The organism is Anaeromusa acidaminophila DSM 3853 (genome assembly GCF_000374545.1).
Taxonomy (GTDB): Bacteria; Bacillota; Negativicutes; order Anaeromusales; family Anaeromusaceae; genus Anaeromusa; species Anaeromusa acidaminophila.
The window spans coordinates 114263-164910 of sequence record NZ_KB894588.1 but is presented as its reverse complement, the minus strand read 5'-3'; the positions used below and the strand labels follow the sequence as shown (position 1 = coordinate 164910).

The following is a 50648-nucleotide window of genomic DNA, read 5'->3' as shown; positions in this document are numbered from 1 at the left end:
GCTTCTTCAAACGAGAGTTTTCTTTCTCAAGTTCTTTCAGCTTTTTAGCATCGGAAGAAGTCATTCCTCCGTATTGCTTACGCCAACGATAATACGTTTGCTCTGTTACTCCGAGCTGCCGTGAGGTTTCAGCAATCGTCTTTCCTTGTCCGCACAGGATTTCCGCTTCTCTTAAATGCACGATGATTTGTTCTGCCGTATACCTTTTCTTCCCCATGTTTTTCGCTCCTTTTTAAGTTAGTCTAGCATACTTTTTTCTAACTTAAAATCTGGCTCGATTTTCGGGGGGCATGCCACTTTGGAAACATTGATGTGTCATTTGATCGAAGAATTATGGGTGGAGAGTATTTCTTTAAGCACGTTTCTAGATAAGAAGATATTTAAAGACGAGGTTCGTTTTGGAGATGTGAAGATAGTCTTTGATCCTGATAGCAAATTGGCAGATTTCATCGAACAACTGCCTACTCTTCAAGAAGAGGAATGTATTTCTGCAATCGGCAGTAGTAGAATGGATGCTTTAAAGTGGAATGATCATTTTGCAACACCCGTTTCACTATTGATGATGCTCTATATTCAATTAAACGACCTTAGGAGCGATGAGTATTGCTCAATGTTTGCCGAGATGGGGGGAGACACTCATATCTCCTTAGCGGAGTTCGTAGGTGATGTGGATGGACTCCTTAGGGAGGATAGCACTCTTGGCGGTTTTTGCCGATTTGTGCTAGATAAATATGTTGTTTGCCAGCATCATTCAACTGCCTTAGGGAAAATATTAGGTTATGAACTTGAAACCTTTCGGTTCGTAGATAATGATGGCAGGTTAGAGGCAATTGATAGCTATCAACCTAATTTTAATCAGTTTAGGGTTGAGCAGTTGTTACAGGTTATGAATGATCTGGGGTTGATAAAAATCAATTCCGACAAGGTTGTAGTAACTGAACTTGGACAAAGCACCATTCAAAAGGTAGCGCAGCTATCCAGGTTGGTAGAAGATAGAATATGGGGTGAGGAGTTTGGTTCTATCCAATAAGGTTGATATATTAGATGCTTTTGAACAAAGCTGGAGTCATGTGCTTATATTAACCTACACTCATGACCTAGTGCTTTTTGAGCGTAAAGTCTTGAGAAAACTTCGTGAAAACGGATGCGGAAATATTTGCTTGTTTGTTGACAGTGCAGCTCATCGGGAGACTTTCCAACAATGCAACTCTATAAAGTCTATTGGCAAAGATTATGTTGTACAGACTGTTTCGGCAGGCTTAGTGTTTCATCCCAAGGTGTATCTGTTAGTCAACGATAATGAATGTAAACTTCTGATAGGGAGTGGAAATCTTACTGTTCCGGGTTTATTTACCAATAAGGAAATATTCTCAGGCCACTGTACTAGCGATATGGATAGTGTGTTTTCAGATTATGAAAGTGTGAATTTATTTCTCGAAGGTCTGGAGAGCCTGACTGAAATGCGTGAAGAAACTAGACTTTCTCTCGCTCTCTTAAAGAAGGCCTTTAAGTCCTGTTTGGAGAAATTACCTGTATTTGTTGCTAAGCAACGAGCGGTTTTTCTTCATAATATAGATGCTTCAATTTACGATCAGATTAGCTCTCTTATGCCTGACGAGATACAAGGGCTTACGGTCTTAAGTCCATACTTTGATACTGATAATCGCATTGTTAACTATCTTCATAAAACCAAGGGGATAAAAGAAATTGAAATAATTACCCAAGAACGGTTTAGTAATTTTGATGCAGAGGCATTTGTGAAATTAGCCAATAAACTAGGTGTTAAATATGCTTTAAAGCGAATTGAGTTTGATGGGGATTCCCGAAATCATGCTAAAGTCTTGGCATTTCATACTAACGTAGCAGATTATATTGTTTGGGGTAGTGCTAATTTCACTTCGGCGGCACTGCTAAAAACAGCTAGGACTGGTAATGCGGAAACTGTTATGTTTTATAAGAGCGAGAAAGGGAAGTGGCAGGATTTAATATTGGGAGAAGATGTTATTCTTAAAGAATTGAATCCCAAGCAGTTTGTATTCACAGCAATATCAGGGTACACAGCTTTAGAGAATCAAATTCATCTTTTGGACGCCACCGTTGTGGAAAAATCTCTAAAAGTAACTATAAAAAACAGACAAGAAGATTATGTTTATAAAATTTTGATCAATGGGAAGGATTCCTTTGCCGGTGTTTTACAAACTGAAAATGATAACCGCCTTGTTCTCTTGATTGAAGGATTTAACCATGCTATTTTACCGGCTTTTGTTCAAGTTCGAGGGGTGCGAGAGGATGAAAGTTTATTATCCAATGTCTTGTGGCTCAATGATACCGAGAGTCTTGACAAGGCCAGGAGCGGTGAAGCAGCTTATAATAAAAAAGCACTGCTTAGGAATCCCGAGTTCTCGTCCCGCGATTATATATTAGGGGTACTTGCCGTTATTTTCACTGAATTAAAACTAGACGAGAAAGATCTGCCGCCGTTGCCCCAGAAACTTCAGGTAGCGAGTCAAACATTATATGGGGAAGATGCAGATAAGGATGTACAGTATTTTGTCGATGAGGATGAATCACAATACGAAGATTGGACGATAGGTGTGGGTGATTATGATAAATCCGGTCTTTTTAACCACTATGTCAATGCAATATATGCTGAATTGGGAATAATCACCACGAATAAAGATATGGGAAATTCTGCTGCGCAAAACAGCAATATAACAAGTATTGTGCTTACTGATGGCGATAGAGACTTTATTCGAGAGCGCTTCCATGCTTTTATGCGAAAGTACCTTCGGGGGATTGCAAGTGAGATATATGTTTCTCGTGTTAAGCCGGAAGTGATTTTTTTGAATTACAAGGTCATAACCAACAGTTTAAGTCAACTTGTAGTTCGGCGGGATCAAGCTGGAGAGCCGTTATTGGAACCGGATATTGTCTTGAGAGAATATGGGGAACTTCACGAAAAATTAATCAAACTACTGTTATATGAGCTAAAACTTAGTGATGAGGAGAAGGAAACATTTACAAATGAAATATTACCAGTTATGGTTGCCGAACAGTTGGCAAATCATTTTGCGGCGCAGGATGATGGAGAAATGTGGGAAGTTGTGCAGAGCAAGAAAGCTACCCAGTGCTTATTGCAAAAAATCAATAAAGACATAATAAAAATAAAACGACTCATTGACCAACAATTCTTTTCTAAGGTAGCGGCATATAGCAGTTTATTCGGCTGGGATAAGAAGCGAATGGATGCTGCAGCGATTAAGTTGATTAATGAGGCTTTTGAGGATATTTCCATAGTAGAGTTAAAGGGACGTATAAAGACACTTCGAAAGGTGGATACGGCTACTATTGATCGTGTAGATAGTCCGCGAGTTTCAATTCTGACAAATGCTGAAAACGAGCATTTAAATTGGATTATTGTACAAGCACTATATTGGATGGTGAATGTTGAGGATTGGGCAATGCATACTTTATTCACGATAGTGATAGAGAATGACAATCCTAAAAGGCATTGGTCTAGACAGGTTTTTAGGTATGAAGTTAATAAACAATTGATTCAGCGTATTAGATATCGTAAGGGACACGAAATGTGGTGGATAAATAATAAAATAGATAATGGTAAAATTAAGTGTTGTTATCAACAGATAGAATGCGATGTAGTTAAAAATTTTGTTGAATTTCGAGATATAAGTGATGAATCGTTATATAGGGAAATGTCTTAGTTTGCCAAGATAATAAAAATTTTTTAAAAGCCGCCGTTATACTTGATGCGGTAAAAACTACCACCATTGATTTCGCTGTTATATATGATACGGAGAACCGTATCATATATAACGGTATAACGAGGTTGTTTAATTAGGATATTGAGGAAGATTAGCTGCTCTATTTTCGTGGACACAATGGAATCAGATGAAGACTGACCACGAAGATAAATAGCAATACAGTGGGGGTTGGACTTAGAAAGCAATAAGGAACTGGGCTTAATGTCGGCGAAATAAAAAGGGGTTAGAGGAAGCGAGACATGTACGAAAGTTGACATTATATATCGGATTGTATTCGGTTTTTGCTTGACAGGAAATAAAAATCATGATATTTTGTAAATAATATTTTTGTAAATTGACTGATCAGAAATACTAAAGGTCAGAAAAGCGTTGCTTTTCTGACCTTTTTTGCACGGAGGATGCTATGCCGATTAAAATCCCCAATCGCCTGCCGGCGCGCAGCGTGCTGGAAAGCGAAAATATTTTCATCATGGATGAGGACCGGGCGTACTCGCAGGATATTCGTCCATTGAAGCTGTTGCTGCTCAATCTGATGCCGACGAAAATCGTTACGGAAACGCAGTTGCTGCGCCTTTTGGGTAATACGCCGCTGCAGGTAGAAATTGACTTGCTCTATACGGCATCTTATGAACCTAGCAATACGTCGCAAGATCATTTGGTGAAATTCTATGAGACCTTCCAGGATGTGAAGAATCGCAAATATGACGGTATGATCATCACCGGCGCCCCGGTGGAACAGATGCCTTTTGAGGAAGTAGCATACTGGCCGGAGTTATGCGAGATCATGGAATGGTCAAAGACCCATGTATATTCGACTATGCATATTTGTTGGGGAGCGCAGGCGGGGCTGTACTATCATTATGGCGTGTCGAAGGTGGATCTGCCGGAAAAGATGTTCGGCGTCTTTCCGCATCGCTGCACTGATACAGAGAGAGAGCCGCTATTGCGCGGCTTGGATGATATTTTTTATGTGCCCCATTCACGGCATACCGATATCTGTAGGCAGTCGCTAGAGCAGGTGCGAGCGCTCCGCATTCTAGCGGAATCGACGGAGTCTGGCGTTTACCTGGTAGCAGATGCTACAGGTCGACAGATTTTTTTGACGGGCCATGTGGAATACGATGCGCTGACTCTGCACAAGGAGTATGAGCGCGATATTGCTAAAGGATTAGACATTGCAGTGCCCCGCAATTATTACCCACAAGATGATCCGACGCAAAAGCCTTTGGTTACCTGGCGCAGTGCGGCGCACTTGCTTTTTGCCAACTGGCTCAACTACTATATGTACCAAGATACGCCGTATGATTTAGAAACCTTATAAAAAGAAAACAGCAGTAGCTGATTCTTTTTAAGCCTGGCGATAACAAGTACGCCAGGCAGAGGAAAAATGACTCTTCTAGGCATTGGATGATCTTTATTGCAGCCAGCCTCAACGGGGCAATTTTTATAGCAGGACCGATTCATGGAGGCGCAGGCTCAGTGGCAGGTATCATTTTAGTTCTTAGTTACAGTTTGTTGAAAATCACAAGGCGAATTTGTGCTTTTTGAAAAATGCGTTTGACGCAGGATGAATGCTGTGCTACTATAAAGACATAATTTTAGAAACTTGATTCCTGACTGATCAGATAACTGAAGGCCAGGGAGACGTTCCAGATGGTGCGTTTCCTTGGCCTTTCTTGATTTCGGGTTGGGAAGATGAAAGAGAAGGAGTGTTGCTCAATGGCTTTGCCAACAGATTTGCGGACAGACACATTAGTAGTTCATGGAGGACAGGAACCGGATCCTGCCACCGGCTCGCGGGCGGTGCCTATTTATCAAACCACAGCCTATGTGTTTCATGACAGTGATCATGCCGCTAATTTATTCGGCTTGAAGGAGTCCGGTAATATTTATACGAGGATTATGAACCCGACGACTGATGTTTTTGAAAAACGGGTGGCCATTTTGGAAGGAGGCGCGGCGGCCGTCGCCTTTGCTTCCGGTCATGCAGCGATCAGCAGCGCAATCTTCAACATTGCCCAAGCAGGAGATGATATTGTCAGTTCGGCGAGCCTGTATGGCGGCACGCACAATATGTTTGCTCATACTCTGCCGAAGTTGGGGGTTACTGTGAAATTTGTCGACTCCAGCAATCCGGAGAATTTCCGCAAAGCCATTGGACCTAATACCAAGGCTCTTTATGCGGAAACTATTGGGAATCCGCAGATCAATGTTTTGGACATCGAAGCGGTGGCGGCAATTGCCCATGAAAACGGCATTCCGTTGATTGTCGATAATACTTTTGCTCCTTATTTGCTACAGCCTATCCGTTTTGGCGCGGACATTGTCATCCATTCGGCTACCAAGTTTATAGGCGGCCATGGAACTTCCATGGGCGGCATTGTGATTGACAGCGGTAAATTCAACTGGGATAACGGTAAATTCCCCAATTTGAGCGAACCTGATCCCAGCTATAACGGACTGAGTTATACCAAAGATCTTGGGGCGTTGGCCTATATCCTGCGTTTACGTGTGCAGATTCTGCGTGATTTGGGCGCTACGGTCAGCCCATTCAACAGTTTCTTGTTCCTGCAAGGACTGGAAACCATTCATCTGCGTTTGCGTCGTCATGCGGATAATGCCTTGCATGTGGCGCAATACTTGGCAAAGCATCCGCAGGTTTCCTGGGTTAATTATCCGGGGCTAGAAGGTGATTCGCAGCATGAATTGGCGAAAAAATACCTGCCTAAAGGCGCGGGGGCTATCCTGACCTTTGGCATCAAGGGCGGCTTGAAGGAAGGTAAAGCGTTCATTGATTCACTGCAGCTTTTCTCTTTGTTGGCCAATGTGGGCGACGCTAAATCCTTGGTTATTCACCCAGCCAGCACCACGCATTCCCAGCTGAACGCTGCCGAACGTGTTGCAGCGGGAGCGCCGGACGATATGATTCGTCTTTCTATCGGTATTGAAGACGTAGAAGATCTCTTGGCGGATTTGGAACGCGGCTTTGCCGCTGCTCGCCAGTAAGTAGTGGTTCAATTTAAATTAAGATGAAGTACGGCTAATCCGAAAGCGGAAGGCCGGCGAACAGAGCGCGTAAGCGCCTGTTTGCCGGCCCTTTACTTTTCTTTATTTTTCAGTAATGTGAGAGAAGGGGGAGACAAAATGTCAATAATGATTGTAGGCGCTGACCATTTGGGAAATATGCGCAAACATCTGGAAGACTATGGAGTTAAAGAAATTGAGCACATCTGTGGTCGCAAAACAGCAGACCGCAAGCGTTTTAAAATTTCGCGCGATACCTCCTTAGTCGTGGTGCTGGTGGATTTTGTTAATCACGGTACAGCCAAACACATTAAAGAACAAGCAAAAAGCCAGGGCATTCGTACTATTTTCGCGCAGCGATCCTGGAGCTCCCTGCAGGAGCAATTCCTCCATTTAAATAATGCTGCCTATAGTCTGAGCTGTCCGACGGCAAGCCGGCAGCATTGAACCCGTGTTCCCGCATGAAACTTCCTTGAAAGATGCGCAGACAGCCTTGTTGTAGCTAAGATCCCTGCAACAAGGCTTGCAAATAAGAGTCAGACCTTTTGACTCCAGATGATGCAAAGAGTTTATTACCTTTTATTCTGTTTACCCTTCCTACGTGATGCTTATCACAGCATTGCAAGCAATACTATCGATATAATATAGCCAAGGTAGTAGGCAATAGGGAGGGTTAATTATGGATATTAAGAATATACTAAGACAGCATGATGAGGTTTTTGCATTGATCAAACAAGTGCGGGCTTATCAAAATCAAGAGCAAGTAAGAGAACATGCCTTTGAAATCTCTAAAACAGTGGCTCAGTTAGCGGGAATTTTAAAAGTTCATTTGTCATCAGAGGATAAATTTGTTTATCCAGTACTAGTTAAGCACCAAGAAGCTGCAATTAGAACAACTGCAGAAGCTTTTGCCAACGAAATGGGTGAATTGTTTAAAGTGTTTGATGCGTATAAGACAAAATATATGGGGGCGAGCAAGATTGCTGAAAACGCTGCCGCCTTCTTAGATGAGACTAAGACGGTTTTTCTTGCTCTGGAAACAAGGATAAATAAGGAAAATATGTCTTTATACCCTCTTCTGAAATGATTTTTCTATGGCTATGCTTCAGGAAGATAGAGGCTAGATTGAGTTGAATTTTAAAAAGTAGTATCGGAAGAAGACAAGTTAATAGTGTTTTTGCTTGCTGGCAGAAAGAAAGCTGATTAGGATGAAGGTCATCTTGGTCGGCTTTTTTCTATATTTAAGGAGCTTGATTAAACTACAATCGATTGCTGCTTAGGAAGAGCCACTAGGACATTGATGTAAAATATGTTATTTTATAAGTGAACAAAAATTCATAGTACAAGGTTGGCTGCGATGAAAATGAAGATACAAGAAGCCATGTCTGTGGTCGAGATATTCCGAAAGAGTTCTCCCCAGTCTATGAATGCGCTGGCGGCCTGCGGCAATTTGCGCCAGTTTAGTAAGGGGGAGCATTTGTTTTTTGATAGAGATCCAGTGGAGACAATCTATGTTGTGGTCAGCGGCTTAGTTTCTCTTTACAAAACGAATGCACAGGGCGAGAAAAAAGTTATTTTTATTTTGGACCAAGGAGATTTGATCAATGAGGTAGTTTTACAAGGGGTGACAGCATCTGTAAATTGCGAAGTCTTTGAAACAGCGCAAGTTCTCTGCTTTAATAAGCACGAGTTTTTGAAGATTATGGAACATGATTTTACTTTGACGAAGGGTGTTTTAGATTCGCTGTCCTTAAAAGTAAGGAGGATGTATCGGCAACTAAAGAACACCTCTACTGCGTTGCGCGGAGATAAGCGTGTTGCCGCTAAGCTTTGGAAGCTCTCGAAAGATTTTGGCGTTGCTGGACCCGAGGGGACTACCATAACTTTGAATTTAAGCATCACGTATCTGGCAGATTTGCTGGGGTTAAAGCGAGAAACCGTTTCCAGGCAGTTAAAGAGATTATCCCAGCAAGGCTTAATCTGTATCGCAAACGGACGCATTACGATATTAGATTGTGACAAGTTAGGTGAGTTTTTTAAAGCGCCATGAGAATAGTCGCATGTTATAATGACATTGCGGGTTCATGATCTTTTAAGGAACGCATTGGTTAAAGCGATGATAATTGAGAAAAGAGGCAAACTATGATTTCCAAACTATCTGTTTTAGTAGTAGATGATTCGCCGTTTGCGCGCACTATGTTATTGCGGGCGCTTGTAGATATTGGTTTTAGCGAGGCTCAGATATTCCAGGCCCAAAATGGCGAAGAAGTATTGCAAGCAATAAAAGAAAGGCCGTTTTCTTTGGTTATTTTAGATATTATAATGACAGGAATTGATGGGGTCTCTGTGTTGAAGGAGATTAAAAAAATCCATCCGCATTCGAAGGTCATTATGTGCAGCAGCAGCAATTCAGAGGAAATAATTAAAGAAAGCGTCATGTTGGGGAGCGATGCATTTATTGTTAAGCCCTATCAAAATGAAGCTTTGAAGCGTGTTGTGAATCGAGTTATGAATTTGAGCACTAAAGAAGCGGCGGCGGAAGAGTTAGTTGCAAAATGCCATGTTTGCAGCCAGCAAATGATTGAAGTGAATTCTGGAGATTTAGTAAGCTTCTATTGTCCTCAAAATTGTATGAAACTGGGACCTTGGTCAAATGTCTTAGTAAGCCAAGCAGAGCTAGATAAAGATTATGAAAAAGCAAAGAAAAATTGAGAGAACCTCGTTTTTACGTTCTTATATGGGCCCGGCTTCTATGAAAATAGGAGCTTTTTTGTTGTCTCGTTACTCTTTTGTTATTTGACAAGCACTTTCGGCGTTGGCATAATGAGATTTATTTAATAAATGGAGAATGAATATGAATTTGTATTTTTTCGAGATAATCAATGGGCTGGCGTATAAAAGTGTTTTAATGGATAAAATGATGATCGGTATCTCAAATTATCTGCCGTATGTGTTTATGGCTACCCTGGTTTGCATGTATCTTTATGGATTTTACAAAGAAAGTAAAATCTTGCGGAGAACAGCAATTGATATAGTAACTATGACGATTATTGACATGCTGCTGTCTTTTGTCATCGGCTATATATATCCAGAAGCAAGACCTTTTGTCGGGCATAATGTGAACCAACTAATTCAGCATGTACCAAATAGCTCGTTTCCAAGCAACCATGCGTTAGGTACCATGGCCATTGCCTTGGGCCTTATCGCTCCTTATAGAACTTGCGGCATTGTCTTTGCCTGTTTAGCAATAGTAGTCGGCATTTCTAGAGTTTATGTCGGCGTACATTATCCGATTGATATTTTGGGTGGATTTGCATTAGCTTTATTGATTAACGCTTGCTACCGAAATTTGTGGCAACATAAAGTGCGAAAGGCATATTTTTACTTTGAAGAATATATAGTGTCATTTGTTAGGTCCTGCCAATATAGAAAAGGTAAATTGTAATATAGAGTAGGGGCGGCTTAGCTGGGGAGAAGGCGAATCTGGAAGTAAAAGGGGAAAAGACATATAGAAAGGACAAACTAGCAGTGTGCAAGTTTGTCCTTTCTATATGCCGAAAATTGTGCTTTTGCTATTTTTATATATGGTTTTTTTCTTGAGAATTCATGGAATAGCCGTCGCGAAAGTCTACATCATTGGCAGTAGTATCCTTGCTTTCGATTTGTTTAAGCTTTTTCACGGCGCCATAGGCTGTAGTTAGGGAGAGACCCTTACTGTTGCCGGAAAGAACCCACAAGGTCTTATAGCCTTTGGGCTCTATTTGTAGGGCTTTTTCGCCTTGACCGTCTGTAAAATAGATGAGTAAGTTGATATTGTGACGATTGGCGTAGTCAAAGACCGGAGTAAACCGTGTAGCGCCGCGAAAATTCAACCGCGCTTTAAGATCTTTGACTGTTTTTACGGGGGAGATGCGGCGAATTTCATCATCACATTCGATTAAAGTGATTTCATGCTTGTAGTTTTTGACAATGGCAAAGACTTCTTGCATGGCCTGCTGAAATTCTTCGTCGCTAATGCTGCCGCTCATATCAAGAGCTACGGCGATGTTAGCCTTATAACTTCTCAATTCACCTCGCAGGTCCAAACGGTTTGGTTGTCTACGGTTGCGGCGGGCTGTCGTTTTTTGTCTCATACTGGCTACTGAACCTAAGACCTGCTTAAGGTACAAGTTCCAGGGAAGTTCACTTTTATGGGCGGCGAGAGCTTCCAGCATGCTGAGGATATAAGCTGGAGGCGTGCCTTTTTGGGCCTTAAACGCCAGCTTTTCGGTGATTTCAAGAAAGGTTTTCGTGTCAGTCTCACTGGATTCTTGCCAGAGATCATGGGTTCGCTCAATTTCGTACTTTGTTTCTAAAGCCTCATTCATGCGGCTGTCATCAAGGGCGCCGTCATCATCGGTAGCGAGCAAGTCAATAGCCGCCTGGATTTTTCCGGCGTAATACTCAAAGGTTTGAAAAGGTCGGAGCTGTAACTGATAATACGAATTGGCCCAGGCTAGTGTCGTCGCGTAAGGAGGCAGATAATCAAGATGCGTATTGACGACAATATCCATGGCAATATTTGTGGCAAGGGTGCCATACTGGTTTTTGAAATTTCTAGCTCGTAATAAATGGAGCGACAAAACATGAAGAATTTCATGCTTAATCGTGCTTTCCATTTGTTTTTTGGTAAGCGTTAGAAAAATGACGGGGTTAAAGTGCAAAATATAGCGAGGCGCTTTGAAATTGACGCCAGTAGGGCTGGGCATGTCAAAGCGGAGCTCTCGCTCCATTTGAAACAAAAAATAGCCATAGAAATTATCGTGAGCGGCCATGAGGCCGAGATTGACTTGATCAACCAGCTGAAAAAAGTTTTCTTTAAAAGCGTCGGGAATCGGAACTCTACGGGATGTGTCCTGCTTATTGGAACGGAGGAATTCAGTGATGATGGTCTTAGCTTCGTCATAGAGGATTTGCCGCTTTTGGGAAAAAGGAGTTTTTTCAGCAGGGGATATTGGAAGGGCGTTTATTAAATCAGCATGGCTTGCATGGGGATTCATTGCTATCACCTGCTTGCGCGGTAGGTCGCAAAATAAGCTTCGACGAAAGCATCATCAGCGAGGGCCGCTGTATAGGTTTGTTCATAATTTTGTTTCATATCCTTCATGAGCCCGATCATTAAGTCGGCAGGACAAGCCTGTAAAAAACTAATCAGACGGCTGACGATTTGCACTGGCTCATTAGATTCCTGGGCTAGCTGGGCTTCCAGGTGCTTAAGGATGTTTTTCGCCGCAAGATAGAGTCTTGTATGGCTTTCTGCTTTGATTCGCTGGCGCACCGCGTCAGATAAGGATGCGCCAGAAAAGATATCTTCATAGGTAATAAGCGGTTCATAGTTTGATTCGACAAAGCTGACAAATTCTTCGGCAATGACTCGGCCTACATTGCCGCGAATTACATTTAGGAAGACGGAACGGGAAATCGAAGCGGCATTTTCATGGTAGTTCTTATAAATACTAGAGATCCGTTCATAGCTTCTCGGGGTGGCCCGTAAGTCTGATTCGTTGATTTTATGCAGGTACTCAGGAAAAGTAGCAATAAATTCAATGACTTTTGCTTCGAGTCCGGCTTCTGTCGCCCAGTCGAGCCACTGCTGATAATCTGGTTCCATATAGAGCCAAACAAAGCGATTTTCCTGGGCGACATCCATATCGACGACTTGGTAGTCATATTCGGCGCCATATTTACCGGAAGGATTCATAGCTGCCAGGATTTTTACGGTTGGCGGCAGGGTAAAGCCGTTAATTTCCCGGTTTAAAATTAAATTCATTAACTCCTGCTGTACGGCATGCTCACAGCGATTGATTTCATCAATAAACAATAGGACCGTTTCGCCCTGGGCGGCAGCTTTTTCTAATTCTTTTAATTTATGATGGACGGCATAAATCGTTGTACTGTCTATTACCGTAGGCAGGCCTCCGATTTCGCCTTCTTTTAAGAGATTGGCGTCAATGGTGATGAGACTCCAGCTTTTTTTGCGGGCTAGTTCTTTCGCTAGATCGGTCTTGCCAATGCCGCTTTCACCGACAATGAGAGGGACAGATTCACTTGCAAGTACTAACTCAGCGCTTGTTAAGGTATTGATAAAATTCACAGGGGTTCCTCCTAAAGTAACTTGAGTTTTTCGTCTACTGCAATTCGCTTGGCGGTGCGACTGCCATACTGATCAATCAGCAAGAGTCTGTCAATTGCCATAATGGGACTTTTCTTATCAATGGTGCTGTAATTTAAAAAATCTCTTACGTATTTTTCTTCAACCGTCTCTTTGGCGAGCTCTTTTTGTAAGACTTGCTGCAATTCATCTGTAGAGATTTCTTTCATAACAAACTTAATAACAAGAAAATTGATGGCGATCAATTCTAGAATTTTGGCTTTCGTAAGATCATTAACCCATTGAATGGCCCGTTCATTTTGATGGATTGCAAGTCGTTCCGCTTGGGCCGTAGGAGCTTTGATATAGCGCAGCGCTTCGTAGCTATGCTGGATGGCCGCTAGCTGGACTTGTTCGCTCGGTTCTTTGATAAATCGGATCGCATCGTAATTTTTGCTTACTGCCAGCAATTGTAGGGATTGGCTGGGTGTTTTTACATACTTAATCGCCCAGCCGGATTGCTTGAGAGCCTGCTCAATAACCGCCGCTGAGGGGGCTTTTAGATATTCTAAGTTTGTCCAACTAGCCGTAATCGCTTTTTGCATCATTTCCTCAGTAGGATTTTCAATATATTCGATAGCGCGGCTATTACTGGCAAGAGAGGCTTGCTTCATTTCTTCTGTTGGATTTTTAATATGTTTTAGCATGAGACCGTTTTTATTGATGGCAAGCAACTTCATCTCATCTGTTGGATTTGAGATCGAAGTGATGGCATGGGGATTTTGACGGATCAAATCCATAAAAGTTGTATTTTCCATAGTTGTTTTCCTTTAATTTGCATGTTGTTGTTTTGATTATTACTTACGATTTTTTATCAAGATTAAATCAAATTTATTATAACACTTTCAACTTATAGGGTCTATTCTATAATATAAAGACGATTTTACAGCATTTGAAGAGGAGCGAGCCTTCAAACGGGAAGAAAGGAAGGAGACCTCTACCATTCCCAGGTAGAGGTCTCGCGTAAGAATCGATGAATATATTAATTAGATACGTTGAGAGAAGAGGCCATGATTTGAGCAATAAAAGAAAAGCTGACCATGGCCTAGTTTGTGGAAACGTAAAGAAAGATTCCATTCCGGGTATTGCTTCGCTATGAACGCTTTATCGCCGGTAATATAGGCGACAAAAGAGATGTAATGTTCTTTTTGCATTGCGTGTGGAGATGTTATATAAAGCTCTTCTTCAACCGGCTCGACAGTAAGAGCGTGTTCCGAGGTTATTGGCGTAGCAAGTAATTCGGTCAATTTTTTACTGCAGCACGATATAGTGGCATCGCCTGTTGCGGTAATTAAATTATGACATTGGGGGCACACATAGAATTTTAGCTTTTTCATATTTCCACAGACCATTTCATTTTGCGTTAATTTGCCTGCTAATAGTTCATCGATGTTGGCGTCAAGAATTTTTGCCAATTCAGATAAGAGAGAGATGTCAGGGCAGCCAAGTCCTCTTTCCCATTTGCTAATCGTTTTATCACTGATATTCATAAGATCGGCCAGTTGTTTTTGGGTCATAGCTTTTTCTTTGCGGAGCTTGTAAATCATAGCGCCGATTTTTTCACAATCCATTTGTATCACCTCACAAAGTTAGTGTAGATGATATTGGGGATATGATCAATCGACGAATCGTAGAGTTTTATATGAACTAGCTGAAGTGAGGTCGGCGCAAGCAAAATCTGATTAGAATAGGGAAAAAATGATGGTCAGCGGCGTTAAGACAGAGAAACCTGCAAGAACAGTAAAACGCCATTAGAGAAATAATCAATCTCTAATGGCGTTTGTTCAGACTCTTTAAAAACGCTTTAACAGTGCTTGACTTTGGGTTATCTGCTCTTTTAAAGCATCTTCTGCGGCTGTGATGATTTTATGGGTAGTAGGATTTTTCAACCAGTACAATACGCTCGTTCCTTCGCTTTTTGAGTCAACAATTCCTTGCTTTTTTAGTACGTTCAAATGTTGGGACAAGTTTGACTGCTCTATGTTGAGCTTGGCTGCAATATCTTTTACATAGTGATCCTGTTCGACTAAAATTTTTATTATTTTGATTCGGCTAGGATGAGACATTGCTTTAAGATAATTTGCTGTCATAGTAGCTATGGCTTTTTCCATAAAATATCCCTCCTTGTCATAGTCATTGCATCGTTATGGAGACTATGTAAAATAATGAAAGCTATTATCACTATTATTTTATTATTAGTATCGAATGAAATCAATTTAAAAGTATGTTAACTTACGAAATTGTTATAATTTTCCGGTAAACTCGTTGGGTTAAAACGTAAATTTTTTCATGCGGTTCTGGATATAGGGCAGGAGATAAAAGGAAAGACAGGGAATGCTTCTGTAGGTCGTAAGTTGCAGACAGAAGAAAAGGAGATGAAAATATGAGTATTGATTTATTAGAAATTCAAAAAGTATTGCAAAATTATGGCGTATTGATTAATTTTTCTGGACGCTTTACGCAAGCAATTATTGAAGAACTTGGAGATGCAGTAAAAAAGTACTTAGAAGATGATTCTATGTCGCAGGGGGATACATACAACGTATTTTCAGTATTTATTGAACAGACGCAGAATATCAGGAACTATTCGATTCGCAAATCGTCTACTGCAATAGGAGAGAGGATTGCGAATTCTGGCATCATTACGATTGGACGTTCCGAGGATGGATATTTTGTGGCATCGGGAAATTTGATAGATAACCAAGATGTTGCAGTATTAACCGCTAAATTTGAAGAGCTTGCTGGCTTGGATAAAATAGCCTTAAAGAAACGGTATAAGGAAGAAATGAGAAAACCAATTTTGTCAGAGTCAGACGGTGCGGGGCTAGGAATTATAGATATGGCTAGACGCGCTAAAAAGCCTATGAAATATACTTTTGCACATCTTGATAATGAGGTGTCCTTTTTTACCTTAGAGGTTTACGTTTGAGGGGGAGTTAGGATGGAAGGTTTATATATTGAACAGACAAAATCAACCCCGAGGGTGGAGTTTGACGCCCAAAGAGGGAAGTTATCTATTGAAGGGCAATCCTATCCGGAAAATGCATTCCGGTTTTATGAGCCGATTTTTAAGTGGTTAGAAGACTATCTAAATGCGACAGATACGGAACTTATCTTGGACATTTATTTTCATATGCCGTATATCAATACAAGCAGCGCAAAATGCATCATGATGCTCTTGGATATTCTTGAAAATGCATATCAACAAGGGAAAAAAGTTAAAATTCGCTGGTATTATGATGAAGAAAACGAGGAAGCCTTAGAGTGCGCGGAAGAGTTTAAGGAAGATCTGGAGCTGCCGTTTGAGATTAGTCTTGTTGGAGGCGTGTAAAAACTGATGAACAAACAAGAGCCAAGACTGGAAGCAGGCAATTTGGGGCTGATTTACAATCAAAACACGATTAATGTCGTTGTTCTTGCTTGTTTGGTCATTATGGCATCGGTCGTTCTTACTGGCACTATGAGTTATTTTGTCACACGTGATGCGGCTTTGGATAAACTTAAAACCAAAGACATGGTGAATATTATCGATGCTGTTGATTCTAAAATCGCTGGAAGAATCGAAAGAGCCAAAGAAACTTCATTGCTTTTGGCGCGTGACCCAGCGGTTGCGGCATGGATTTTGAGCAGCGAGAAAGATGAAATGCATGGAAAAATTGCCAAAGCTCGCTTAGAAGAAATTTATCGTAATTATGATTATGCCAATGCCTTTATTGTGAGTGCGGTAACAAACCAATATTGGGCGGAAGGCGCTCGGATGATTCAAGTTATGTCTCCGACTGATCCGATGGCAAGCTGGTTTTTTTCAAGCTTGAAATTACATAAAGAGGTACTGCTTAATATTGATTATAATAGTGCGAGACAAAATACCTTTATTTTCGTAAACGCCTTGGTGGGGGATGTTGATAAGCCAATCGGAATTGCTGGCGTAGGCTTGAGTATCAAGGAATTTGCGGCTGAGTTTCAGCGGTATAAATACAGCCGGAATAGTGTGATTTGGCTGGTAGATGAAAAGGGGAAAATTCATTTAGCCGATGAGGTAGCTCAAAACGGGATGTATTTAAATGATTATATGCCTCCAGAGGTGGCTGCGGCGATTATCGATGATAAAGAAGCGACTGTAAAGAATGCACGGACTCTTGATTATGAAGATGCACAGGGGAAAGTCTTCGATTTAGCTTATCAAAAGATGCAAGGTACTGATTGGAAATTAGTAATACGAGTGCCGCGTGAAGAAAGCTTGACCGTTTTGAATAGCATTAAGTGGAATACGATGGTTGCAAGTTTAATTACCCTAGCGCTTTCTATCTTTGTTTTTTATTTTGTTTCTCGAAAAATTGCTAACCCCTTAAAACAGGCGTTGCTGCTTAACCAAGAAATGGAACGCTTGGTATTGACTCGGACAAGCGAGCTGTCTTTGCAAAACGAAAGGATCATGGATAGTATAAGCTATGCGAAGCGGTTGCAAGAGGCGATCCTTCCGGCGAGTTCTGAACTAGACGCAACTTTTAAGGAACATTTTGTGATTTGGAAGCCGCGAGATATTGTAGGCGGCGATTTTTATTGGAGTCGGCGAGTCAATTCCCATAAAAGCCTTATTGCGCTTTGCGATTGTACAGGTCATGGTGTGCCAGGGGCGTTTATGACGATGGCAGTAAACACGTTACTGAATCACATAGTGGCGCAGGGAGTGCATAACCCTTCTGAGGTGTTGGCTAAGTTAAATCGCGAATTTAAAGCTACCTTACATCGGCAACAGCAGACGGATATTACAGATGACGGCTTGGATATAGGAATTTGCCTGATTGAAGGAAGGCGCATTACTTTTGCTGGGGCGAAGATTGTTTTGTATAGGCTAAGGGATGGTCAGATATGCGCTGTAAAAGGAGACCGAAAAAGTATTGGCTATCGTCGTGCCAAAGAGGACCTGCAATTTACAACCCATGAACTCATGGCGCAAGAGGAAGATCGTTTTTATTTGGCTACCGATGGCTATACGGATCAGAATGGTGAAGAAAATGAGTATCCCTTTGGGCGTAAACGTTTGATTACAAGCCTTGAAGCGTGCGCAACTATGCCGATGGAGGGGCAGAAGCAGTGGTTGACTCAGTGTTTGAAGGAATATCAGGGGAGGGAGTCACAGCGTGACGATATTACGTTGCTTGGCTTTTCCCTGCGGTAAGGAGGTGTAATCTTGGGAAGAGATATAAATGAAGAACTTTTTGATGGCGAGCGCAAGGTGGTTGATAGAGCGGAAAGTGCGGTGAATGCGCCCGAGAATGTGACAAATCCTTTGTTGGGGCCGTATAAAGCCCTTTTAGGGGAATATAAAAAACTACTAAGACAGTCGCAAAAGGTATATTATATTAGCGATAGTCAAGGGTATCTAGTAAAAAAACATCAATCAGAACTTCAAAATCTACTTGATAATGCTAATCAAGGCTTTTTAACTTTTGGTAAAGATCTGCAGGTGAGTCGACAATATAGTGCAGAATGCGTACGAATTTTTGGCAGAGAGATTGCAGGGGAGTCGATTGTAGATTTATTAAGTCAGGGAGAAAAAGAACGAAAAAATAGTTTGGCCGAGTGCTTAAAAGTGGTTTTTGACGGCGCATCAGGAAATCGTGAAAAAATAGGGGAAATTCCTTCTCGTTTTCCTATTGGACCGCTTGAAGTGCAGGTAGAATGTAAAATTGTTGCTGCACCGGAAAGTGAAACAGATTCTTTTTTAGTTATGATGATTTTGACGGATATTTCTGCACAAGTAGAAGCGGAAGCTAAAATTGAATTTTTGAGTTATCATGATGCGTTGACAGGGCTATATAATCGTGCGCATGCGGACTTTGCGTTGGCGGAGATTTCTCGACAAAATAAGTCGCCTCTTAGTATTGTTATAGTAGATATGAATGGATTAAAGTTAGTGAATGACGTGTTTGGACATCTGCATGGAGACGCCATGTTGTGCCGGTTGGCGGAAGTCTTACGGCAAGTTGCCCGTCAAGGAGATGTTCTTATTCGTTGGGGCGGTGATGAATTTTTGCTCCTACTGCCGTGCGCCAATGAACAGGAATGCTTTGCGATGTGTGAGGAGATACGCAGCAGGTGTAAACAAATCGCAGGGGAAGCAGTACCCTTAAGTATTGCGATGGGAACCGCGACACAGACGCAATCTAACTTAATTTTTAACGAACTCTTTGCGCTAGCTGAGAGTCGAATGTATAAGGATAAGCTTCAGAAAAGCAAAGAGTTTCGTCATGCCGTTTTGCAAGTGTTTCAATCGTCCTTAAACGATGCTTGCCTTGAAAAAAAAGAGCATTTGCAGCGAGTAGGGAAACTGGCGGTTGCCTTTGCTAAGCATTTGGAACCAGACTTTGCCGCTGAGTCAAAGAAGTCGTTGCAAAGATTAGCGGAACTTCATGATATTGGAAAAGTGGCGATTGCAGCGGAGCTATTAGGAAAAGAGAGCGCTTTGACCGCAGAAGAGCGGGAAATAGTGCAAAAACATAGTGAAATTGGGTATCGGTTGGCGCAAGCCATTGGAGAGATAGAAGTTGCAGAGCTAATTCTCGCGGTTCGTGAGCATTGGGATGGAAGCGGCTATCCCTATCGGCTCAAAGGGGAAAAAATCCCTTTTTTTGCAAGGCTATTTTCAATTGTAGACGCGTATGACGTAATGACTCATGACCAGCCTTATAGGAAAGCTTTATCACCGGAAAAGGCGCAAGCGGAAATCCATGCATGCCAAGGCCGACAGTTTGATCCTGTTTTGGCGGAACAATTTTGCGTTTTTTTAACGGCGGGCTTTTGAAAGCGGGAGACGAATAGCAAGACCTCCTGTTGTAGAATGAAAACTACAGCAGGAGGTCTTGCCATATCTAAAAATATACAAAATAGAAACGATAGCAGCCGATGTAATGCGTTATAAATTCTTTTTAATGGAGGCAGACATTCTATTGGGTAATTGGATTATACCTGTTCCATAAAAGACGCCACATAAGACTAAAGTGAGAGCGCAAAAATGATTCCAAGCCAATTCTTCATTTAAAAAGAACGAGGAAGCCAAGATGCCGATAACGGGCGTTGCATTTTGAAATAGAGACGCAGTAGATGGGCCAACTTGTTGAATGCTCATATTCCATAGCAGCGCTCCCAACGCTGTGCTCATAAAGCTGGAAAAAAGAAGCACGGCAATGGGGAAAGGCTCAGTGGCGGAGGCGTACATCCAAGTGGAATTAGTAAGTAATCCCAAAAGCACAAGGGCGGCAGCGGCAAGGGCATGGCTGTACGCGGTAACTACCAAGGGCGGAAGCTGGAGGGTTGCTTTTTTTACAAAAAAAGAACCAATTACAAAGGTTAGCGTTGCAAGGAGTATAAGGGCATCTCCCACTAAAGTGGCTCCGTATTGGGACTTTCCCAGCACGACGAAACCTAACCCGCAAAATCCTAAGAAAACTCCTAGCAGCTTAGCTGGTGCAAGGGATTCTTTTTCATACAGCATGGCGCCAGCTACCGTGAGTAAGGGGCTTAAACCAAGAATAAGTACGCTATGAGTGCTGCTGGTTGCGGCAAGTCCTAATGTTAAGGCAATTTGATGCAAAAAAATACAAAACAAAGCGATGCCGCCAATTGGCAGGAATGCCTGCATGGATAGCGCTCGAAAGCCGTATTGATAAAATACAAATGATAACAGAGGTAAGCTTGCCAGTGTTAGGCGGATGGGAGCTAAAGCCAAGGGAGGGAAAAAAGAGGTAAGATATTTTATTGAGACTGAGTTGACACCCCAGAGGAGCACTACTAAAAAGAGCCAGCCCCATGGGCGTGAACAATGGAAGAATTGATTCAAAAAAGACACTCCTATGTTTTCGATACTTTTCTATAGTGGTTAACGCATGAATTTATTAAGGCTACACTATGCAAATGGTAACACGATTTTGATTTTGGCTCAATATAATGGCTAGTAGTGCTTGGCTGGTATTCATTGATAGTAAGTACATTATGGTTGCAATGCAGGAATTTCAGAAAAGAAAAAAGAATCAAATAATAATTACAATCGATTTTTCGGAGACACTTAGATATCCCCAGATCTGCTTTATTGTTCTAGCGCATATAAGTTGTAACAATAAAGGGAGTAGTTTGCCAGCGTAGACGATACGTAGCGAAGAAGATATTGCTGGCAAGCTAGGAAAGAAAGGTCTTCTTTGTTTGTAATGAAAGCCGACAACTAGTGACGGCATAATGGAGAGGATACGCATGAAAAAAGCAGGAGATTCCCATCAGCATGATGGTGTTTTTAGCATTAAAAGCATACGGATGCGGCTGTTACTCATTATGTTGGCGCTTATGTGCGGTTCGCTAAGTTTGCTAACTGGTTTGAGCTACTATTTTTCCGACAAAGCATTATCGAAAAGCGTTAATGAAACAGCGGCTGCCATTAGTCTTGATTATTCGCAACGCGCTGGCGCTTTTGTAAAAGAATTAGTGGTTTTTGTACAAGATATAGCGGTAAACCCGCATATTGTGAATCCACAAAACCGCCAGGAAATTGTAGCGGTGCTGGCTTTGAGTTTGCAACGCAACAATAAGTTTACGGGTATTAACTATGGAGATCTTGCAGGGAATGTGATTCGTGCGCAAGGAGATACCGCTTATTTAGGTGATCGTGACTATTATCTAAAGGCAATTAAAACGAAAGAGCTTACTATTTCCGAACCGTTAGTATCCAAAGGCTCTGGACGGCTGTCTATTGCTATTGCCGCCCCGGTTCTGGTAGATGGTGAAGTGAAGGCGGTTATTCAAGCGACAATGCCCCTCGATAGCCTTAACGAACTTGTTGGCGCGATTCGTTTTATGGACAGCGGTTATGGCTTTATTGCCGATCAGTCCGGAGTAGTTATCGCGCATGCAGTTCGCCCTGAAATCAATGGCAAGGTACGTATCAGCAAGGTACAAACAGAAGTAGAGAGGGTTCCTGAAGCAGACGAACGGCTAGCGGAATTGTTCACAAAGGCGCTTGCTGGAGAAGGCCCTGTGCAAGGCGTGTATACGTTAAGGAATAGACCGACTTTCACGGTAATGACGCCTGTGGAGCTTCAAGGAGGGGCCCGCTGGCTTTTGGGAGTTTCAGCGCCGGAAAGCGAAGTAATCGCTGAGGTCGTAACCCTTAATACCATTTTATTGCTAGCGGCTTTAGTTTGTGTCGTTCTTGGAGCCATTGTAATTGTTCTTATCAGCAGACGTTTTGCAAGGCCGGAGGAAAAATATTTTAAAGCCTTTCGTTATGTCGATGATGCAGTAGGAATTGTAAGTTTTGCTTCAGGAACTTTTATTGAGGTCAATGAGGCGTTTTTTGAACTATTGGGCTATGAGCGCGACGAAGTTTTGGCAAAGCCAGTAGATGCCCTTGGTCTGTGGGTGGAAGAAAAAAATCATCAGGTTCAGCGGCTGCTCAAAAATGAGCGTTCTGTAAGCAAGGTAGAGACTTTGTGGCGTGGACGAAACGGTGAAATTCGGATTGGCCTTTTTTCCGCGGATGTATTTGAAATGGGCGACGAACGCTACTATGTATTTGTTTGGCATGATATTACGGAGCAAAAAAAAGCGGAAGAAAACTTGCAAAAAGCATATGAAATGCTCGAACAGAAAGTAGAGGAGCGAACGCAAGAACTTTTTGCTGCTAATGAAGAACTTACTGCTGCCAACGAAGAGATGCTGGCGATGAATGACGAATTAGATATGGCAAATCGACGCTTGCAGGAAGAAAATAGTATACGCTGTCAAACCGAAGACAAGCTGTTATTACGCGAGCGGCAGTATCGAGCTGCTACTGCTTTATTGACTCGTCCTGTTGAAAATGTCGAAGTGCTTATGGAGAAAATGCTGGCCAATGCATTGCAACTGGTGCAGGCGACAGGCGGCTTTGTGGGTATTTATAATGACGCCGGAACGTCGGTGACGCTTCATCATGGAATCGGCATGCCGCAAGAGGCTGTTAAGGCGCCTCTTACGGCTGATGATGGACCGCTTAAGAAAATGCACGAAACAGGGGAGTCTTTATTTATCAAAGATTCCTGGTGGAATAAGGTTTTTCAAAAAGAAGATTTGCGAAATTCCAGTGTTATCTTGATTCCGCTGCAACAGGGACGGGCGGTTAAAGGTGTTTTGGCGGCGAGCTGGATTGGCGAGGAGCGCCCCTTGGAAGAAGAGACGGCAGAAGTGTTGCGGCAATTCGCAGATTTGGCGGTGTTGGCTTTGGAACGAGCCGAAGCGCAGGAAAAGATTAGCCATATGGCATTTTTTGATTTACTAACTGGCTTGCCTAATCGGGTAAATTTAAATTTGTATCTTGAAAAGGAGTTTGCAAAAGTTAGTACAGGAGCAGCAGCAGGCGTTTTGTATTTTATTGATATGGATGATTTGAAAACCATAAATGATACTTTTGGCCATTCGGCGGGAGATAAGGTGATTATGCAGGCTGGGGAAACCCTGCGGCGTAGTATGAAAGAGGAGCTCTTTGTTGCGCGTATTAGCGGCGATGAGTTTGTTGTTGTCGATCCTAGGCAAGAAGCGGCTCCGCAGGCGGAGGCGTTGGCGGATGAAATGATTAAAGAGCTCTGCCAGGAATACGATTTAGGGGAAGCTAAGATTCAAATGTCCGCCAGCATCGGCATTGTTGAATATCCCCAGCATGGCTTAGTGCCTGAAGTTATTTTGCAAAAGGCGGACATTGCCATGTATGCGGCTAAAGAAACCGGTCGCAATTGCTGGCATGTTTTTGAAGCGTCCCTATTGGAAAAAACATCGGAAGATACGATGTTGATTAATGCAATGCGCTTTGCTTTAGAGAGAGAAGAGATGTTTTTGCAATATCAGCCGCAATGGACGGTGGATGGGACGAAAATTATTGGCGTAGAAGCGTTGCTGCGCTGGGAGAGCAGAGAACATGGACGCATCTCCCCGGCGAGATTTATTCCCTTGGCTGAAAGGAGCCGCTTGATTTTGCAGCTGGGGCAATGGGTATTTCAACGTGCTTGTTCTTTTGCCAGGCGCCTAGCGGCCATGGGAAGAAGCGATATTCGGGTGGCTGTGAATATTTCTTCGCGCCAGCTCAAGGAAGAAGGGTTTGTTTCTTTTATTGTAGAGACCCTAGAAGCGCACGGCGTTCAGCCTTCGCAAATCGAGCTTGAAGTTACGGAAAGCGTATTTATCGACAATATGGAAGGCAGTATATTTAAACTGAAGCAGCTAAAAGAGCGCGGCATTCAATTGTCAGTGGATGACTTTGGAACAGGCTTTTCTTCTTTATCGTATTTGAGAAAATTACCGGTAAACTGCCTGAAAATTGATAAGTCTTTTGTTGATAACATTGCCTGCGATGAGTTGCAACTTCAATTTGTTAACTCCATCATTAACATGGGGCATACGTTGGGCGTTAGCATTGTGGCGGAAGGCGTTGAAACCGAGGAGCAACGAAGCAGGTTGAGCCAGTGTCATTGCGATTATGTGCAAGGCTATCTGCTGAGTAAACCCATTATGGAAGAAGAAGCCGTTGCGGCAATTCTTGGGGCAACCGTTAAAAGGGAAGATCGCTTTCATTGAAAACAGACGTGCAACCCAGTATAATCTAATGGTGTTCACACTGGGAGCATTCAGTGAAGTACTAGATTAAATAGATAGGCGGCTAAAACATGAAAATTTCTAAGCAAGATGCATTGATATGGTTCGATTATTTCTCGCAACTACCGGAGCAAGAGGAACTCAGTACGAAACATGAAGAAATTATTTATGCGACCTTTGCGCAAATTGAAGCGGCGGTAGATCAAAGAAATGAAAACTTGATGGCGGAAATTAAAAATTTGAAGACCTTAGAAAATAGAACTTATTTTGTGGGAAAAGAAAATAAATTTCCTCAAGGATGCCGCTCTTGTTTGCTTGGGACCGGTTTGAGCGCTATTCGCAAAACGAACAAATGCAACTTAGAATGTAAATTTTGCTATAACTATGGCGAATTAGACGCCATCCATCCGGTGGGCGAAGGCATGTGGGAAATTGGAGGCACAAAGTATTACGAGAAGGATCTTGATTTGCTTCTTTCTATTTATGAAAAGCCTACAGGTATTTCTTATGTATATTTAGAGCCTTTTATGGAAATTGAAGAGTACTATTCCATTATCAAGAAGTTTAAGGCAGCGGGCATTCATCAGCATTTATATACCAATGGCACCCTGGCTACGGAAGAGACCTTGAAAGCCTTGGGAGAGGCGGGGCTTGACGAAATCCGCTTTAACTTAGGCGCTTCAAACTGCGCGGACAAGGTAATTGAAAATATTGGTCTAGCCAAAAAATACATTAAAAAAGTAGGCATTGAAACGCCGATGACTCCGGAATTCTATGCAGCGTTTTTCAAGAAGAAGCAGGCAATTTTTGCGACGCACCTTGATTTTATCAACTGTGCAGAGCTGCATTTAAATGAGAATAACGTAGGAAATTATTATGGAGAGAATATGTATATCTGTAGACAAGGGTACGTATCTCCCATTTGGAGCCGGGAACTAACCTTGAAATTTATGAAGATCGCCGACGAAGAGAAATGGGACTTGGCGGTTCATGACTGCTCGAACTACACAAAATTTGCACGCAGCTTAAATTTAAGCAGCAAAGCAGGCATGTGGTTTGGCGCCAGCAATTACGCCTGCGAATTCTCAACGCTGCCATATGAACTGTTTATGCCTATCTTGAACGATGATGATTTTAAATTTTTGCAGGAAGAGGAGCTGCCAGACGGTTATAAACCGAAGCTTTTCGAACTGTAAAGGATAACGCGCAGCGGCCTTTATTGTATTAGACATGCATTCAACTCGCTTGGAGGATAGGCGTTCTGCAGCGAGCTGTATGCATGTTTTTTTTGTTGTGACGGTTGTCTCCGTGATGCAAATCACGGTGCAAGGCGGAAATACCAGTTACGATGGATGGGTAAGAAGATATTAAGACTATGGCGGTGAAACGGGTGGAAATAAAAGAAGCGTATAAAAGTGAATTGAAGCAACACTTCGGAGCGGATGAACGCCGGATTCAGCATGCGCTCAAGGTTTTAAAGACCGCAGAAACGATTATGGACGGTGAAAATATCCAAGGGTCTATAAGGGATGTCGTGACGATTACGGCGCTTTTGCATGATGTGGGGATTAAAACAGCAGAGCAAAAATACCAATCTGCCGCAGGGACTTATCAAGAAATCGAAGGACCGCCCCTGGCGCGCCGCATGATGGAGCGACGCGGCGCAGAACCGGCAGTTACAGACCGGGTTTGCTATATTATAGGCGGCCATCATACGGCGAGCAAAAATGACGGTCTAGATTTTCAAATCATTTGGGAAGCGGATTTGTTTGTAAATATCGAAGAAGAAAGCTTGGCTCAAAACCAGCAGGCTCTTGCAGCCATGATCGAGAAGAATTTTAAAACCGTTACAGGCAAAAACTTGGCGAAAAGAACGTTTTTGCAGTAACAAAAGAAAGGGAGCGGATATACGATGAAAATTGCTATTCTTGTGCGCGAAGAAACTATGGAGCGTTGTACCGTAGGTGGCTGTCTAAACGCTTTTTTTCAAAGAGAGGACGCTTTTGAACGGTATCGGGATATGGAAAACGTGGAATTGCTGTCATTGACGCATAACGGCGGAGACTTGGCGAAAAAGATAGAAACCTTGCGAAAAAAAGAAGTGGATGTGATTCATCTGTCTTCTTGTATGAGAAAGAAAGATCCTAATTATAAAGCAGTGGCCGAGGCGTTATCGGAACATTTTACCGTTGTGGGATATACGCATGGACAAGAAGATACCAACACAATTTGTGCGGCAAGAAAGTCTGGAAAACAGTAGGTAAGTAGCAAGAGAATATGAAAAAACGGAGCCGGCGGAGCGCAACAGAAGCGTTTTAGCCGGCTTTAGATTTTGGGTGGGATCCCTTTGTATAATTTCGCGATTTTTGCGGTTGGAAATTACCTTCGAGAGACATTGCTGACGAACCGCGAAATACACGAAAAACGCGAAAGAAGTTTTCGAGATTATGTGGTATAAACGGCGGTATATATTTAGCCTTGTTATCTCCTAATGCACATGTTAAAATGAAAGTGAATTCACATTCACAAAAAACGATTTTATTTATGATATGGGGGCGCCGGCATGAAAAAGAGACTAAAGGTGTTACTGCTTCTGCTGCTTGTAGGTCTAATTGCTGCAGGTGTATATTCTTTGTGCTTTAAGAAACAGAGCGATCCCAACAGTATTAAGGTTTCCGGCAATATTGAAACAACAACAGTCGGGGTGGGCTTTAAAATAGCCGGACATGTGGCGCAGCGCTTTGTGGACGAAGGCGAAAAAGTGAAAAAGGGACAACCTATCGCTGCTTTGGAGCAGGCCGATCTGGAATTGGATGTGGCTAACGCGAAGGCTCAGCTTCTTGCGGCGCAAGCAATGCTGACGCAATTGAACAATGGCTCGAGGGTGCAAGATATTTCAGCAGCGCAGGCAGTTTTGCGCAGCGCTGAGGCGGACAAGGAAAATGCGGCTACGGATTATCGCCGCACGCAGCAGTTATATGCGCAAGGAGCCATAGCCGAACAGCAGTTGGACCGGAGCCGCACTGCCTATGCTACGGCAAACGCCCGCAGCGACCAAGCAGCGCAGCAACTTAGTCTGCTTGTGGAAGGTCCCCGGCAGGAAGAGATTGCATTGGCCGCAGCCAAGGTGGAACAAAGTAAACAGGTGTTGAATTTAGCGCAGACTCGTCTTGGCTATTCCCAGATTATCGCGCCTGTAGACGGCTTTGTTTTATCCAAAAATATTGAAGCAGGCGAATATGTAGCTCCGGGCACGGCGGTAGTCACCCTTGGCGAATTAGGTCAGGTTTGGCTAAAAGCCTATATTTCTGAAACCGACTTGGGCAAGGTAAAGCTTGGGCAGCCGGTCGTCGTGACTGTCGACACGTATCCAGGGAAAAAATATCAGGGCCAGATCAGTTTTATCGCCTCGGAAGCGGAATTTACACCGAAAAATATCCAAACCGCCGAAGAACGGGTTAAACTGGTGTATCGCGTTAAGATTTCTATTGCCAATGAAGCCTATGAGCTAAAACCAGGGATGCCGGCGGATGCGCAAATTCTCTTGAATGGAGAATAAATGATGGATGCAATTAGGATGCACGAGGTGACGCAAAAATTTGGCGGAGTCATCGCTGTGAACCAGTTGACTCTTGCTGTGCAGGAAGGCGAGATTTTTGGGTTGTTAGGGCCTGACGGAGCGGGGAAGACGACCATCATGAGGCTTTTAGCGGGCCTTTTGGCGCCAAGCGCAGGAGAAGCCTGGGTGTGTGGTTTTCATACGCTAAACGATGTCGAAGCGCTCCGAAATCACATTAGTTATATGCCGCAGCGCTTTGGGTTGTATCTTGATTTGACGGTGCAAGAGAATATTGATTTTTATGCGGATTTGTATAATGTTTCCCAAGCAGTACGCAAAGAAAAAATCCCGGAATTGCTGGCGTTCAGCAATATGACGGCTTTTCGCGACCGACAGGCGCGGAATTTATCCGGCGGCATGAAGCAAAAACTGGCCCTTGCCTGCGCTCTTGTGCATACGCCGAAGGTGCTGCTTTTGGATGAACCGACAAACGGCGTGGACCCGATGTCGCGGCGTGATTTTTGGCGCATTTTATATAAGCTTCTCGAAGATAAAGTGACGATTTTTGTTTCTACATCGTATCTTGACGAAGCGGAACGCTGTGACCGCGTCGGTCTCTTGCACAAAGGTCAATTGATTTTGGCAGGCAAGCCGGCGGAAATCAAAGCCAAGATGGGCGGCGTCTTGCTGGAAATACGCTGCAGTGCGCCCAGAACCGTATTGCCGCTGCTCAAAGCGGCTATGCAGCCTCGGTCGGCCGGGTTGTTCGGTAATAAGATTCACTTGGTTGCCATGGGAGAAGCGGAACAGGTCGAGGCGGACGTTAAGGAGAAATTGCGTGAGTTAGACATTCAAGGGGAAGTGACAGTGATAACGCCTTCCTTGGAGGATGTGTTTATTTCGATGCTTACGACGGGAGAAAGTGGTGAATGAAGTGGAGGACAGCCGCAATGACTCGGAATATGCTGTAATTGTTGAAAACTTGGTAAAGCGTTATGGCAGTTTTACGGCTGTCAATAATGTATCCTTTCGGGTGAAAAAGGGAGAGGTTTTTGGCTTTCTTGGACCCAATGGCGCAGGGAAATCGACTACCATTCGCATGCTGTGCGGCATTATTTTGCCTACGTCCGGCAAGGCTCAGGTAATCGGTTTGGATGTATTTCGCCAGGCAGAGGAAATTAAAGCCAATATCGGCTATATGTCGCAAAAATTTTCGCTTTACGAAGATCTCACCGTGGAAGAAAATATTGATTTTTATAGCGGTATCTATGAGCTTCCGGCGGCGCGAAAGCAAGAACGCAAGGAATGGGTGCTTAAAATGGCTGGGTTGAAGGAGCAACGCAATAGCTACACGTCTACCTTGGCGGGAGGCTGGAGGCAGCGTCTGGCACTGGGGTGTTCTCTTTTGCATCAGCCGCAAGTACTGTTTTTGGATGAACCGACCTCAGGGGTAGACCCCATTTCGCGGCGCAATTTTTGGGATTTAATTTATCATCTGGCGGGCGAAGGGGTTACTGTTTTTGTTACCACGCATTATATGGATGAAGCTGAATATTGTGATCGTCTGGCTATGATTTATCGGGGCGAGCTGGTGGCGATAGGCACGCCGGACGAGCTGAAAAATCAGCATATTGCTGCGCAAAGTATCCCGTTGGAAGGTATGGATTCTAAAGTAATTAGGCCATCGTTGGAGGACGTGTTTGTATCCATTATTGAAGCGCAAGATCGGAAGCAAACTGAGTAAGGAGGGGCGGGTTGTGAGCATTCATCGCATAGCGGCGATTATTCGCAAAGAATTTATTCATATTCTCCGCGACTCCCGCAGTTTGGGCATGGCGATTGCCATGCCGATATTATTGATTTTTCTTTTTGGCTCTTCTTTAAGCTTGGATGTGGATCGCGTACCTCTCGTGGTCTGGGATCAAAGCCAAACCACTGACAGCCGCGAATTAATCGGCCGCTTCACATCTTCGCAGTATTTTAGTTTGGCTTCAACCGCTGCTTCCTATGCGGACATTGAGGCTGCCATTGACCGGAGGGAGGCTATTTTGGCGCTTGTCGTTCCTTATGACTTCGGCCGGAAATTAGAAAGCGCGCAGCAGGCGGAGGTGCAGCTCCTCGTTGACGGCAGCGACGCCAATACGGCTACGATCGCGATCGGCTATGCGCAAGGAGTGACCAATGGCTACAACAGCGCCTTGCTGTTAAAATCCTTGCAAAAAAAAGGCGGTAAAGCCGTAGCTATGCCGTTAGAGGGGAAACTGCGCGTTTGGTTTAACCAGGATATGCAGGCGAAGAATTACATTGTTCCCGGGCTTATCGCCGTAATCATGATGGTGATTGCGTCCTTGCTGACTTCTTTGACAATTGCCCGTGAATGGGAAAACGGAACCATGGAACAGTTGATTACAACCCCGCTCAAGCCGCTGGAACTGATTATCGGCAAACTAACGCCGTACTTTGTGATTGGCATGCTGGACGTAGCGCTGGCGGTGCTGATGGGACGATTTTTGTTTGATGTGCCGCTGCGGGGGAATGCGGCCCTTGTTTTTGGGATGGCGGCGCTGTTTTTGCCGGGAGCGCTGGCCATGGGGATGTTGATCAGCATTATAACGCGGTCGCAGCTTTTGGCCAGCCAGTTGGCGATGGTACTGACTTTTTTACCCTCGTTTCTGCTGTCTGGCTTTATGTACGCTATTGCGAATATGCCGGAGCCTATTCAAGCGCTTACCCACCTGATCCCCTCGCGCTACTTTGTTGCTATTTTGAAGAACGTTTATTTAAAAGGGGCGGGACTGGAAATCATTTGGGCGGAAGCGGTATTCCTCTTTTTCTTTGGGGTGATTATGGTTTTTATTGCCAACAAGAAACTCAAAAAGAGACTGGTGTGAGCTATGGTTTTTGAACGTTTGCGGCAAATGATAAAAAAAGAATTTATTCAGGTCCTTCGCAATCCCAAAATGAGAGCGATTGTTTTAGTTATGCCTGTCATACAAAGCCTTATTTTTGGCTATGCTGTGACGACGGATGTGAATCAGGTAACTACGGCTATTTTTGACCAGGCCCAAACGCCGGAAAGTCGGGAATTGACGGATCGCTTTACCCGTTCAGGATATTTTTCCGTGAATGCAGTGCTGCAAAGCGACCGCGAGGTAGACGAAGTCATTGGCTTGGGGAAAAGCACGGTTGTGCTGCGCATTCCCGCTTCGTTCAACCGCGAGCTGGCAAGCGGCGCTACGGCGAAGGTGCAAATCATTGTGGATGGCGTGGATTCCAATACCGCCGGAGTGGTGCTGAATTATGCCGGGACTATTTTGCAAAACGAGAACGTTGAGTTGCTAAAAAAACGCGCAGGCCTTCCAGGGTGGGAGACGGCGGGAGTGCAGCTGCAGACGCGGCCGTGGTTTAACGAGAATCTGACAAGCCGGAATTTTTATGTCCCTGGCGTCATTGCGGCCATTGTCATGTTGGTCTCGCTTTTACTGACCAGTATGTCCGTTGTGCGGGAGAAAGAAATGGGCACCATGGAACAAATTGTCGTGACGCCGATTAAGCCGTTCGAGTTCATTTTAGGCAAGACTATGCCGTCCATTGTCCTGGGTTTTGTGAATATGATTTTTGTTACCTTGATCAGTGTCTTTTGGTTTGATATTCCTGTGCGCGGCAGTGTGCCGCTCTTGTTTTTAGCCAATGGCTTGTATTTGATGACAACCGTCGGCATTGGTCTCTTGATTTCTACTATTTCCGATACGCAGCAGCAGGCGATGATGTCGAGTTTCTTTTTCTACCTGCCGGCGATCCTGTTATCCGGATTTATGTTTCCCATTGCCAATATGCCGGAAGTAGTGCAATGGTGTACCTATGCCAACCCGTTGCGGTATTTTTTAATCATTATTCGCGGCATTTTTCTAAAGGGGGTAGGGCTGTCGATTTTGTGGCCTCAATTATTGGCATTATTCTTGTTAGGAACGGCGCTCTTGACAGTGGCGGTCAAAAAATTCCGCAAGAATTTGGCCTAAGGGAGAGAAGAAGTTATGCGCAGCAGAAAAACAACGGAAATACGCCGCGAGGAAATCTTGCGGGCAGCGCTGTCGATTGTGGAACAGCAGGGCTTAGATAATTTGAATACAAATGCGATTGCCGCTGTGATTCAATTGGTGCCGTCCGCTATTTACAGGCATTTTAAAAATAAAGAAGAAATAATTGCGGCTCTGATTGACTTTATTGGCGAGCGTCTGCAGCAAAATTTGCAGCAAGCGACAATGCAGGAGGGGACGGCGCTGGAACGTTTAAAATGTCTCTTTGAACTTCATGTGAAATTGCTGCAAGAAGAGCCGGCGATTCCGCGCATTCTTTATTTTCTAATCAGCAGTGAGCGCAATCAGGAATTGAAACAAAAGATGCTCGCTGAAATTAACGCTTATGTATATGAAACGAAAAAGCTGTTGCTCCAAGGGAAAAAAGCCGGTGAAATCAACCAGGAGGTGGATGTTACGGCGGCGGCCATGATGTTTTTAGGCATGATCCAGCCCCTGGTCATTCTCAGCCAAGAGAATAAGGCCGTATTGGACGAGTATCCGCAGAAATTGTGGCAATGTTATCAGCGCACGATTGATTTCTAGAAAAAACGTGTTCCGTTAATTTAGAAGCCAAGGAAAAAATTAAAAGCGCAAGAATAAATTTAGTTTTTTCTAGAAGGGAATTGCTTTGGTAAAGAGAATACATTCATTTATAAAGCTTCTACGAAAGAAGTGCAATACACACGAATGTGTAACAGCCAGTAGCGTTTCCTATCCGTTTAAGGAGGGGGATCTATGGCTGTTGTTTTGTTTTTTATAAATTTGGAACAATTTAACAAACGTGTAAACGTATAGGAGGGGACTGGATGATGAATTTTCCTAAACGTAAGTTGGCCATTGTTGGGGTAGGGCATGTTGGTTCAGCGGTATTAAATTGCGCCTTGTCGTTTAATTTGGCGGCGGATATTGCGTTAATTGATATCCTTGAAGAAAAGGCCATGGGGGAGGCGCTGGACGCCAGCCACGGCACTCCGTATACCTTTAGCCCCAGCGTTCATGTGCATGCAGGGGGCTATGAGGAGTGTAAGGATGCGGACGTGATTATCGTTGCCGCCGGTCCGAGCATTCTTCCAGGCGCTAATTTGGATCGGTTGCTGTTGGCGGAGAGTAATGTGAAAACCATTCATGATGTCATGACTTCCATTACTAAGTATACGAAGGAAGCCATTATCATCATGATTACAAACCCTTTAGATATTACTACGTACTGTGCGCAAAATCTCTTTGACTATCCTAAACATAAGATTTTAGGGACTGGGACAACCTTGGAGACCGCGCGGCTGCGCCGGATTTTGGGCAATAAATACAACGTCGACCCCAAGAATGTACATGGTTATATTCTCGGCGAACATGGAAACTCCGCCTTTCCGGCTTGGAGCCTGGTGAGCGTGGCCGGTATTGCCGCTGACAAGCTAGATTCGTATTTCCAGCCGGAAGAACCCTTGGATTATGAAAAAACGGGCGCAGCGGTGGTCAATGTCGCTTATGATGTACTGAACTACAAGGGCTGCACCAACTCTGGTATTGCCATGGTCGCCTGCCGGATTGCCAGAGCGGTATTTTATAATGAAAACAGCATTTTCCCGGTATCTACGACCTTAAGTGGAGAATATGGATTGTCCGGCATTGCTTTGAGCCTGCCTTGCATCGTGAATTCCGAGGGGGTTCGGCAGCGTTTGGAAGTACCTTTAAATGAAACGGAAATTGGCAAATTGAAAGCAAGCTTTGAAAACTTGGGACAAGTGTTGAAATCGGTGGGCGTTAAAAAGTAAACCAATCTAAAATAAGGAGGCAAACAAATGACGATGGCAGTAGAACAAGTAAGTTTTCCCCAGAATGTGTTTCGCGGACGCGGGGCATTGCAGCAAATTGGCGCGTATGGTAAGAGCCTAGGCGCTCCGGTGTTCATTTTAGGAGGAAAGACGGCTCTTGCGAAAACAAAAAAAGCGCTGGAAGCCAGTCTACAGGCGGCGGGCGTGCAAGTAGCCGCTGTGGAGTGGTATGGCGGCGAATGTACACAGGACAACATTGACCGTTTGGCGGCTGGCGTGCGTCAGCATGGCGCAAAGGTGATTATTGCCGTGGGCGGCGGCAAGGCGCTTGATACCGGCAAGCTGACAGGAGATGCCTGCGGCGTGCCTGTAGTAACGGTACCGACCATTGCGGCTACTTGCGCGGCGGCTACGCCGGTAGCGGTGCTGTATGACAATGACGGTATCTTCATCCGCATCGTATCCTTTCCGAACTGCCCGGTGGGCATGATCATTGATACCGATATTTTGCTGGCAGCGCCAGCAGAGTATTTGTCCGCAGGCTTAGGAGATACGCTGGCAAAATGGTACGAATACCGCGCCGCGATTCAGTGCGTGGAGCAGAACAGCCTGAGCTTGGCGGCCTTGGCTCAGGGCCGTTTATGTTATGACTTGGTGGCCCGTTTCGGCGGTGAAGCCCAAAAGGCCGTAGCGACGAAAAAATATGCTTCAGCTCTGGAGGCGGCGGCAGACGCTATTATTCTTTATGCGGGAATGGCCTCCATTTATGGCGGCGAAAAGTTGCGTTCTGCAGCGGCCCATGCTTTATATAACGCCTTTACGATTATTCCTGCTGCCCATGAAATGGGGCATGGCCGGACCGTGGGCTATGGAAATCTTTGCTTATTGGCGCTGGAAGGACGGTCAGATGAAGAAATTCTGGAAGCCGTTGAAATTGCTAAAGCTTGCGGCGTACCTGTGACTAGCCAGCAGATTGCTAGAACAACAGCGGCGCAACTGGAGGATGTTGCAGCGAAAGCGGTATCGCTGCCGGATATGAAAAACATGCCGGTGACTGTGACTACGGAGAAAATGCTCCAGGCAATTGCCAGGGTGGACGCACTAAGCGCTGATTAGAAAAAGAGCAAGCAAGCGCCGAAGAAGCGGCGCTTGCTTGCTCTTTTTATGTAGGGGAGGGCATTGTGAAGGACTGTAGAAAGAAAATAGTAAGGTTTAGCAGGGAATTGAATGAAAATGGAGAATATATAACTATACATAATAAAGTTTCCACGAAGGAAACGTAATACACACGAATGTGTAACAGCTGCAAGTTCGTCTGCCATCCGCAGACGTAATTGGGCTGTTGTTTTTTATGTCAAGAGAAGAAAGGTTGTTGTGGAAGATGAAGAAAAAGACAGCTCTCTATATTATAATGTGCGGTATGCTAATGACAGCATTGCTGCTGACAGGGTGCGGAGGAAAAAAAGAAGCAAAGACCCCGGCGGATGCGATTGTTTTGGGGGTTGAAAATGAGTCTGCTAAAGTAAATCCGCTCTTTACAGACGAGCATGATGATGCGGTAATGCTGATCTTTACAGGATTGACCCGATACAATGAAAAGAACGAATTGACGCCGGATTTAGCGGAGTCCTGGCAGGTAAGCGCGGATCAAAAGGAATACATATTCAAGCTGCGGCAAAATGTGAAATGGCATGACGGTCAGCCGTTTACAGCGGAAGACGTTAAATTTACGATTGATACGGCATTAGACAAAAAAAGCAATTCAACCATTCGCGAACGTTTTGAAGAAATTCAAGAGGTAAGCGTATTGGATCCCTATACGGTCAAGATTGTTTTAAAGACTCCTTTCCCCTTGCTTGATGCGATGACGACCGGCATGATTCCGAAACATGCCTTAGCGGGAAAAGACGTGAATCAAGATGCCTTTAACGCCCAGCCGATTGGCACAGGACCTTTCCGGCTGAGCCAATGGCAAAAAGGACAAGCGATGACGTTAGAAGCCAATAAGGAGTTTTATCGGGGCGCTCCGAAAGTGGCGAAAGTGATCTTGAAGTTCCTGCCGGATCAGAACGTCCGGGCGCTGCAGTTGGAAACCGGCGAAATTGATGTAGCTCTTGTCGATCCGGCTCAAGTGGAGCGGGTGCAAAAAGTGCAGAGTCTCCAAGTGGAACGTGTGGTAACCGCGGATTATCGCTGTTTGATGTATAATCGCCAATTTCTCTTATGGAATGATGCGCGTGTGCGCCAGGCGTTGAATTTTGCCGTAGACCGGGAGGCGCTGGTAAAAGGCGTGATGCTTGGCTGGGGCAAAGCGGCTTACGGACCGCTGCAGCTCAATTGGGCCAATAACAGTGCGGTAGAAACATATGCTTATAATCCGGCAAAGGCGAAAGAACTGCTGGCTGCGGCAGGCTATACGCCCGGAGCGGACGGAATGCTGCAAAAAGACGGGAAGAAACTGACTTTTAAAATTACTACTTTTGCCCATGATCCGGTGAGGGTTTCCTTAGCGAACGCCTTGTCCACGCAGTTTAAACAAATTGGCGTAGACGCTGTGCCGGATCCGCGCGAAAAAGGATCCTTTAAAATTGCCGACATGGAAACCTTTTTGCTGGGATGGGGCAGTCCCTTTGATCCGGATCAAGATACGTACCGGATCTTCCATGGCAGCGATCCCAGCGGCCAAAACTATGAACACTATAAAAACGCTAAGGTGGATGCAGCTTTGACAGCGGCGCGGCAAACAATGAATCAAGAAGCGCGCAAAGAATTTTACGCTCAGTTCCAGCAAGCGTTGGCAGAGGACCCAGCGTTTAATTTCCTGGTTTACTTGGATGTTGCCGTAGTACATAATAAAAGCATCGGCGGCTTCAAGGCAAGGACGTTGGGCCATCATGGCGCCGGTTATACTTGGAATGTTGAAGAATGGAGCAAGACTCCCTGATGCTGCTGTTTATTTTGCGGAGGCTGCTGGCTAGTGTGCCGGTGCTGCTGGTTGTCAGTCTCTGCTCCTTTTTCTTTATTCATACGGCCCATGGGGACCCGTCGGTGGCCATGTACGGCAGCCAATTGGAACGAATGCGCCCGGCGGACCAGGAGCGCATCCGTGAAAATTTGGGGCTGGATCAACCATTGCCTGTACAGTATGGACGCTGGTTGTCGCAAGCTTTACAAGGCGAATTGGGAACCTCCTATATTACCGGCCGCCCGGTATCTCAAATGCTGGCGGAGCGGCTGCCGCGTACGATTGTGCTGAATGTGAGCGCTTTGGCGCTGATGGTATGCCTGGCGGTTGCCGTGGGCTTGGCTAGCGCCATTCGTCAATATTCGTGGATTGATTATCTGGCGACGTTTTTTTCGTTTCTCTTTTTTTCCATTCCTAGCTTTTGGCTGGCGCTGTTAGCGATTTTGTTTTTCAGCGTCTATTTAGGCTGGCTGCCATCCGCTGGCATGGCTTCTTTGGGGAATGATGGAGATTGGCTCGACCGGCTGCGGCATTTGCTGCTGCCGGTCGTTGTGCTGGCGTTAAGTCATGTGGGCGCTTACATTCGCTTTGTGCGTTCCAGCATGCTGGAAGTGCTGGGTAAGGAATATATTCGTATGGCCCACGCCAAAGGCTTATCGCCGCGAAGAGTGCATTATCTGCACGCCTTTCGCAATGCATTGGTGCCTGTTATTACCTATGGCGGGTTATCTTTTTCTTCTCTTGTCGGGGGCGGTTATCTGGTGGAGACGGTATTTGCTTATCCAGGCCTGGGACAATTGAGCATTCAAGCCGCATCCATGCGAGATTATCCGCTATTGATGGGAACGATATTGCTAACCGGCTGCTTTGTCGTCGCCGGAAACTTGCTGGCGGATATTGCCTGCGCTTGGGTAGATCCCCGGCTGACGGTGGAAGGGCTGCGAAAGAAGGTGGGCGGCATTGGGTAACAAGGCTTTTTGGAAACGTCTGGTGCGCCACCGTTTGGGGCAGGGCGGTTTAATTGTTTTGGCAATCATGCTGTTGCTGGCTGCTGCTGCGCCGCTTTTGGCGGCGTATAGTCCGGTGGACGCCGACTTAGCAGCGGTACGGCAGCCTCCTAGCGGTATGCATCTATTTGGTACGGATGAACTGGGGCGTGATATTTTTAGCCGTCTGTTGTATGGCGCGCGCGTGTCCCTTGCGGTGGGTATTGCTTCGGTGGCTCTGGCGACTACCTTGGGGCTTTTATACGGCGTGGTTAGCGGTTATGCAGGCGGCTTGGCGGATAATGCGCTGATGCGTTTGTTGGATGGCTTGCTTTCGGTGCCGACGCTGGTGCTGGTCATTGCCTTGCAGGCGCTGAGCGGTCAAGGTTTTCAAAGTGTTATTGGGGTGATTGCGGCTACCAGTTGGATGCAGACGGCTCGGATTGTACGGACCGAGTTTTTAGCGGTGAAACAGCAGCCTTTTGTGCAGGCGGCGCTTACATGCGGCGCAAGTGACGGAACGTTGATTTGGCGGCACATCTTGCCGAATTGTTTGCCTTCGGTTGTCGTGTTGGCGACGATGAGCGTAGGCCATGCGATTGTAACGGAAGCGGCCCTCAGCTTTCTGGGCATGGGAATTCCGCCGCACCTTCCTTCATGGGGGAATATGCTGATGGGCGGGCAGCGGAGCATTTTAGCCGGCGCCTGGTGGATTACCTTTTTCCCGGGCTGCTTTATTGTCTTGACCGTACTTGCCATTAACTTCTTGGGAGATGCGGTACGAGACGCTCTTGATCCGTTAGGGGGCAAAGGAAATTTCGGAGCAAAAGGAGAGGCGTCATGAAGGAATCTTGTTTGTCCTTGCGCCATGTGTCTGTTTCTATTGATGGCGCGCCTTTAGTTCGGGATGTGACCTTTGATGTGCCTGCTGGTGAAGTCTTGGGCTTGGTAGGAGAAAGCGGCAGCGGCAAGTCGTTGACGCTGCAGGCGGTGCTAGGGCTGGCCGGTATGGGGCGCAATAATGTGCAGGTTCAAGGAGAGGCCTGGTTCCAAGGGAAAAACTTATGCGCATTGAAGCCGGAGGAGCTGCGCGCGCTACGCGGTGCGGCGATCGGCATGGTCTTTCAAGATCCCCTGGCCTCGCTGAATCCGGTATTGCCTGTAGGCTGGCAGGTAGCGGAGCTTTTTCGAGTGCACCGGAAGCTGTCGCGTCGAGAGGCTGGAGCCGGGGCGAGACAAGCCCTGCTTCGCGCGGGCGTTACAAAGCCGGAAGAGCTGTACTATCGCTTTCCGCACCAATTGTCAGGCGGTCAGCGGCAGAGAGTGCTGATTGCTATGGCTGTGGCGCTGGAGCCTCCCTTGATCATCGCCGATGAGCCGACTACCGCCTTGGATGTGACCTTGCAAGCGCAGATTATCGAAGAATTGCGCCGCTTGCAGCAAGAGGGAGGAAGCTCAGTGCTTTTAGTCTCTCATGATATGGGCGTGATTGCAGAGCTGGCGGATCAGGTGGCGGTCATGCGGGAGGGGCGCGTGGTAGAACAGGGAAGCTGTATGGGAATTTTTGATGCGCCTCAGGAGGCCTATACGAAGCGCTTGTTGGCGGCCAGCCGCTTCGAATTGATTGAGGAGGCGGCGCATGAGTCTTCTTGTAGTTGAAAACGTTTGCTGCCGTTATCGGTTGCATTCGCATTGGCTGGCCGGGCATAAAGAAGTGAAGGCCGTAGAAAAGGTATCCTTGCAGATTGCCGAAGGGGAGCGCTTGGCGTTGGCTGGCGAAAGCGGCAGCGGGAAAAGTACGCTGGCTAGAGCGATCTTATTGTTGGAGCCGCTGGCATCAGGTAAAATTCTTTTTGGTGGTGAGGATATTTCCACGCTAAAGGGGAGGACGCAAAAAAACTATCGGCGTCAAGTGCAGATGGTGTTTCAAGACGCTTATTCTTCCATGAATCCCCGTATGCAGGTAGGCGAAATTCTAGCGGAACCAGTGCGGTCTTTTGCCTTGGAGGAAAATGAAGCTCGCATAACGAAGCGGATCAGTAATATGCTGGAATGCTGCGGCTTGTCCGCTAAAGTTTTGGAGCGGTATCCAGGAGAACTTTCCGGGGGGGAGTGCCAGCGAGTCGCTTTGGCTAGGGCTCTTTTGCCGCAGCCAAGGCTGGTTGTATTTGACGAGGCTACGTCGAGTTTGGATGTGACGCTGCAGAATCAAATCCTTGGCTTGTTGCATCAAGTGCGGCAGCAGATGGATTTAACCTATCTTTTCATTACGCATAATCTAGCCATGCTGCCCCACGTAGCAGACCGCGTCGGCATTATGCAAGAAGGCAGACTGGTAGAAGTTTTGCCTGCGCATCAGTTAGCGCAAGGAAAACATCCGTATACGCAAAAGCTGCTGGCGGCGGCTCCGGTGACACATCCGAAGGATCGAAGAGCTTTGTCAAGGTAAGGTCGCATAGAATTTGTCGCGCCGCTTTTATGTAGGCTAGAGACGAGGTATAATGAATGTTGTAATCGTAGGAAGAACTAGAATGCAAGATATTGTTGTATGGAGGCGGCGGAAATGGAAAAGTTAACCTTGGAAAAAGCGCAAGGCATTTTAAAGAAACATGTTACGGAAAAACACTTACTATTGCACGCTCAGGCTGTGAGCGCGGTGATGGAGGCCATGGGGGAGTATTTTCAAGAGGATGCGGCTCATTGGGCGGCTATCGGCTATTTGCATGATGTTGACTATGAAAAATATCCGGACGAGCACTGCCAGCATGTGCGGGAGCTTCTGAGTGGCGAAGATGTGGAAGAGGACGACATCAGGGCCATTCTTTCTCATGGCTATGGCCTTTGCACAGAGGAATGCGAGCCTCTTACCAATTTGGAAAAAAGCTTGTTTACTGTAGATGAACTGACTGGCATTATTATGGCTGCCGCTTTGATGCGTCCTATGGGTATTGAGGACATGGAAGTGAAAAGTCTAAAGAAAAAATTCAAGGATAAAAGCTTTGCCGCTAAATGCAACCGGGAGGTTATCAATAAAGGCTTTGCCCTGTTGAATCTGGAGGCGAATACGGTTATGCAATGCTGCATTGAAGGCATGCGGAAATACAAAGATCAATTAGGAATTGGCGCTAAATAAGAAATGCGCAGACGGAAGAAGTTGGCTGTACGATGAAAAACGGCTTGACAAAAAGAACAAAACTGCTAGTATTTAAATTAGTAAAGAAAACCGCATAAAGAGGGTTTAGGTGCCCGCAAGGGCTTAATAGGGAAGTCCGGTGCAATGCCGGCGCGGTCCCGCCACTGTAATGGGAGAGTTGCTTCAAAAGATGCCACTGGAAGAATGGTTCCGGGAAGGTTTGAAGCCGCGATGATCCAGAGCCAGGAGAACTGCCTAACCAACAATCACCGCTATACCTGCGAGCGACAGGAAGGGGATTTCGTGAGACGATTTTACATAGTAAGACTGACCATTCTAGGTCAGTCTTATTTTATTTTATGTAAAATTTATCTGCGAAACGACGCCCTTTTGCTGTTGCAAAAGGGTTTTCTTTATGGACTCAAATGAAAAGGAGGAAGAGAAAAACAGTAAAGAGGATTAAGAAAATAGTAAAAGGAGGAAAGAATTTTAATGAAAAAAGCGGTACTTATGGCCATAACGGGCCTTGTATTTTCTGCTTCCTCAGCGGCATTTGCTGCGGAGGCGGAGACTGGGGTTAAATTCAGCGGCGACGTGACGGTAAAATATGAGAAAGATACGAAGGCCGGAGAAGCAAATACTTCTGGTACCATGAGCTCGTTACGCTTAACAGGAGAAGCCGCGCTGGGGAGCGGCTGGTCTGTATTCACTCGCTTGGGAGCGCAATATGCTACGAATCCGACCTTGGCGGACTACAATACAGATAGTGCGGTATATGGAAATAAAAAAACGGTAATGACCCTTGATCAGTTTGGAGTGATAAAACAAGCAGGAGAGTTGGCATTTAAACTTGGGCGTCAAGATTTGACTATTGGCGCGATGTCGCTTCTTTACAGCCGCTCAGAGTCCAATATTGGGAAACGGGCTTTTGTAGACGGGGTGACTGTAAATGGGGCAGCAGCGGGATTGGATATCAACGCAGCCTTTGTGCAAGAAGATAATGCCGGAGATGAAGACAACCGGATTTATGCGATTCGGACTGGCTTTCATCCCAACAAGCAGTTGCAGTGGGGGATGACGTTAGGTCGATATCAAGATCGAGTCAATGGAAATACGAACCATTGGGCGCTGGATGGAAATTATCAGCAAGGCAAGCATACCTGGACGGCAGAATATACGCAGTCCAATCGCAGCGAAGACAATCGCGCCTATGCGGTAACTTGGAATTATGGCTTTGATGATAAAACATCAATGTATATTACTGCGTTTAAAGTAGAAACGAATGGCGATATGGGAAAACAAAGCGATTTTGATAACAACAACAAGGGTTTTTATTATGGCGTTAAACATCAATTAAACAAAGATAATTCACTGGAATTGGTCTATAAAGATCAAAAGGAAGTGGATAGCGGTTTGAAAAACACAAAGCTAGAAGCCGCTTTTACTCATAGTATTTAAAAAAGAAAAGCAAAACAGAAAAGCTTCGAGTGATTTTATAGTCTGAGCGAGAAGTAGTAAGAAATAATTTTGCGCTATTCCTAAATTTCCGAAAAAGCAAAAGCCAACTTGGTTGACTTTTGTTAGAGCCTTTGCTAAAGTTAACAATAACAACTGAATATGTATGGAACAGGTGCCCGCAAGGGCTTAATAGGGAAGTTCGGTGCAATACCGGCGCGGTCCCGCCACTGTAATGGGGAGCAAATCCAAGAAATGCCACTGGGGCGAAAGCCTTGGGAAGGTTTGGGCGAGCGACGATCCAGAGCCAGGAGAACTGCCTGTTTGACAATCACCGCTATACCTACGACGGATGGGGATGGAGATTCAGGCAACAAGGCTGTTTGCTATGTAATCCCAACGCGTAGGCGTTGGGATTTTATTGTTACAGCTAAAGGTATGAAAAAGAATAAGGAGTGGAATTGAATGAATAAGTGGATGAAAAAAGGACTGTTCGCCATGTGCGCCGTATGTTTGCTTTCGGTTGGTATTGGAGGAGGGGCTTCAGCCGCGCAAACGAAAAAAGCCATTGTAGTTACCAGTTTCGGCACTACGTTTCCAGATGCTCGCAAGGCTTGCATTGAAACTGCGGAAAATGATATTCGGGCGGCTTTTCCAGATTACGAAGTGCGCCGCGCCTTTACGGCTCGGAAAGTAATTGCAAAGATGGCGGCGGAAGAAAAAATTCAAGTGGATACATTGGAGCAAGCCTTGGCAAAGTTGAAGGCGGAAGGCTATCAAGAAGTGGTCATTCAGCCATTGCATCTGACTCCGGGCGAGGAATATGAAAAGAAGATTCTGAATGCATATCGTCAGGCTTGGGCTGATAATTCCTTTGCAAGCATTGCAGTAGGACGGCCAGTTTTGATGTTTGACGGACAGCAAGGCATGCCAGATGATTTCAAGGCTTTGGCCGCAGCGGTTGAAAAACAAATGCCTAAATTAGGAAACGGGGAAGCGGTTCTCTTCATGGGCCATGGTTCGCCGCATCAGCCGAATCCGGCCTATGCAAAAATGCAGAGCATTTTGCAAGAGAGAGGCAATAAAGCTTATATGGGAGTAGTGGAAGAAACTGACCATCCTAACTTTGAGGATGCGTTGGCGGAACTGAAAAAGAACCAAATTCAGAAGGTGACCTTGATGCCGTTTATGCTGGTGGCTGGCGATCATGCAAATAATGATATGGCTGGCAGTGAGCCGGATTCTTGGAAAAACCGTCTGCAAAAAGAAGGTTTCCAAGTAGAAACGGTTCTGAAAGGGCTAGGAGAAAATGCGGCGTATCGTTCTATTTATGTGAATCATGTTCGTGATGCAATTCGAGGCTTGTATCAGCCGCAACACTAATGTCAGATAGAGTGTTAAGAAAACTCAATAAAGAAGCGGAACAGGTGCCCGTAAGGGCTTAATAGGGAAGTCCGGTGCAATACCGGCGCGGTCCCGCCACTGTAATGGGGAGCGAATTCAAGAAATGCCACTGGGGCGAAAGCCTTGGGAAGGTTTGAATGAGCAAAGATCCAGAGCCAGGAGAACTGCCTGTTTGACAATCACCATTTGACCTACGAACGATGGGGAGGGGATTTGGCAGGCGTGCTTTAGCAAAGTAAGCATTGTTTGGCAATTCAGACTATCCCGTCTATTGTAGACGGGGTAGTCTATTTTTATTGGCGCTAGCGCCTGGCTGGCAGAAAGGTTGGATTTATATGGAGCAAACTCGCCTGCTTTCTGCAGGAGGTGTTTTGCAGATTAAGGAAGATTTGCTGATTTGCCGTTTTTCACAGCGACGCATTGCTTTAAGTACCTCTCCGTACAACGGCGGGATTCGCGAGGTATCGGCAATATTTAATCATCGCTTGACTTTTTATGTTGAAAGTGAGGCGGCACTGCCTGGCGGCGGCTTAGAAGGATACTTAGCAGCTATTGCTATGAGGGAAGGTTTAGAAAAAGATGAAACAAGCGGTCTTTTAACGACAGCCCATATGGAATTCATGTCCTACCAACGACGTTTTTATGAAGGAATTACAGTGGAAGCCATTGTGACGGCTGGGGTGAAGCATAATGCCGCCCGAGCCGGGGATGATGCGCTTTACTGGGAACATCATGGAAAATACGTTCCTATTTCAGGAACTATCAATATCATGCTGCTTATAGAAGCAAACTTATCCCCGGGAGCTTTAGCGAAAGCCCTGATTACAGCTACGGAAGCGAAAACCGCAGCCTTGCAGGATTTAAGGGTATACAGCCCTCATAGTTTGCTTCAGGCAACTGGCACCGGCACGGATGGGGTAATTCTTGTAAGCCATTTAGAAGGATTGGTATGCAAGGATGTCGGTACGCAATCGAAACTAGGGGAAATGTTGGCGGATGCAGTAAAATCCGGTGTAAAGGACGCCTTGTTTAAAGAAGAAGGCTTGCAAGAGATTGCACCGAGATTTGCAAGAAAGACTCATTCTTTACGATCTTGAAGTTCCTAGGAGGAATTTTAGGATAGATATTTCATTGCTCACTATAAGCCGTTATTTAACGGCGGCCCCAGGGGTAGGGGCTTTCTTTTTCAAAGACAGGCTGCGGCCAATTGAGAATAAACCGTATAAAGCGGAAGTGATCGTGAAAGGAGTTTGAAAGATGGATTTAGAGCGGATCTGGCAGTTATTTCAAGCGGGTGGCGTGGTTATGTATCCGTTGATTTTTTGCTCGATTTTGGTGGTGGCAGTGACTTTGGAGCGGCATTGGAACTATAAAGAGGCGGAGAGTTTTCGAGGCGGGAAGGCGGAATTTTTGAGTTCGCTGCAAGAGGGCCGATGGATTGAACCGCCGGCAACGGCGGGAGCCTTTTCTAAGCTGCTGCAGGATGCATATAGCTGGCGTGGCTTAGAGGCGTCGGTGCAGTTGCAAATGTTTGAGAATGCGGCGGCGACGGTAATGGGACGGTTTCGGGAACACTTAAGCTATTTGGAGACCATTGTCACATTAGCGCCGCTCCTGGGCCTTTTGGGAACCGTGGTGGGGATGATTCAGTCCTTTCAGGTGTTGGCTGTCAAAACAGGACAAATGCAGGCTATTACTGGCGGCGTTGGGGAAGCGTTGGTGGCGACAGCAACAGGGCTTTGCGTAGCGGTTTTGGCGTTGTTGTGTCATTCCTGGCTTTGCCAACGTTTAGAACGCTTAGCGGGAGACATGGAAGAATGCGGTGCTGCCCTTTTGACGGGTTCCAATGTTGCTACAGGGAGGCGCAGCCGTGAAACTGCGTGAATGGAGGGTATCGCGTCAGCCACGGCTGATGATTATTCCTATGATTGACATTATTTTCTTTCTCTTGGTCTTCTTCATGCTGAGCACCTTATATATGGTAGAGCAGAAAACGCTGCCTGTGCAGTTGCCAGCGGCGCAAGCGGCGCAGGCGGATTTGAAAAAGCAGGTGGCCGTTACGGTAACGGCTGAAGGGCAGACATATGTAGATGAGGAAAATGTGCCTCTGCCGCTTTTAGGGAAGCGAATTCGGTTGGAAATATCCAGGCAGCAGGAAGCTTTTTTTGTTTTGCGCGCTGATAAACGTGTGGAGTATGGACGGGTAGTGGCTGTTATGGATGCCTTGAAAGCTGCCGGAGTGCAGCGTCTTAGCGTGGCAACAGAAGCGGGAGCTGCGCAGCCATGAGTAAAAGTTCAAAAAAAGCGCTGGCAATTTCGGCGGGCGCGCATCTTGTGGTCCTGCTAGTGCTAGGATATGTCGGCGTTTTTTCTTGGCCAGCGCAAGCCGCAGAAGAGTATTTGGAGCTTTCCTTAACCGCTGCGCCTTTGCCTGTAAATGGTGCAGCAGCGGCTATGCCGGCGATAGCGCCGCCAAGCGCACCGGCTGCTAGACAGCAGCAAACCCAGGCCGCCGTTAGCGCTGTTGCAGCGGCGCCGACCAATGTCCAAGCGGCGCCTCAGGCTATGGGAAACGCAGTTGCGGCTGGCCCTGTCAGTGAGGGCGCTGCAGCTGGCGGAGGTTCGTTAGAGGGAGGCAGCCCGTCGGATGGACAAAGCGCAGGAACTGGTGCTGGCGGTAGTGGCGGGACAGTACCTGCTTCCGCTAGAGTATTACCGCCGCGCATCTTACGGCAGACGGAGCCTGCCTATCCGGAAACTCTGCGGCAGCAGCGTATTGAAGGACGTGTAGCGGTGCGCATGCTGGTCTTAGAAGACGGAAGCGTAGGCGATGCGAACGTGGTGTCTTCTTCGGGATATGGAGAAATGGATGAAGCGGCATTGGACGCGGTTAGGCAATGGCAATTTGTGCCGGCACGACAGGAGGGCGGCGGCGCGGTGCGTTGCCGGACGACATTGTCAGTTAGCTTTCGATTGAGAGGATAATACGGAGAGAGGCGGCGATTCCTATGCGTGTAGGAAAAGCGGATTGGCTTATGCGGAAAAATGAGGCGCTATGGCAAGGGGCTAGCGCATTTTTTGCGAGCATATCCGATGTAGGAGCTGCACGCATGCAATCACTCTGGTGTTATTTCTACGCTTGCGGGTTGCTGGAAAGGCAGGGACTGGATGGGGTGCGCCGAGAGGAAGCGGTAATGCTGGCTTCTGACGAGTTATTGCCTCGCGTAGCAGTGAGGACATTGCATAGTTACCAATTGCTGCGGAAGAATGGCAATGGCTCGCCGGAATTGTTTGCGCGCGGCTATCGCAGTGCGGCGGCCGCTTTATTCCAGACCTTGCCTCTGCAAGAACGGCGTGAAATTTTTCCGAATCAAATTGCCGTACTTGGTTATAGTGTGAGCTGCCAGCAAGATGTAGAGCAGTTTGCTGAATTGAGTGATGCATTGATGAAAATAGGGGTTTCGGTTCGGGCAGCGCCCGGGTGTAAAGCGACACTAGCGGATATTGCAAGTTCGACCCGGGTACAGCTAAATGTAGTGGGACATGAAGAACTTGGGGGCGCATTAGCGCGGTATTTAGAGAGGGAGTACGGTATTCCCTGGTTGAATCTGCCTTTGAAAGAAGGTCTTACTAGGCAGGCGGCGATTATTGCAGATGGACTGATGGTGCAGCGAAAAAAGACAGGCTTTGCCTCGTAGTGCATAGTAAGTAAGGAGCAAGAAATGAAGTCGATTGTTTTTATTAGTAATATTGAGCGGCAACAGCAGCAAATGCAGCAGGCGCTGCGACAGTGTAACATATCTGCAGCAGGTCAAGTTGTAGGGCTTCAGGAAGATGCACTTTGGACAGCGGCATGGCAGCATACCTTAGATCAGTGCGCATGTTTGGTGTGCTCATGGATGGGCCATGGAAAAGAGTGGTCTTTTTTAGAAAAAACAATAGCCTATTTGCGACGGGCGCAGAAGCCCTTTGTGATGCTGCCAGCGAATCCGGAAGTAAAAGGCGAAGCGCAGGGCTTTAATGCGGCAAGGCAATTGCAGGCGAGGCAGTATCTTTCTTTTGGGGGCGTGCAAAACTATATAAATTTTTGGCAGTGGTTGGCTGCGTTGTTTGTTCAAGAAAAAGTATTTTGGGAGCAACCTCGTCAGCAGCCGTGGCAAGGAATTTTTCATCCTGCGTACCAGGGGGAAGCGGAGGATTTTTTTGCGTTTAAGCAACAATGCTGGTCGGAAAAATCTTTAACTGCGGGCGTCTTGTTTCCACGCGATGAGTGGGTTTGGCGCGATTTGCGGCATCAGGAAAGCTTGATTCGAGAGCTGGAGGCGCAGGGGCTGCAGGTCATTCCGATTTTTAGCCATTGGGCCAAGAATGAGGCTTTAGGGGCGCCAGGCGTAGACGAGGCGGTGCGGCGCTTTTTCTTTGATGCATCAGGTCGCTGCCTAGTGGATGTTGTTATTAATTGCTTCAAGTTTTCCCTTACCGTTGGTCGTCCTGTGGACCCTTTGTTTTTACAGAAGTTAAATGTGCCAATTTTACAAGGCGTTACTTTGCTGCAAACGGAGGAGAGCTGGGAGACAAGCGTAACCGGTCTAAACCCAGTAGAACTTTCTTGTTGTGTTGTGCTTCCAGAGTTTGACGGTGTGATTCATGGAGCGCCTCTGGCGGCGAAAAATCAAACTGAAGACGGGGCAAGTCATTTTGAACCGATCGCAGAACGCTGCAAGGCTATGGCCGCTAGGGCGGCAAAATGGGCTAGGCTGCGCCAGAAGAAGAATAGCGAAAAGAAAATTGCTATCATTTTTCATAATTATCCGCCCCGTAATTTCAATATTGGTACGGCGGAAGGCCTTGATTCTCCCGCAAGCGTACAGCGGCTGCTGGAGAGAATGGAGGCAACTGGCTATCTAGTTGGCGAACTGCCCGTGAATGGGGCGGAGCTGCTGAAAGCTATGCTGGCCCAGGCGACCAATGACGGGCGTTTTTTGACAGACAAACAAAAGAAGACTGCTTTGGGCTGGGTTGAGTCAAAACGGGTTCAAGAATGGGCGAAACAGTGGCCCCCAAAAGTGCGGACGCATATGAAGGAAAGCTGGGGCGAGGCTCCGGGAGAAGCCTTTTGTTATGAAGAAGGCTTGCTGGTGCCTGGTTTACGCCTGGGTAATGTGGTGGTTATGGTTCAGCCGCCGCGAGGCTTTGAGGGAGATCCGGGGAAACTGTATCATTCGCCGGATTGTGCGCCCACCTATCATTACTTGGCCTTTTATCGCTGGCTGAAAGAGGATTTTCAAGCGGATGCGGTGGTACATATTGGCACTCATGGCTCGTTGGAATGGCTGCCAGGCAAGGGCGCGGGACTGAGCGAAGCGTGCTATCCGGATTTGGCATTGGCGGACTTGCCGAACGTATATCCGTACTTGATTACGGTTATTGGCGAAGGCGTACAGGCTAAACGGCGCAGCGCCGCCTGCCTAATCGGGCATTTGCCGCCGCCCATGGCTAGGGCGGAAGCGTATGAAGAACTGGAAGAATTAGAAAAAATGCTCGAAGAGTACCAGCATTTCTTAACCTTTCAACCGGAACAGGCGGAGGTGGCGGCTAGACGAATTCGGGAAAAAGCGTCGACTGCATCCTTGGAAAAGGAAGTGCCGCCGGAGGCGGACTTTTCAGCTTATGCTTTAAAGCTGCACGCCTATATTTCAGAAATTAAAAACATGTCCATTCGTACAGGGTTGCATATACTCGGGCAGGCGCCGCAGCAGGAGACTCTTCTTGGCTACTTGCTGGCGCTGACTCGCGTCGAGCAGGCGGAGCAGCCTTCTTTGCCGAAACTGCTGGCTAACATCCGCGGCTATGAGTATGAGGCTTTGCTGGCGGCAAGCGGCGTGCTGACGCCAGACGGCCTGCAAACGCAGGGGCGGATTTTGGATGAAGTGGAAGAAGCGGCCAGGCGCTTTATCGACATTTTGCAAGCCGGGAATTTTAATGAAGGGGCGCGGCGAAGCGCGGTGGCTAGTATTGGTGATTGTGATGCTTCGCTGCGGGAACAGCTGGCAAGGTTAGCGGAGCATATTTGCGAAGTGCTGGTTCCGGCATTGCAGGCGACAAGTCAGGAAATGGGCCATTTGCTGGACGCTTTATCCGGCTGTTATGTAGAGCCGGGCCCTGCTGGATCGCCTACCAGCGGTATGACTGACGTACTGCCCACAGGGCGCAATTTTTATGGCGTCGATCCAAAGCTGCTGCCCTCCTCGGCGGCGTGGGAGCTGGGCTGCCAACTAGGTGATGGCGTGATTGCCCGTTACATTGCGGAAGAAGGGCGGTATCCGGAAAATATTGGCATGATTTTTTGGAGCGGCGCCAATATGCGCAGCCGAGGGCAATGCATTGCGGAATTTCTTTACTTTTTAGGAGTGCGGCCGGTTTGGCAAAAAGGAAGTCAGCGGGTCATTGCCTTGGAAGTGATCCCGCTGGCGGAATTGAAACGTCCGCGCCTGGACGTAACCGCCCGCATCAGCGGCATGTTTCGAGATGCCATGCCGGTAGTGGTTCAATGGATGGATGAAGCCGTTTCCATGGTGGCTGCCTTGGAAGAAGACGCCGAGGATAACTATGTGCGCAAGCATGTGCAGCAGGATGCCGCGCAGCTGGCGGTAAACGGTGCTGCGCCAAGTGACGCTTGGCGTCAG

At 45.9% G+C, this 50648-nt stretch carries 46 protein-coding genes and 3 riboswitches (1 of these 49 cut by a window edge); of the genes, 39 read left to right on the top strand and 7 right to left on the bottom strand.

Features of this window, described 5'->3' with window-relative positions:
• Window positions 1–217 (bottom strand): transposase (locus C508_RS0107035; RefSeq protein ID WP_018702838.1); only part of this gene is annotated, 217 nt, incomplete at its 3' end.
• 81 nt (window positions 218–298) lie between these two features.
• On the opposite strand from C508_RS0107035, the gene C508_RS0107030 reads away from it, so the two are divergent.
• The 9 genes from C508_RS0107030 to C508_RS0106985 all read left to right on the top strand — a co-directional run bounded on the left by C508_RS0107030 (window position 299) and on the right by C508_RS0106985 (window position 10251).
• Window positions 299–1030, top strand: a complete 732-nt coding sequence (locus C508_RS0107030) for a hypothetical protein (RefSeq protein ID WP_018702837.1) — start codon at window positions 299–301, stop codon at window positions 1028–1030.
• Window positions 1014–3722: a phospholipase D-like domain-containing protein gene (locus C508_RS0107025; protein ID WP_018702836.1), complete on the top strand. Its 2709-nt coding sequence runs from the start codon at window positions 1014–1016 to the stop codon at window positions 3720–3722. Before C508_RS0107030 ends, C508_RS0107025 begins: the two co-directional genes overlap by 17 nt.
• Before the next feature lie 463 nt (window positions 3723–4185).
• Window positions 4186–5103: a homoserine O-acetyltransferase MetA gene (metA, locus tag C508_RS0107020; protein ID WP_018702835.1), complete on the top strand. Its 918-nt coding sequence runs from the start codon at window positions 4186–4188 to the stop codon at window positions 5101–5103.
• A gap of 398 nt (window positions 5104–5501) precedes the next feature.
• Complete coding sequence (locus tag C508_RS0107015; RefSeq protein WP_018702834.1) at window positions 5502–6788, top strand: O-acetylhomoserine aminocarboxypropyltransferase/cysteine synthase family protein; 1287 nt, start codon at window positions 5502–5504, stop codon at window positions 6786–6788.
• A gap of 138 nt (window positions 6789–6926) precedes the next feature.
• Window positions 6927–7253 (top strand): DUF2325 domain-containing protein, encoded by a 327-nt coding sequence (locus C508_RS0107010; protein WP_018702833.1) that lies wholly within the window; start codon window positions 6927–6929, stop codon window positions 7251–7253.
• 232 nt (window positions 7254–7485) lie between these two features.
• The gene (locus C508_RS0107005) at window positions 7486–7893 is read left to right on the top strand and encodes a hemerythrin domain-containing protein (protein WP_018702832.1); all 408 of its coding nucleotides are present in this window, start codon (window positions 7486–7488) and stop codon (window positions 7891–7893) included.
• 336 nt (window positions 7894–8229) lie between these two features.
• Complete coding sequence (locus tag C508_RS0107000) at window positions 8230–8856, top strand: Crp/Fnr family transcriptional regulator (RefSeq protein WP_018702831.1); 627 nt, start codon at window positions 8230–8232, stop codon at window positions 8854–8856.
• A gap of 92 nt (window positions 8857–8948) precedes the next feature.
• The gene (locus C508_RS19420; protein ID WP_018702830.1) at window positions 8949–9518 is read left to right on the top strand and encodes a response regulator; all 570 of its coding nucleotides are present in this window, start codon (window positions 8949–8951) and stop codon (window positions 9516–9518) included.
• 142 nt (window positions 9519–9660) lie between these two features.
• Complete coding sequence (locus C508_RS0106985) at window positions 9661–10251, top strand: undecaprenyl-diphosphatase (RefSeq protein ID WP_018702829.1); 591 nt, start codon at window positions 9661–9663, stop codon at window positions 10249–10251.
• A gap of 133 nt (window positions 10252–10384) precedes the next feature.
• Here C508_RS0106985 and C508_RS0106980 read toward each other — a convergent pair whose 3' ends face one another.
• From C508_RS0106980 to C508_RS0106960, 5 genes are all read right to left on the bottom strand, one after another.
• Complete coding sequence (locus C508_RS0106980; RefSeq protein ID WP_018702828.1) at window positions 10385–11845, bottom strand: vWA domain-containing protein; 1461 nt, start codon at window positions 11843–11845, stop codon at window positions 10385–10387.
• Window positions 11846–11850: 5 nt separating this feature from the next.
• The gene (locus C508_RS0106975) at window positions 11851–12939 is read right to left on the bottom strand and encodes an AAA family ATPase (RefSeq protein WP_018702827.1); all 1089 of its coding nucleotides are present in this window, start codon (window positions 12937–12939) and stop codon (window positions 11851–11853) included.
• 11 nt (window positions 12940–12950) lie between these two features.
• On the bottom strand, window positions 12951–13754 hold the full coding sequence (locus tag C508_RS0106970; protein WP_018702826.1) for a hypothetical protein: 804 nt from the start codon (window positions 13752–13754) through the stop codon (window positions 12951–12953).
• 228 nt (window positions 13755–13982) lie between these two features.
• On the bottom strand, window positions 13983–14567 hold the full coding sequence (locus C508_RS0106965) for a helix-turn-helix domain-containing protein (protein ID WP_018702825.1): 585 nt from the start codon (window positions 14565–14567) through the stop codon (window positions 13983–13985).
• Window positions 14568–14789: 222 nt separating this feature from the next.
• A complete protein-coding gene (locus C508_RS0106960) occupies window positions 14790–15107 on the bottom strand; it encodes an ArsR/SmtB family transcription factor (RefSeq protein ID WP_018702824.1) in 318 nt (105 codons plus the stop codon).
• Between the two features lie 272 nt (window positions 15108–15379).
• Here C508_RS0106960 and C508_RS0106955 point away from each other — a divergent pair, with 272 nt between their 5' ends.
• Genes C508_RS0106955 through C508_RS0106940 form a run of 4 tightly spaced genes read left to right on the top strand, consistent with a single transcriptional unit; the run spans window position 15380 to window position 19804 of the window.
• Entirely contained in the window at window positions 15380–15925 is a 546-nt protein-coding gene (locus C508_RS0106955) for a SiaB family protein kinase (RefSeq protein ID WP_018702823.1), read from the top strand.
• Window positions 15926–15937: 12 nt separating this feature from the next.
• Complete coding sequence (locus tag C508_RS0106950) at window positions 15938–16327, top strand: DUF1987 domain-containing protein (protein WP_018702822.1); 390 nt, start codon at window positions 15938–15940, stop codon at window positions 16325–16327.
• A 6-nt stretch (window positions 16328–16333) separates the two neighbouring features.
• The gene (locus C508_RS0106945) at window positions 16334–18178 is read left to right on the top strand and encodes a SpoIIE family protein phosphatase (RefSeq protein ID WP_018702821.1); all 1845 of its coding nucleotides are present in this window, start codon (window positions 16334–16336) and stop codon (window positions 18176–18178) included.
• Between the two features lie 12 nt (window positions 18179–18190).
• Complete coding sequence (locus C508_RS0106940; protein WP_018702820.1) at window positions 18191–19804, top strand: HD-GYP domain-containing protein; 1614 nt, start codon at window positions 18191–18193, stop codon at window positions 19802–19804.
• A gap of 111 nt (window positions 19805–19915) precedes the next feature.
• Here the strand turns inward: C508_RS0106940 and C508_RS0106935 are convergent, their stop codons facing one another.
• On the bottom strand, window positions 19916–20839 hold the full coding sequence (locus C508_RS0106935; RefSeq protein WP_039796976.1) for a DMT family transporter: 924 nt from the start codon (window positions 20837–20839) through the stop codon (window positions 19916–19918).
• Between the two features lie 407 nt (window positions 20840–21246).
• On the opposite strand from C508_RS0106935, the gene C508_RS19415 reads away from it, so the two are divergent.
• The 26 genes from C508_RS19415 to cobN all read left to right on the top strand — a co-directional run.
• Complete coding sequence (locus C508_RS19415) at window positions 21247–24591, top strand: bifunctional diguanylate cyclase/phosphodiesterase (protein ID WP_018702818.1); 3345 nt, start codon at window positions 21247–21249, stop codon at window positions 24589–24591.
• Between the two features lie 89 nt (window positions 24592–24680).
• Entirely contained in the window at window positions 24681–25805 is a 1125-nt protein-coding gene (locus C508_RS0106925) for a radical SAM protein (protein WP_018702817.1), read from the top strand.
• A 179-nt stretch (window positions 25806–25984) separates the two neighbouring features.
• Entirely contained in the window at window positions 25985–26497 is a 513-nt protein-coding gene (locus tag C508_RS0106920) for an HD domain-containing protein (protein ID WP_018702816.1), read from the top strand.
• Window positions 26498–26521: 24 nt separating this feature from the next.
• A complete protein-coding gene (locus tag C508_RS18040) occupies window positions 26522–26869 on the top strand; it encodes a CGGC domain-containing protein (protein WP_018702815.1) in 348 nt (115 codons plus the stop codon).
• Window positions 26870–27172: 303 nt separating this feature from the next.
• A complete protein-coding gene (locus tag C508_RS0106910; RefSeq protein WP_018702814.1) occupies window positions 27173–28168 on the top strand; it encodes an HlyD family secretion protein in 996 nt (331 codons plus the stop codon).
• 3 nt (window positions 28169–28171) lie between these two features.
• Entirely contained in the window at window positions 28172–29101 is a 930-nt protein-coding gene (locus C508_RS0106905; RefSeq protein WP_018702813.1) for an ABC transporter ATP-binding protein, read from the top strand.
• On the top strand, window positions 29094–29912 hold the full coding sequence (locus C508_RS0106900; protein ID WP_018702812.1) for an ABC transporter ATP-binding protein: 819 nt from the start codon (window positions 29094–29096) through the stop codon (window positions 29910–29912). The genes C508_RS0106905 and C508_RS0106900 overlap by 8 nt, the downstream gene beginning before the upstream one ends.
• Before the next feature lie 13 nt (window positions 29913–29925).
• Window positions 29926–31059, top strand: a complete 1134-nt coding sequence (locus tag C508_RS0106895; RefSeq protein WP_018702811.1) for an ABC transporter permease — start codon at window positions 29926–29928, stop codon at window positions 31057–31059.
• Between the two features lie 3 nt (window positions 31060–31062).
• Window positions 31063–32187 (top strand): ABC transporter permease, encoded by a 1125-nt coding sequence (locus tag C508_RS0106890; protein ID WP_018702810.1) that lies wholly within the window; start codon window positions 31063–31065, stop codon window positions 32185–32187.
• A 15-nt stretch (window positions 32188–32202) separates the two neighbouring features.
• The gene (locus tag C508_RS0106885) at window positions 32203–32790 is read left to right on the top strand and encodes a TetR/AcrR family transcriptional regulator (RefSeq protein WP_018702809.1); all 588 of its coding nucleotides are present in this window, start codon (window positions 32203–32205) and stop codon (window positions 32788–32790) included.
• A 266-nt stretch (window positions 32791–33056) separates the two neighbouring features.
• Window positions 33057–34019 (top strand): L-lactate dehydrogenase, encoded by a 963-nt coding sequence (locus tag C508_RS0106880; RefSeq protein WP_026319411.1) that lies wholly within the window; start codon window positions 33057–33059, stop codon window positions 34017–34019.
• Between the two features lie 27 nt (window positions 34020–34046).
• Window positions 34047–35135 (top strand): iron-containing alcohol dehydrogenase family protein, encoded by a 1089-nt coding sequence (locus tag C508_RS0106875; protein WP_018702807.1) that lies wholly within the window; start codon window positions 34047–34049, stop codon window positions 35133–35135.
• A 265-nt stretch (window positions 35136–35400) separates the two neighbouring features.
• Window positions 35401–36963, top strand: a complete 1563-nt coding sequence (locus C508_RS0106870) for an ABC transporter substrate-binding protein (protein WP_039797014.1) — start codon at window positions 35401–35403, stop codon at window positions 36961–36963.
• Entirely contained in the window at window positions 36945–37952 is a 1008-nt protein-coding gene (locus tag C508_RS0106865) for an ABC transporter permease (protein WP_156817585.1), read from the top strand. The genes C508_RS0106870 and C508_RS0106865 overlap by 19 nt, the downstream gene beginning before the upstream one ends.
• Window positions 37945–38814 (top strand): ABC transporter permease, encoded by an 870-nt coding sequence (locus C508_RS0106860; RefSeq protein ID WP_018702804.1) that lies wholly within the window; start codon window positions 37945–37947, stop codon window positions 38812–38814. Before C508_RS0106865 ends, C508_RS0106860 begins: the two co-directional genes overlap by 8 nt.
• Window positions 38811–39629, top strand: a complete 819-nt coding sequence (locus C508_RS20135) for an ABC transporter ATP-binding protein (protein ID WP_018702803.1) — start codon at window positions 38811–38813, stop codon at window positions 39627–39629. The genes C508_RS0106860 and C508_RS20135 overlap by 4 nt, the downstream gene beginning before the upstream one ends.
• The gene (locus tag C508_RS20130; RefSeq protein WP_018702802.1) at window positions 39610–40419 is read left to right on the top strand and encodes an ABC transporter ATP-binding protein; all 810 of its coding nucleotides are present in this window, start codon (window positions 39610–39612) and stop codon (window positions 40417–40419) included. Before C508_RS20135 ends, C508_RS20130 begins: the two co-directional genes overlap by 20 nt.
• A 114-nt stretch (window positions 40420–40533) precedes the next feature.
• Window positions 40534–41103: a hypothetical protein gene (locus tag C508_RS0106845; RefSeq protein ID WP_026319408.1), complete on the top strand. Its 570-nt coding sequence runs from the start codon at window positions 40534–40536 to the stop codon at window positions 41101–41103.
• A gap of 90 nt (window positions 41104–41193) precedes the next feature.
• Window positions 41194–41376: riboswitch (cobalamin riboswitch) on the top strand.
• Between the two features lie 219 nt (window positions 41377–41595).
• A complete protein-coding gene (locus tag C508_RS0106835) occupies window positions 41596–42561 on the top strand; it encodes a hypothetical protein (protein ID WP_018702799.1) in 966 nt (321 codons plus the stop codon).
• Window positions 42562–42714: 153 nt separating this feature from the next.
• Window positions 42715–42896, top strand: a riboswitch (cobalamin riboswitch).
• Between the two features lie 127 nt (window positions 42897–43023).
• Window positions 43024–43941, top strand: coding sequence for a sirohydrochlorin cobaltochelatase (locus tag C508_RS0106825; protein WP_018702797.1), 918 nt, complete (start codon window positions 43024–43026; stop codon window positions 43939–43941).
• 25 nt (window positions 43942–43966) lie between these two features.
• Window positions 43967–44148, top strand: a riboswitch (cobalamin riboswitch).
• Between the two features lie 149 nt (window positions 44149–44297).
• Window positions 44298–45059, top strand: a complete 762-nt coding sequence (locus C508_RS18025) for an adenosylcobinamide amidohydrolase (RefSeq protein WP_156817583.1) — start codon at window positions 44298–44300, stop codon at window positions 45057–45059.
• 160 nt (window positions 45060–45219) lie between these two features.
• The gene (locus C508_RS18020) at window positions 45220–45846 is read left to right on the top strand and encodes a MotA/TolQ/ExbB proton channel family protein (protein ID WP_018702795.1); all 627 of its coding nucleotides are present in this window, start codon (window positions 45220–45222) and stop codon (window positions 45844–45846) included.
• Complete coding sequence (locus C508_RS0106810) at window positions 45833–46249, top strand: ExbD/TolR family protein (protein ID WP_018702794.1); 417 nt, start codon at window positions 45833–45835, stop codon at window positions 46247–46249. The genes C508_RS18020 and C508_RS0106810 overlap by 14 nt, the downstream gene beginning before the upstream one ends.
• Entirely contained in the window at window positions 46246–46947 is a 702-nt protein-coding gene (locus C508_RS19410; protein WP_018702793.1) for an energy transducer TonB, read from the top strand. Before C508_RS0106810 ends, C508_RS19410 begins: the two co-directional genes overlap by 4 nt.
• Before the next feature lie 23 nt (window positions 46948–46970).
• A complete protein-coding gene (locus C508_RS0106800; protein ID WP_018702792.1) occupies window positions 46971–47660 on the top strand; it encodes a nitrogenase component 1 in 690 nt (229 codons plus the stop codon).
• Between the two features lie 24 nt (window positions 47661–47684).
• Window positions 47685–50648, top strand: the 5' portion of a protein-coding gene (gene cobN / locus C508_RS0106795) for a cobaltochelatase subunit CobN (RefSeq protein WP_018702791.1). It continues 732 nt past the right edge of the window; the window shows 2964 of its 3696 coding nt (coding positions 1–2964); the start codon lies at window positions 47685–47687; its stop codon lies off the right edge, out of view.

Bases quoted from the DNA above. Each gene is read 5' to 3' on its own strand.
- metA (WP_018702835.1), top strand. From the start codon at position 4,186: ATGCCGATTAAAATCCCCAATCGCCTGCCGGCGCGCAGCGTGCTGGAA.
- C508_RS0107015 (WP_018702834.1), top strand. From the start codon at position 5,502: ATGGCTTTGCCAACAGATTTGCGGACAGACACATTAGTAGTTCATGGA.
- C508_RS0107010 (WP_018702833.1), top strand. From the start codon at position 6,927: ATGTCAATAATGATTGTAGGCGCTGACCATTTGGGAAATATGCGCAAA.
- C508_RS0107005 (WP_018702832.1), top strand. From the start codon at position 7,486: ATGGATATTAAGAATATACTAAGACAGCATGATGAGGTTTTTGCATTG.
- C508_RS0107000 (WP_018702831.1), top strand. From the start codon at position 8,230: ATGAATGCGCTGGCGGCCTGCGGCAATTTGCGCCAGTTTAGTAAGGGG.
- C508_RS19420 (WP_018702830.1), top strand. From the start codon at position 8,949: ATGATTTCCAAACTATCTGTTTTAGTAGTAGATGATTCGCCGTTTGCG.
- C508_RS0106985 (WP_018702829.1), top strand. From the start codon at position 9,661: ATGAATTTGTATTTTTTCGAGATAATCAATGGGCTGGCGTATAAAAGT.
- C508_RS0106980 (WP_018702828.1), bottom strand. From the start codon at position 11,845: ATGAATCCCCATGCAAGCCATGCTGATTTAATAAACGCCCTTCCAATA.
- C508_RS0106970 (WP_018702826.1), bottom strand. From the start codon at position 13,754: ATGGAAAATACAACTTTTATGGATTTGATCCGTCAAAATCCCCATGCC.
- C508_RS0106965 (WP_018702825.1), bottom strand. From the start codon at position 14,567: ATGGATTGTGAAAAAATCGGCGCTATGATTTACAAGCTCCGCAAAGAA.
- C508_RS0106960 (WP_018702824.1), bottom strand. From the start codon at position 15,107: ATGGAAAAAGCCATAGCTACTATGACAGCAAATTATCTTAAAGCAATG.
- C508_RS0106955 (WP_018702823.1), top strand. From the start codon at position 15,380: ATGAGTATTGATTTATTAGAAATTCAAAAAGTATTGCAAAATTATGGC.
- C508_RS0106950 (WP_018702822.1), top strand. From the start codon at position 15,938: ATGGAAGGTTTATATATTGAACAGACAAAATCAACCCCGAGGGTGGAG.
- C508_RS0106945 (WP_018702821.1), top strand. From the start codon at position 16,334: ATGAACAAACAAGAGCCAAGACTGGAAGCAGGCAATTTGGGGCTGATT.
- C508_RS19415 (WP_018702818.1), top strand. From the start codon at position 21,247: ATGAAAAAAGCAGGAGATTCCCATCAGCATGATGGTGTTTTTAGCATT.
- C508_RS0106925 (WP_018702817.1), top strand. From the start codon at position 24,681: ATGAAAATTTCTAAGCAAGATGCATTGATATGGTTCGATTATTTCTCG.
- C508_RS0106920 (WP_018702816.1), top strand. From the start codon at position 25,985: ATGGCGGTGAAACGGGTGGAAATAAAAGAAGCGTATAAAAGTGAATTG.
- C508_RS18040 (WP_018702815.1), top strand. From the start codon at position 26,522: ATGAAAATTGCTATTCTTGTGCGCGAAGAAACTATGGAGCGTTGTACC.
- C508_RS0106910 (WP_018702814.1), top strand. From the start codon at position 27,173: ATGAAAAAGAGACTAAAGGTGTTACTGCTTCTGCTGCTTGTAGGTCTA.
- C508_RS0106905 (WP_018702813.1), top strand. From the start codon at position 28,172: ATGGATGCAATTAGGATGCACGAGGTGACGCAAAAATTTGGCGGAGTC.
- C508_RS0106890 (WP_018702810.1), top strand. From the start codon at position 31,063: ATGGTTTTTGAACGTTTGCGGCAAATGATAAAAAAAGAATTTATTCAG.
- C508_RS0106885 (WP_018702809.1), top strand. From the start codon at position 32,203: ATGCGCAGCAGAAAAACAACGGAAATACGCCGCGAGGAAATCTTGCGG.
- C508_RS0106880 (WP_026319411.1), top strand. From the start codon at position 33,057: ATGAATTTTCCTAAACGTAAGTTGGCCATTGTTGGGGTAGGGCATGTT.
- C508_RS0106875 (WP_018702807.1), top strand. From the start codon at position 34,047: ATGACGATGGCAGTAGAACAAGTAAGTTTTCCCCAGAATGTGTTTCGC.
- C508_RS0106870 (WP_039797014.1), top strand. From the start codon at position 35,401: ATGAAGAAAAAGACAGCTCTCTATATTATAATGTGCGGTATGCTAATG.
- C508_RS0106865 (WP_156817585.1), top strand. From the start codon at position 36,945: ATGGAGCAAGACTCCCTGATGCTGCTGTTTATTTTGCGGAGGCTGCTG.
- C508_RS20135 (WP_018702803.1), top strand. From the start codon at position 38,811: ATGAAGGAATCTTGTTTGTCCTTGCGCCATGTGTCTGTTTCTATTGAT.
- C508_RS20130 (WP_018702802.1), top strand. From the start codon at position 39,610: ATGAGTCTTCTTGTAGTTGAAAACGTTTGCTGCCGTTATCGGTTGCAT.
- C508_RS0106845 (WP_026319408.1), top strand. From the start codon at position 40,534: ATGGAAAAGTTAACCTTGGAAAAAGCGCAAGGCATTTTAAAGAAACAT.
- C508_RS0106835 (WP_018702799.1), top strand. From the start codon at position 41,596: ATGAAAAAAGCGGTACTTATGGCCATAACGGGCCTTGTATTTTCTGCT.
- C508_RS0106825 (WP_018702797.1), top strand. From the start codon at position 43,024: ATGAATAAGTGGATGAAAAAAGGACTGTTCGCCATGTGCGCCGTATGT.
- C508_RS18025 (WP_156817583.1), top strand. From the start codon at position 44,298: ATGGAGCAAACTCGCCTGCTTTCTGCAGGAGGTGTTTTGCAGATTAAG.
- C508_RS18020 (WP_018702795.1), top strand. From the start codon at position 45,220: ATGGATTTAGAGCGGATCTGGCAGTTATTTCAAGCGGGTGGCGTGGTT.
- C508_RS19410 (WP_018702793.1), top strand. From the start codon at position 46,246: ATGAGTAAAAGTTCAAAAAAAGCGCTGGCAATTTCGGCGGGCGCGCAT.
- C508_RS0106800 (WP_018702792.1), top strand. From the start codon at position 46,971: ATGCGTGTAGGAAAAGCGGATTGGCTTATGCGGAAAAATGAGGCGCTA.